Raw genomic sequence first — 57,671 nt, 5'->3', positions numbered from 1 at the left:
CACCTGATGTTGATAAACTGGGCATTACGTTAGCTTATACTCCGCTTCATCTTTTACTTTTTAAACATTTTAAAGGCGTTTTAGTCGCTACAAGTGCAAATTTAAGTGGTGAAAGTATTATAAAAGATGAGAAAAATTTACTTTTAAAACTTGGCAATGTTTTTGATTTTTATTTAGACTATAATAGAGAAATTCATAATGCAAGCGATGATAGCATAGTGCAAGTGATAGATGGAAAAACTATGTTTTTACGCACCTCAAGGGGTTTAAATCCTATGTATTTGGATTTTAAAAGTGAAAAAAAAGGCACTTTTTTAGCTTTGGGGGCTGAGCTTAAAAATGAATTTGTGATTTTTTATGAAAATAAACTTTTACTTTCTCCTTATATAGGGGATTTAAAAAGTGTTGATGTGTATGAGAGATTTTTTTCTTTGCTTGATTTTTTTAAACAAAGTTATGATTTAAAATTTGATCAAATTCTTTGTGATAAGCACCCAAATTTTAGCTATGCAAAAGAATTTCAAAATACTTATAAAATTCAGCACCATTATGCACATTTTTGTGCTGTTTATTTTGAGTATGAAAAAGAATTTATCAAAGATGAAAAAGCACTTGGTTTTATCTTTGATGGCACGGGTTATGGCGATGATAAAAGTATTTGGGGTGGTGAAATTTTCAAAGCTAATTTAAAAGAATATGAAAGAATTGCGCATTTTAAAAGCTTTAAACTTATTAATAGCGATATAAAAAATATACAAAATTTAGCCTTAAGTCTTATTTGGGCGTATGATTTAGAAGAAAAAGCTTCGCATTTTTTAGCAAAAATTCCTAAAATAAAACTAGAAAATCTTAAGAAAATTTATGAAAGTTCTACACTTCAAACAAGTTCTTTAGGACGCATAATTGACGCTTTTGGGAGTATAGTTTTTGATATAGAAAAAATTTCTTACGAAGCACAAATTGGCTTAATGTGTGAAGCATTTTATGATGAAAATTTAAACTTTTCTTATGAAATTTTGATTAAAGATGGAGAAATTGATTTTAAAGAATTAATCATCGGAGCTTTAAAAGATGATAAAATAAAGGCAATTACAGGAATGTTTAATGCCTTGGCAAATTTCATTGTGGAATTTAGTAAAAATTATGATTTAAAAGTACTTTTAAGTGGCGGAGTTTTTCAAAATAAAACCTTGCTTGAAATTTTAAAAGCTAAAAATTTTAACTTTTTTGTGCCTTTAAAATTTCCTTGTAATGATAGTTCCATAGCCTTAGGACAAATGGTGCATTTTTTAAAAAAGGATTAAAAAGACTAAAACTCATTAAATTTTAATGCTTTTAAAGATAAAATCGAAAAAAACTTTCAAAAGGAGCATAATATGTGTAAAGATTGTGGTTGTTCTATCAATTCAAGTCACACGCACGAGCATACTCACTCGCATGATCATCATGCGCATACTCACGAAAATCCAAGCTTAAAAGAAAGTAAAACCATAGAAGTAATTTCTAAAATTTTAAGCAAAAACGACGAACAAGCAAAGCATAATAGAGAGCATTTTAATGAAGCAAATGTGCTTTGCATTAACCTAATGAGTTCCCCAGGAAGTGGAAAAACCACACTTTTAGAAAGCACTATAAAAACTTTAAAAGATGAGCTTAAAATCGCGGTGATTGAAGGGGATTTAGAAACCAATAATGATGCTTTAAGAATTAAAAACGCAGGGGCTCCCTCTTATCAGATCACCACGGGACAAAGTTGTCATTTAGATGCTTTTATGGTTCATGAAGCTTTACATCACTTAGCCATTGATGATACAGATTTGCTTTTTATCGAAAATGTAGGCAATTTAGTTTGTCCTGCAAGCTATGATTTAGGAGAGCATTTAAATGTGGTTTTGCTTTCAGTAACCGAAGGTAGCGATAAACCACAAAAATATCCTGTAATGTTTAAAAAAGCAGATATTGTGTTAATCACAAAGGCTGATTTAGCGCACCATTTTGACTTTGACATGAAAGAAGCAACTAAATTTGTAAAAGAGCTAAGCCCTAGAGCTGATATTATCGCAATTGATGCTAAAAATGGCACCAATATGGAGCTTTGGTATAAATTGCTTAAACTTAAAAAGGAGCTTTTTTAATGTGTTTATCTATACCATCTGAAATTTTAGAAATTGATGAGTTTAATAATGCCTTAGTGCAAACCTTAGGCGTAAAAAGAAAAGTGAATTTAGATCTTATTGATGAGCCTTTAACAAAGGGCGATTATGTGTTAATCCATGTGGGCGTTGCTATGGAAAAAATCGATAAAGAGGCTGCATTAGAGAGTATTAAAACCTACCAAGAAATAGTAGAAAAAATGAATAGTGGAGAAATAAAAGAAAATGAAGGGGATTTGGGTTTAAATGAATTTCATCGATGAATTTAGAGATAAAGAAAGCATTTTAGCTTTAAAAAAGCTTATAAAAAAAGAAGTTAAAAGCCCTATTAATATCATGGAAATTTGTGGCGGACACACGCATAGCATTATGAAATACGCTTTGCCTTCCATTTTACCAAAGGAGATTAATTTTATCCATGGGCCAGGTTGTCCAGTTTGTGTAATGCCAAGAGAGCGTATTGATACAGCCATAAAGCTTGCTTCTATGTCAAATAGTATTTTTTGCACTTTAGGAGATCTTTTAAGAGTGCCAGGAAGTGAGAATTCATTGCTTGATTTAAGGGCAAAAGGAGCTGATGTAAGAGCACTTTATACCCCGCTTGAGGTTTTGGAAATTGCTAAGCAAAATCCTAGCAAAAATATCATCTTTTTTGCCATAGGTTTTGAAACAACAACGCCTATGAGTGCTTTACTTCTTGAAAAAGTGATAGAACAAAACTTAAAAAATGCCTTTTTTCATATCAACCACATTAGCGTTCCAGAGCCAATAGAAGCGATAATGAGTGATGAAAATGTAAAAATCAATGCTTTTTTAGGACCTTCTCATGTGAGCGTGATTACGGGTTGTGGAATTTATGTGCCTTTAGCGGCTAAGTTTAAAACTCCTATCGCGGTGAGTGGTTTTGAACCGGTTGATATTTTAGAAAGTGTTTTAAATATAGTAAGACAGATTAATGAAAATAAATCCCAAGTTTTTAATCAATACAAAAGAGCAGTAAGCGAAAAAGGCAATGTAAAAGCACAAAATTTGGTCAAAAAATACTTCGAAAAATGTGATTTTGAATTCCGCGGTTTAGGACTTATAAAAAATGGTGGACTTAGATTAAAAGATGAATTTAGTGCTTTTGATGCGAGTAAAAAATTTGATTGTGCGGTGCAAAGCAAAAATGAAAGTAAAGCTTGTATTTGCGGACAAATTTTAAGAGGTTTGGCAAAGCCTTATGATTGTAAAGTTTTTGGCAAAGCTTGCACTCCAAAAAGTCCTATAGGAAGTTGTATGGTTTCAGGCGAGGGGGCATGTGCGGCTTATTATAAATATTCAAAGGTGAATGCATGAAAAATATTTCTTTAGCCCATGGGGGTGGCGGAGAAGAAATGAGTGAGCTTTTAAACAAAGTTTTTAAGCTTTTTGATAATGAAATTTTAAGTGCCACAAATGACGCGGCGATTTTGGGAAATTTGGCATTAAGTACGGATTCTTTTGTATTAAGTCCTGTGATTTTAGATGATGAAATAAATATAGGAAAGCTTTGTGTTTGTGGCTCGATAAATGATGTTTTAATGGTGGGTGCAAAGCCAAAATACCTTAGTTTGGGACTCATCTTAGAAGAAGGTTTGGAAATTCAAAAATTAGAAATAATTTTAAAAAGTATCAAAGAAGAATGCGATAAATGCAGTGTAATGCTAGTATGTGGCGATACTAAAGTCGTACCAAAAGGTAAGGGCGATGAAATTTATATCAACACCACAGCGCTTGGCGAAATTATCGCCAAGAAAGAGACTAAGAACATTAAAGCAGGGCTTAGTGTGCTAGTTTCTGGCGATATAGGAAGACATGGGGCTAGTGTTTTAATCAAAAGAAATAATCTAGAAGCGAGTATAAAAAGTGATTGTAAGGCTTTAGATAAAGAAGTTTTAGAGCTTTTAGAAAATGGTGTTAAAGTCGTAGCTATGCGTGATGCGACGCGCGGGGGTTTGAGCGCGGTTTTAAACGAGTGGGCGAAGCAAAGTGGGAATGATTTTTTAATTTTTGAAGAAAAGATAAAAATACAAGATGAAGTTTTGGGGCTTTGTGAGCTTTTTGGTTATGAGCCTTATGAATTAGCAAATGAAGGCACTTTCATACTTTGTGTGGAAAAAGAAGATGAGATAAAAGCTTTAGAAATTTTGCAAAAATACAATGAAAATGCAAGTATTATTGGTGAAGTTTTAGAAGAAAAAAAAGCACGCGTGATTTTACAAAATGCTTATGGAGCTAAACGCTTTTTAGAAAGCCCAAAAGGCGAACTTTTACCGAGAATTTGCTAATGCACGAACTCAGTATTGTAGAGTCTTTAATAGAGCTTTGTGAAGAAAATGCCTTAAATAACAATGCTAAAAGCGTGCAAGAAATTTATGTAAAAATAGGGCGTTTAAGTGGTATAGAAGTAGTTCTTTTTAAGCGTTGTTTTGAAACCTTTAGAGAAAATTCAGCACTTTGCAAAAATGCTAAGCTTTTTATAGAGCTTGCGCCGCTTGAAATTTTATGCTTAAAATGTGATGTGCTTAGCATTTTAGAAGAAAATGTTTTTAAATGCCCAAAATGTCAAAGCGTGGAGTATAAAATCACCCAAGGACAGGACTTACACTTAATGCGACTTGTGATGGAGTGAAACTTGCTTAAAATATCAAAACAAATTTCTTATTGTGTTGATTTTTATCATAATTATTAGTAATGCTTATGAGTTTATCTATGAAGCTTTAGAATTTAAAAAAGCAAATGAAAATAAAGCAAGAGAAAATCTTAGTGCTTTAATCAAGTGGAGTGAAAATGAAGGCAAAGAAGAGTTAGAGTATGCTAAGAATTTAAGCAAAGAAACTTACAATCAAGAAAAAGTTACATAAATGATTATTAAAAATCTTAAGATGATACAAGCTAGTATTGAAGATATGAAAACTTTAAGCTCTCACTATCCCGTAGAAGAAGATGTTGAGCTTATGAGACAAGCAGGGCATGTTACAACAAATTCAAATACTGATATTATACTTTATCTCTTATATAATGAAAGAAATATTACAAATCATAAAACTTATTTTTTATTTGATAAAGAAAGATTTAAAATTTTTGAAGATTTTTTATTTTTTTTTAAATACTCGTTTAGAAGAAGATTTTTTGCAAAAAGATATTAATAAGTTTGGTAGCTTTGATATAATTACAATTGGAATGTATATTAATGCTCTAATTGGCTATAATCGTGGATCTACTGATATGTATTTGAGTGAATTTTCTCAAGATTATATTTGTGATTTAAATACCCCTAAAACTATAACAATTTTAAACGGTATGAGCAAAATTGATTTTACTTCTGATAGAATTTTGTTATTTTTTAATAAAGAATTAGAAAAATATACTGATGATTACTCAAAAATGCAATTGGAAAAAATGATCTATATTGTTAAAAAACTCAAACTCGGTCAAAAACAAATCAATGAACTTAAATCCATACAATCTAAACTAAAAGAGTGTAAACAATGAATGAAGAATTGCAAAAAGAAAATAAAAGAGAATTAAACGAAACAGAAAAGGATTTGCAAATTTATTTAGGAGTATAAATGAAAAAACTTCAGTTTTTATTTGACACAAAATTAAAAAAATTAGCTTGGATTATAGCTATATTGTTTATCGGATTTATAGGATATAAAATACTTTTTTATACTGAATTTAAAAATGGTTATACAAAAGTGATTTTACGTTCTAATGCAACACTTAATCAAAATTGGTATTGTATAAAAGAAGGTAGGAGGCTAGATAGAAATGAATTATTTGAAAGAGCTACTAAAGATTTGCTTGAAAAGCTTTACAACGAAGTGCATGATACATTAACTACAAATGCTGATGGAGAATGGCTTTATAGCGATAATTGCTATTATAGAAGTAAAGAAAAAGCAAAAAAATCTCTAAATTGTCAATTTTATAGCAATGGTAAGCAATTTAATGCAAATGATATTGCAAAACAAATTGATTTTAATAAAAGCAAACAGGAAAATCTTAAAAAAATAATGCAGGATTTTAATATTGTAAGACCTTTTGAAGAAGAAGAAATCTTAACAGATGATTTAAAGCTAAAATATTCTTTATTTTTAGCAAATAACTTATACGATTATATTTTTATCCCTTATGATATTGACTTTATTGTAGTTGGTGGCGATACCGATTATTATTCAAAATTTGGTTATACTACTTATGCTTTAATGATACAAAAGTTCTACATTGAAGACGATTATGACACTAAATTTAAAAAAGGTGATTTAGAGTATTTAAATGGTAAGCATTATATATATTACCCTATTACAAATTGTGGTGAGGTTGAAATGCGTTATGATTTTGATCCTCCTAGATTATATTATCAGTTATTTTATGATATGCAGTGGAGAGATGAATGGCATCGTTAAATTTAAAAGGTGATTGGAATAAACCCTTTTACAAACTTAAAAGATTTTATATACCTTGTGGTGTGCTTGTAGTTTTGATTATTTTTACAAGCTTAGCTTATCATTTTTTACATCGCCCTTTAGAGCTTATTTTTTGGAATAGGTATTATTATGAAAAAGAAAATCAAATTAGAAAAGATATATCTAAATTATTCTGGAACAACGAAGAAGAATTTAAAAAAGTTTTTATAGAACAAAACCTAAATCAAGAATTAAAAACAAATCAAAAAGAATTGTTAAACTATATGCATTATTTCAAAAGAGATTTTAAATTTATGCAAATTTTAGGCTTGGATAATGCTTATCTTAAAGCCCTTAGAAACAAAGTAAGCGTATTTGGAGAACAAAGCAATAATAACCTTTATTATTTTTATCTCGCGTATAATAGCACTGATTTAGAAGAAATTAATAATTTTATAAATGTTGTAGATAAATATACCATTTTTATTAATGAAATAAATGCATTGCCTGATACTAATATTTATACACCAATGAAAGTAATTTTTACTGCGGATTATTTTCTTTTTAATGTTGTTCCATTTGGAGCAAGTGTAGATGAAAACTTTATTTGCTCTATACTCAAAAAAGAACAATTATTAGAAAATATGATTAATTCTTATGTAAAAATGGATTTATTATATAAAACAAAACTAAAAGCTGAAATTCAAGAAATTATGTATCAAGCAATCTATGGTAACAAAGGATGTAATCATTTCATAAATATCGCCAAAGGAAGATTAAATGCATGTAGAAAATAATTTAAATTTTTAAAGATAAAAATTTCGGCTATATTGGAGAAATAAATGTCCCTTTATAAAGAATGTGAAGTTTGTAAAACAAAAATCAATAAATTGCAAAATATTTGGAATATATTCTCAGGCAAATTAGAAATCAAATGTAAAAATTGTAAAAATAAATATCGTGCTTCTAATAAAGTTATAGATTGGATATATGGTATTTTTGAATATGTATCAATTGATCCAAACAGTATGTTTTTAATTATAATATTTTTTGGCGGATATTTTTTTATTAAATATGGATTATTTTGGTTATTAGCAATAATTATTCTTGCTAGAAAATCAGTCAATATTATTTTACTTCTTCTTTGCAAATTAAAAAGGATAGAAAATGAAAAATAAGCTTTTAAAAAGAGTATTAAAATTATGTTTTTTTACATTTTTTATTTATAACACTGCTTATGCTTTATGCACTGATGAATTGAGTGATGAAGATTTAAAATTTATACAAAATACAAATTTAAATCAAGTTAATTTTAAATGCAATATAAACAATCAAACATACTACTATAACAACCTTACTCAAAAAGAATATTTACAAAACTTAGAAGAACTTAAGGCAATTTTTAATCTAAACAAAGAAGAATTAAAAACACTAAGCTATATCATCTATCTCAATGAGGCACTTTTTTATCTAAAACTTGATTTGAATTTTTTTAAAAACTTTTTTTCTGCACAAAAAAATGATATTTCAAACCTTGAAAACTTAAGAAATTCTCACTACAAACAAATAGAAAATAGCCTGACATTAAGTCAGAAAGAAGAATTACAAAACTCTTTTGTTTTAGCAGATCAAATTTTACAAAAAAACAAAATTGCAAAAGATTATATTAATATTTCTTCCAAACTTATAGAACAGAGTAAACAAGAAAATAGAGAAATTTTAAACTATATTGAAAATTCAAACAAAGATATTTTCTCTCTTAAAAACATCAATCAATTAATATTCCTTTATAATGCAAATTTGCTTATAAATGAAGCTAAAAATTATCCACAAAGATTAGTTCTTGCTTACGATAAAAATGAGGCATTAAAACTTTTAGAAATACTTTTAGAAACAATGTATAAAATTCCAAACAAAGAAGATAAGCTCGTGCTTTTACAAAGTGCTTTGATCACTTACGATAAAGCAATATCGAGCTTAGATATTAATCTACCACTGAATGAACAAAAATATAAAAAAATAATAAAAAGAAAAGAATATATTATTTTAATGGGACGATTTTTTCAAAGCGATGCGTTTGCTTATTTTAATACAAATATTAAAAGAAAATTTGATTTTAAAGATGATTTTATTCAAATTTTTCCAAAAAGAACGAGTGAAATTTTAAAACTCATTGCAATTTACAATCAAACAAAAAAAACTTTAATGCTTACAAAAGAAGCTTTAAAATATAAGGAATAAAATAGGTTTGATGTAAGATAAATACGCAATAATTTAAATCATTTGAAAATCATCTTTTATGCGTTAATAATCAGTCAAAAGATGATTTTTGTTTAATATTATTTCCAGCCTTCAATGTAGTTTTTAAGCTTTCTTCCTACTTTTGGATGTTTTAGTTTTTTTATCGCAGAACTTTCAATTTGCCTTACTCTCTCTCGCGTTACATTAAGTTCTTTGCCAATTTCTTCTAAAGTTCTATCGCTTTCATCATCCATCAAACCAAAACGCATACGAATAACGGCTTTCTCTCTATCATTAAGTTGATCTAGCACATCATCAATTTGCTCTTTTAAATCATCTTTTAAAATATGATCCATTGGCGAAAGCGAATTTCTGTCTTCCACAAAATCTCCAAATTTTCCATCCTCTTCAGCACCTATAGGCGCTTCTAGTGAAATCGGTTCTTTAGTGATTTTAATAACTTGTTTTACTTTATCAATACTCAAACCTACTTCTTGTGCTATAACGCTAACATCGGGTTCTTTGCCATCTTTTTGCAAATGTTCTCTTATGATTTTATTGATTTGATTGATTGTTTCTATCATATGAATTGGAATTCTTATAGTTCTTGCTTGATCAGCAATTGCTCTTGAAATCGCTTGTCTGATCCACCAAGTTGCGTAGGTTGAAAATTTATAACCTCTTTTATACTCAAATTTATCAACCGCTTTCATAAGGCCGATATTACCTTCTTGGATAAGATCTAAAAACGGCAATCCACGATTTGTGTAGCGCTTGGCTATACTTACAACAAGACGCAAATTTGACTTTGCCATCCTAGCTTTTGCATCGTCTGAGATATTTTTACCCCTTTTGATTTGCTCTAAAATTTCTTTTAAGGCGTCTTTTTCTAAGTCAAAAGAATTTTGACTTGCTTCTTTGGTTTGGAAAAGTTTTTTAATCTCCATATAAGTGCTAACCATAGTTGTCTCTAAGGCTAATTCTGAAATTTCTTCTTTGCTAAGTTTGGTAATATCTTTTAGAATATTTGCATGGCGTGTTTTGAGTTCTTCTGAAAACATTGGTAAGCGATATTCTAAGCGCTTAAGCTCTTTATCAAATTCATCATCGCTTTTCAGCGCAGTTTCCATAGATTTCACTATTTCAGAAATGAGTTTAGAAGTCGGACCAAGATCCATTAATTTTTCTTTTAGTATGTTTTTCTTAAAGGTAATGCTGAGTTTATTTAAAAGTTCATCGTCGCTTTCTTTGCCTATTTCTTTGGAAATTTTTAACCAATCTTTTTTTGCTTTTTCTAAGGCTTTAAATTTTTCTATGACTTTTAGCGTTCTTTCATCTTCTTTTTTGTTTGGAAGTTTTGTATTTTTTTTGCTTTCTTCATTTTCCTCATCAACATCTTCAAGCTCTTCATTTTCCTCATCAACATCTTCTTCATCGAGTTTGTCATCATTTTTTTCTTCATCTTCAAAACTTTTAAAAAGCTCTTTAACGCGTCTTTCACGATTAATTAAAGGTTCTTTATAATCTAAAATAAAATCAATCAAATAAGGCACAGAACAAAATGCATCGATAATTATATCTTCTCCAAGTTCTATTCTTTTTGAAATTTCAATTTCTTCATCTTTACTAAGCAAGGCAATTTGCCCCATTTCTCTTAAATACATTCTCACAGGAGAATCTGAGCGACTCCACTCCAAAAGATCGTTTTCATTGGCAAGATCAAATTCATTTTCTAAACTGATATCTTGTAATTTTTGTTTTTCTTCTTGGAGTTTTTTTGCCTCTTCTATATTTTTCATTTTGGCGATTTCAGCAGATGAATAAAGTTTAACATTGTATTTTTTCATTAAGCTTTGAACTTTTTTTGCTGTGCTAGTTGTTGGAACTTTAGCTAAAAATTTTACTAATTTTTCATAAGTAACATAGTCTTTCGCATTTTCTTTAAAAAGTTCTTCTAATTCATCAATTTGCTTATCTGCCATTTATTTTCCTTTGGATTGTTTTGTTAAAAGCTTAAGATTATACCTTTTTTGTCTTAAAAACATATAAAAATTAAATTTAAAGGAAAAAAGCAAAATAATTAAGAGAGTTTGCAAGAAATTATGGTGGAATTTATATTTTTGATAAAGAGATAAGAGAAGAGATATTGGAAAAAAGATAAAAATTTTGTAGTAAATATTTGGATAGCGAAATCAAAGTAGGAAATGAAACTCATTTTGTAAATTCTACCTACTTAAAAAACAAATTCCCTCAAGTTCTTTCTAATAGTTGTAAATATTATTGCAATGATTATAATATGGAAGAACATTAGGTTGTGATGGCATTAATAAATATAAGAAAAATTAAAAAACAAGGCTACTAATGTATGAGAAATAAGCCAAATATAAAACTTTATAAATGAAAGAATGCCGATTTAGTTATTCTACAAATTTAAATGAGAATATGCTTGAGAAATTTCTAAAAAATATAAAAATAATAGGATAAAATGATGGATGAAGGACTTATTTTGAAAACCTTGTTTCAGCAGAATATATAGGATTAATGCATAAAGAAAATTCAAGCAATCAGCTATCAAATCAATCATTTAGTGATATAAAATTTAGTCTTTAGAATACGATGAAACAGTTCTGCCTACAGAATTAGAGTGTTGCTATAATGAATTTAAATACTATCAAAAAAGAAATAATGAAATAGCAACACTAGGTTGGGCTGTCAGTTATCAGCTTCAAGTATTGTGGCAAAATAGCCCTAAGATAGACACTATACAAAACTATCAACTCCCTATAAAACAAACTAAACCAAACAATCCCCAAGCAGAACAAAGACTAAAAGAAATACAAAATTTCTTACAAAGTAAAGGTATAGAACCCCTTATTTTACACTACACTCCTTATCCAAACAACACACAAACCCAAGAAATGAAAAAACTAAGGCAAAATTCAGAGCGTTTTTCTCGCCATGTAGATAATAAAATAAATGAAGTAAGAGAAGAAAAGCGTTCTATTAAATTTTACACTACACTAGATTGGGATAAGTTTTATTCTCATTTCCCTATAATAAAAAGACTAAGTAAAAAATTTCATACAAAAGAAGACATATACACTCAAAATTTTGCAAACCAAATAGAAAAAATTTTAAGAAAAACTCATAATATTTTAACATTAAAAAATTTGCCCCAAGGAGAATATAAATTTGATTTTGCAATCGATATAAAAGAAAATCGAAGTGACAAAAATGAAGAATCTTATATCATCATTAAAGAAGATGATGAAATTCCAAAAGATTATAAACGCGTTTTAGCTTGCAAACCTTATGAGCTTGATACTTTAAATTGTCAATATATAGGTGTGGACGATGATGAATTTTTACAGCAAGCTTTACAAATTATAGATATTAATATTAAACAACAATTTGATATAGATTTTGCAACAAAAACTTTAATTAAAAATGCAACAATTCCAAATAAAATTTATTTTACATATAAAGATTATTATCATGCAATACAAGATCTATCCCTTTATGCTTGCAGCGGTAAATTTTCTTTTAATTTTGTTCCTTCGAAATAAAGGCAATGTGCTTAGGTGGAAGAGATTAATAGATAGATAATTAAAATATTAGCAAATAAAAAATGATATAATAATGCTTTATATAAGGAATCTTTTATGTTTATAAGTTCTAAAACAGAGTTAATTCAGACCATTAAAAAACTAACAATCGACAATAAAGAAGTCAAGCAGATTGATTTTATTTATCCTAATTTTTCTGTTTTACACGCTATATTAAAAAATATTGGTTTTCATCAAGGAAACATCCTATCTAAAAATCAAATATTGGCTATGGAAATATTAGAAATTTTAAAACAAACTCGCGATAATCACAATAATATAGAAGTAAATATCCATACTCTTAATGAGCTTGATGCTGGACAAAATGTAAATTTAAAAGATTTATCAAGCAGTGAAATTTGCACTAAAGCTTATTTAAGAGACTTAAAAGAAGAAATTCAAGATAAGAAACACAATAAAGATAAAAATTTTAATCTTTTTTATTACACGGATAAAAATAATCTTTGCATTGAATTTATCAATACTTTAAAAGAATTAGCCAAAGATTCTAAAGATATAACAACCTTAGAAAAACTAATCGAAAACATCGATCCTGATGATATAAGCGGTGATAAATTTGATGGTTTTAAGAAAAAAGTTTTAGAAAAGATTGAAAATGTCATAGAATCAATTTTTTTTAAAAACAGTATAAGTCCCACTTTAAAAAATACTTATAAAAAATTCATCGATGAGTTGTTAGAACACATTAAAAAACTTGCCGAAGAAAAAGATGATAAAGAAATTAAAATAATACTAAGCGCCATAGCAGGCGTTATAATAGCTACAGTGATAGCCGTTCTTACAGGTGGGGCAGGACTAGCTATTTTGGCTGCTGGTTTATTTTCTTTAATGGGTTCTGCAAGCGAGTATTATGAATTTACTCAAAGAGAATATGGTACACTTTTAACGCCTTTAGCTGCATTTTTAGCCACTAGATGCGCAATGTTTATTCATTATATTAATTCTCGCTTGTTATCTTGTGTTTTAATTATTGATAAAAAAGAAATTATTGATTTAAGTGGCTTTGGATTGTATCTTGGAAGCGATGAAAGCAATATCGCTTCAAATTTAGCTCATAGAATCACTTTAAGCGAAGAAATAAAAAGCATTGAAAATATTTTTAGTAAAATCTTTTTAAACTCAGAACAAAAAGACAATGAGAGTAAAAATACAGCTAATGATTCAAAATCAAGCAATTTGCCCGCTTTTGTTTCAACGCAACAATTATCTAATTTGTATTTAAAAAACAATGCTATTTTAAACAATTTGCAAGAAGATATTAAACAATTTATTTATTTTTCTTATACAGAAAGTCCAAATTTTAACTCAAGCAAATTAGCTGAATTTTTCACACAAAAAAATCAAAATGCACAAATAGATTTAAATACAACTAAAATGAGTAAAAATTATTTGATTATTTCAAATATCCCTAATAAATACAATGCAGGACTCAATGAAAGCTTAACTCAAGAAATCGCCAACTATAATATACAAGATAAATACAGAAGAATTAAAAAAAGTATTGATACATCAAAAAAAACTTATGACAGTACAAGGGATTATAGCGAATATAGCATAGAAATGCCACAAGATGAAAATGAACCTTATATTTTACAATTAAGCCCTTTTGTGAAAATATCTAAAGAAGCTTATGAGAATAGTAAAAAAGCTTATGAAGATATGCAAAAGGTTTATAAGGATATGAAAGAATCCTGTGAAGGTATAATCAAATCGGCTTTTTTGGCACCAACATTAATAGAAAAAGTAGCAACAGCATATTATCTATATGAGTCAAAATCAAATTATGATGATTATAATAAAAAAATAAATGATAAAAAATGGCTTCCTTATTTTTATATCCAAAATTTCTTTAAACAAAACGAAGACAAAGAATCCATCATAGAAAAAGAAAAAAAATTAGCTCACCAATATTTAAGTTATTTGCAAGATACGGTTTTTAAAAAAATTAGTGAATCTAAACAAGAAACCTTAAGGGGATTAAGACCTTATAATATAAAAGAATGTTTACAAATTGCTTGGGAGCTTTATCGCGCAAAGCAGCTTTTTGGCAATTTGGAGTCAAAATTTGTAAAAAACATGTTAGGAGATATTTGTGTAAGATATTTGGAAGAAAAATATTTTGTGTTTGAAGATAATGATTGCTGGATTTTTGAAGAAGAAAATGAACGCATTTTTGAACCAAAAGTTAATGTTATCGACTTCACTCAAGATTTATTAGATATTTTTATAGAAAGCAGTAAAGATAATGATAAAAACGAAAAAATAAATAACAAAAACATACAAAAATTTTTCGATGAATTATTAAAAGAATTAAATATTGAATTAACGGATGAAGAATTAAGACAAAGACTTCAAGAAATTTATGGTGAAAGTTTTTTAGAACAAAAGCTTGAAGAAAGTAGAATAGAGCTTTATTGCAGTATCTTATGGGAAGTAATAAGTAGCCTTATACCTTTGGGTAATTTTATTCATCATATTAAAGACCCTATTAAAGTAGCTCAAAATATCGTAAATATTTGTATTGATTATGTAGAAAAAGGTTTTAAAGAAGTTTTAATCGAACAACTTGGCATTATATATTTATTTACACAGCCACAAATCGAAGTTGAAATTAAGAAATATGGAAAAAAATATTTTAAGACTATAAACAAGAAAATTGCCGCAAAAAGATTTTCTACAATTAAAGAAGAATTATTTTTTAATAAAATAAAAATATCCTTTATGGCAGAACAAGTAAAAAACGGTATTGATACTAATAGTTTCAACACAATCAAAAAAAATATAGAAAAACGCTACAAATTAGATGCAAAAGATATAGAATTGTTAAAAGAACTTTATTATAAGGCTAGTTCTATGTCCCATATTCAAAAGATTGCAGTTAAAACAGATTGGCTTCAGGCTAAAACTGTTATAAAATTAATAAAATGGAATTTAATTGAACTCTTGTTTAATTCTGCAGTACAACTAGGACTAAATATCTTTCTTCCAACAAATTATAAAGCCCTGCAAGAACAATATGAAAGCATTGTTTATCAGCTTTACACCTTTAAAGATGATTATCCTTTGGCGGTTATAAGAGATCATTTTATAACCTATCCTTTTGCAATCAATTCAAAATTCATTAGCTTTGATTTAAAGAAAATTTTTTATGGCATAGATCTTTGCACAGGAGTTTTTGACACTCATTTTTCCTTTCATTATGAAATAGATCAAAAGCTTGAAGAAAATAAAGAATTTCTTTTAAAAAGACTTTTGTCTTATTTGATTATTGATGAGAAAAGAAATGCAACTGCTTTAGAGGATGTAAAAGAAGAAAAATATATTATAGATGATTATGCTTTTTATTTCAAAGAGTTAAAATCTTTAGAACTTAAAAAATGCACTATATATCAACTCCCTTGTAATCATCCTTTGTTTAAAGAGTTTAGAAATAAAGAAAAGCAAATTAGTGCTTTTAAAAAGGATGAAGATAGTCCCATCCATGCTTATAATGAAGCTTTACAAATTTTACAAGATTTTGCTAATGGACTTTATATTGTCAAATATGAAGAAGGAAAATGTATAGAAGATAAAAATAAAACCAGAAGATTACTAGAAAAACTCAATATCATAGGACAAAACAATCTTAAGGCTATGTATATGGGGATAAATGGAAATGAAGAAAGCTTGAAAGCCATAGGAAAAAGAGAAAATAACACTAGCAAAGCAAATATAAATGCTGATATTGCATCAGAAACAAAATCCCCGCCTAACTTCATAGGCAGACTAGCTACTACTATAATCATAGAAGATGGTTTATACATAGGTTAAATTAAGAAAGGATAAATAATGAGCGAAACTTATGAGATTTATACACCCAATGGATTAACATTAGATGTGGAAAAAGATACCAATAAAATACTATTTAAAGAAAATATTAAACCCACAGGCGATTATACCCAAGAATATTCCAAAGCGGTTTTTAAATCTTATCATATTATGAAAAACTCCCCCTATAAAGACTATAAACCCCAATACCTAGATCCTAACTTTTATACAGGACAAGCTTCTACCTTACTTGAATTTAAAGATTGGCAAAGCATATATTTAAAAGATCCTGTTAAAGGAAGCATAGCTCCTTGGACTAAAGCAGAAAAAGCTTATTATAAATCTTTAAAAACTAAAAGAGAAAGATATAAATATTTAGCAATAAGAAGTGGATTAAGATCTGTGGTTATAGATATACCTTATGATGCATATTGCAATGTAGATGAAAAAGGAAAATTAATCAATGAAGAATATGCTTATATTTATGATGAAGTAAGGGCTCATCGTGGAACATTAAAATCTTATTCTTTTTTTAATGAATGGGAATTGTCTGCTTTACTTTTAGGAAATATTAAAGCTAGTCCCACAGCTGCTGTAGGATTTAAAGCAAGACAACAACAAGCTTTATTTTTACAAGCTCAACTTGGAGATAAAAATGCTTTTAAAAGTTTAGGTTTGGCAGTATTGTGTTCTAATTCTTTTCTTACAGGGCAACATTGGAATAAGCTTAGAGCAAAAATGATTTACGATTTACACGATCATCATTATGAGAGTTTATTAGATGAATTTGGTATGATACCTTTTTTAGATGAGATTATAGGAGCAGATTGGACGATTGATTTAAATAAATATGATTTTGCCTATGATGAAGAAGGCAGAATCATTTCGGCTTTATATAATGATATTGAAAAAGGTAAATTAAAAGATCCAAGAGATGTAGATTCTACTCCTGAAAGTAGAAATGAATTTGATGATGCTATGGATAGATACGAAAATGGAATGGTAACTAGATTTGATGTAGATATTAGAAACGAAAGAGATGAAAGATCTGCTAAACTGACTATGGATACCCTAGTATTAAGTGCCAAACTCGCAGCCCTCACTCCTCCTCAAGGCTATCCCAATGCCCCTTATTATTTTACACCTGAAAGACTAGAATGGATTTATAAAAGAGGATATTTAGATAAACTCCTTGATCCAAGAATCCCTGCTATTTATAGATATAATTTCCCAAGGGAACTTAGAGCTAAAATTCTAAAATTTGGTGAAGATATGGGTATTAAAGATTGATTTGCAAATCAATCTTTAAATGAGGGCAGTTTAAAAAAGATAAAATCATATGTGATATTTGGGTAATTATTTTATCGTATTAAAATACTCAGCATATTCAAAAGGTCTTTCTTTTAGTTTGAAGTAAAATTTATTATGAAAATGAGTTGTAGTATTTAAAGTTTTTTGAAGAGTTCCTAAAGAATGCTCTAAAGCCCCATTATATATCATTTCTTCTTTTTGTAAATAAGCTATGGCGTATTCTAAAGGAGAGATATTTGAAAAAAATAATTCGATGAGATTGAAATTTAATTTATTGTTTGCTTCTATGTAAAAAGAATGATTATCATATGTCCTATAACTAGCTAGGTTAAAAAATAAATGATTTTCATCTTGATATAAACCTATATCGTAAGCAATGATAAATTTTCTTAAACTCCATACAAGATAAGAGTAAAACAAATCATCATTAAAATCTATTATCTCGTAGTCATTTTTTTGCACCATTTCATCTAGTGTTAAAATCAATTCATTCTTAGTTAAATTTTTATTTTCAACATAATAAAGCTTAATGCCATAGGTTTGATTGATTTCGTTGATATAAGAAGTTAAAAAGTTAATGTTATTTTGATAAAGTTTTAAAAAATACTTTTTTAATTCTAAATTATCTATAATTTTATCGGGGTTATTTTTAAAGTAAAGTTCTTTAAGTCCCTCAAAGCAATTCTCATCAACATCAAAAGCTTCAAAGATAATATTTTTTTCTTTAAATATGATTTTGCCTAAATAAATGCTAGTTTCGAATCTAAAATTTTTTTTGAGATTATATTCTTTTCTTAAATACTCTTCATCAAGTCCTTTTATACTCATATCGCTTTGCAAACCTAGATAAATGGTTTTATCTTCTCTGATATTAGAAATATAATCTTTAAGAGGTATTTTTAAAATTTTCATATTTTTTCCTTATAAGCTTCTACCTATGAAAGTTTCCACATATCTTGGATCTCTTTCATTGGGTTGAATTTCATAGGCATCTTGTGTAGCTCCTATATTACAACCCACTAAATAATTTTCACTAGGAATGCAAATTCTGCTGAATTTATCAAAAATAATTTTTTCATTAATATAAGCTTTTTCAGAATAAAAAACATATCTGCCTAAGGCGTCCATATTGTGATTATAGTATTTTTCTATATAAAAATGCCTGCACTCATGAAAAACTGTTTTTGCAAATTCTTTAAAATAAGCTTTTAAAATGTATTGATTTAATCTTACTTCATTGTCTTCATAGGCTCCAAAAGATAAAGAGCCACTAGGCTTTTCACTGTAAAAGACTACTTTTTCTAAAGGTAAATTAAGTCTTTTACAAAGAGTTTGAGTTAAGGCTTTTAGAAAATCCTTGCATTCTTTAAGATCTCTGTCTTTGTTGTTTAAAAGCTCTGTGTGAAATTGCTTAAAGCTTTTACCCTCTTTGTATTCTGAAGGTAAAATTTTATTAACTATGGTATTAATGTATTTATCATCTCTATCTTGAAGGTAAATTTCTTTGTCTTTTTTTGCCATGCTTGTTAAAAATTCTTTATTAACTAAGTCAAATCTATAGTATATATAAGCAATTTTTCCAGCAAATTGAGGATAAGTTCTAAGATAGGTAAAAAAGTCTCTTTTTTCTTGATTTTTTAAATTTGCTCTTAAAAACCAATTTGCTTCCTCGACACTATCAATCGATTTTTGTCGGTTAAGATTGTATACATTAAAGGCTTTTAGTTCCTCTCTTGTAAATAATTCTTTTACTTCATCATCTCTGCCTGAACCAACCCTAAAGCTCATATCTATGATTTTATAAGCATCGTTTAAATTAGGAAGTCTTTTAAATTTATTTTTATCTTCATAAGCAAAAACTAAGGCATAGTATTTATCAAATTCTTCTTCATTAGCCCTTGTTAGCGGTAAACTAAAACCTATTTTTTCAAATTCTTCATCTTTTTCCTCATCATCCATTTCCCAGCATTCATGAAAATATTTACTTTCATCTTTTAAAAACTTTATATCTTTAAATTCCAAATACTCTTTGCCTTCTAAAATTCTTTGAAGTCTTGCTTCGTTTTGAATTTGAGCTAAAGCCCAAACGATATTTGCATCATCTTTTAACCCATCAACTTCGCATTCTACATAAGTTCCTGGTGCAAAATTTGCCTTTTCATCGACAATGATTCTTACGCTTTTATCAGCACTTACCACATCTTCATCTTCATCAAGTTCCCATTCTATTTCTTTTACAAAATCAAGTTTTGATTTTTCTTGCTTAGGATACTCCACCCTTAAAGAAATAATCCCTTCTTTCTCATCTAGTATAAATTTAGCCTGCTTACTTAAATCCTCTAACAACTGTGCTTGTGCCATACCTATGCTACCACTACTGCCAAATTCTCCTTTTTCATTGATAGAGTAAAGATATAGATTATCTTTTATTATGCTTTGTTCTTTTTTATCTTTTTTGCTTTTTTTATTTTCTTTTTCATTGCTTGCTTTTATTTCTATTTCTTTTGAGGTTTTAGAGCATTCTTTATCGCTGTATAATCTTACACAATACTTTCCCCAAGTTTTTCCTATATCAAAGGGATAATCTTTTAAAAAGCTAGGGTTAGTATCTTTAGCTATTTCATTAATCTTTAAATAATACTCCCCTTCAGGCAAAGTGCCAAATCTATCTTTAATACTTTCATCATCATAATAAAAATAAGCTTTTTTACCTTTACTTGTATCTTTTTCATCTTGGTAAAAATAATTTGCAATTTGCTTTTTACTTCTTTTTTCATTATCTGCCTTAGCAGTACCACTTCTTGCCATATAAGAATTAATTAATTCATTTCCTTTATAATGATAGAGATTAAATCCATCATAAACTAAATGATCTTTGGCTTTAAATTTAAGAACAAGTCCTTCTTTATGATGGGTATAATTATTAAATATTCTTTTAGCATTTTGTAAGGGAGTAGAAAAATAAGCTTCTTTTTCATCAAGCTTTACTTTAAAGCTATAACAATCACTAAAATACTTTTCTTTATCAAATCTTATCTTGCCTTTTTCATCACTGCGTCTTTTTAGATTAACTACCCTTAAGGCTTCATTATGTTTAAAGCCTTTTATGATAATTTTTGCATTAGTAATAGGTCTGTTGTGTTCATCTTTTAAATATAAAGTGATAAAGCAGGGTTCTTTGGGGTTTGATGAAGAGTTGTTTAAAGGCTCTTTTGAGAGTTTATTAAAACTTGTATCCTTATAGGCAATTTCTTTTTTAAGCTCTTTGGGTTTTAATTTAATATTTAAACTTTCTTCCAATAAAGAATAATTCTTAATCCTTGCATTGTAGTTATTATATTTTATGCTTAAATCACCTAAAGAATTCAAATCCTCTTTATCATATTTAAAATGATAAAGCGAATTTTCTTCTTTATCTTCAAATGAAAACTCATTATTTTCTTTTGCACCTAAAAGAAGCTTTTCATAAAAAAATACCCTTGTGTTAAATTCTTTAAATTTGATATCATATTCTTTTTCTATTCTTTTAATATCAAGCAAAGATTCATTTTTAATAAACACATCACAATGATTATCATAAATATGGATTAAATTTGACATCGATGAAGCATTATTTAAAAAGATAATTCTTTTATTTTTATCTTTATTTTCTAAGATGAAATGATTTAGGTTTTTAGAATGAGAAGATAAAAGATTAAAATCTTGTTCTTTTGTGCTGCTTGTATTTTCTTTTATATCACTTTCTTGATTTAAATTTTCGTTTTTATTTATTGTTTCATCTTTATCTATTTCTTCATTTACAATCAAAGAATTGATATAAGCTTGATAAGCATTTTCTAAATCTTTAAAACCAAGCTTTTTAAATTCATTTATGCTCTTATAAAGTTCTTTTCTTGCTTTTAAATAAGTATCGTTAAGTTTGCTTTTGTGGAGAATAAAGAGAATATATTCATCCTCATCATATTCTAAAGTTTCTTTAGCCATTTTTTCATTTAGTAAAGCTTCGCTATTGTTATCTAAAACTAAAAAACTTTCACATAAAAACAAAGCCCTTAAATAAGCAAATTCTGAATCGATATTGATATTATCAATATCTTGTAAATTTAAAGTCTTTAATGAGTATTTTTTAGTAGCGATAATACTTAAACTTTGATTTGGATTTAAAAAAGTATTTCTTTCTTGTTTTAATTGAAAGCTTAGATTTTCATTTAAGGTTTTAAACAAAGAATTAAAAATTTCATTTTTGATTTTATTATCTTCTTTATAAAATTTTAAAGCAAGTTGATATTTTTGTTCTTCTTGATTGATGATTTGTTCTTGTTCTTGTAAATCTTGTATGTTTTTTAAATACTCTTCATCCATAAAGCTGTAAGTTTTAGAAGCTATGCTTGTTTTATCCGCAAGCTCTTTTTTCTTTGCTAGGGCAAATTCGTATTCTTTAGAATAGCTAGGGTAGGGGTGTGGGGTGAAGAGGGATTTTCCAAGGGTTGTTTGCATTTGATTGAAGATTACATCAAATCCTTGACATCCTCCAGTTGGCCATTCTGAACCTTTTGGACATTTCATAGGAGGTGCGAAAAATTGCTCAATAGCTTTATCGATACGATAAAATATATTATTTTTATTAAAAAATAATTCTTTTGCTAAATCCTCAATTTCATCGGCAAAGAAATAAGACACTATACCTCCAGCAGTAAAAATAACAATACCTAAAGGAGTTTTGCCTTTGGGTACAGATTTCATTACAATAAGTGCTATATCTTTGGAAATTTCTAAGCCTTTTTTAAAAGCAAAATCTTCTAAAGTTTCTTTTCCTAGTTTTAATAAGACTTGAATCATATCGCCATTGTTAATATATTCTAGAGTATATTCAACAAATTTTAATCTATTGTCTACCTTATCTGTAATAACTTGAACTTTTTGAATATAAGATTGTATAGTTTGTTTGGCGGGGGAGTTGGGGGAAAGGTCAAAAGCTTTATTGCTTCCTTTTGAAAAGTTATTTATACTTTCACTAATCTCTCTACTACTTTCTACAATTTCTTGCCCCTCTCTTAAAGCTTCTTTTATGCTTTCTTCAAAGTTAGTGGTATTGTTCTCATTATTAACACTAGTATTATTTTCATTTGCATTCATCTAAAGCCTTTTGAATTTTATTTATTGTATTTTCTAGAAAAGGTGATATATCCTTACGATAATTCCTAAAATTTTCTTTTAATGTCTTGTCGAAAAGTTTTGAGCCATCTGGATCTAAGTTAATGAATATAGTATAACTTTTCTTTATTTGATTAAACATTAAGTTTCTATCTTTAAAAGAGCATAATTGATTACTATAAAGCAAAAAAGAGCTTGGAATTGATATTTTTAAATAAATTGCTGCATTTTTATATTCAGTTCCCTTATCCAAATAACCTATACCCTCTAAATGATCATAAAATTCTTCATAATGCTTTATAAATTTAAGTTTTTCTTCAAAGATTTGTTTTTCTAAATCTCTAGTAGAAGATTTTAAGCTTAGGTATTTTTGTTTTTCATTTGAGTTTAAATTGCTTATGAAATTTAGGTAAAGAAAAAAAAATCGTTCACTACCGACTAAAAAGTAAAATGTATCAGCGTAATTTTTAAGAGAAACTTGATAATACCTATCCTCAAATCCAAAGAATTTAGCTACCTTAAAATCAAAAATAGCCTTTTGCATTTTTGCATTTAAATCTTTAAAATCTTCTAGTTTAGGTTGATAATCATCTACAATTTTAATCATGTCTTTATGAGTTGGGTTTAAAGTCATTTTTTCAATGATTCTAAATTCTTGTTCTTTTTCAAAGCGATGATTTGTTTCCCAATAAATCGTATATAAAGGAGAATAAAGTAATTTTGCAAGCACAGCAAGTATTATGATCAATATAATACAAGGTATATAAAATCTTTTAAGTTTGTAAAAAGGTTTGTTCATCTTTTCTCCCTTATCTACTCTGCTTTAATCTCTCCACCTTTAACTACAAGTCCATTAGAATCTATAATTACTTCTACTCCACCTGCTTTGATGATAATGCAATCTGGTTTGGCACTGATAATTGTTTCTCCTACTTTCACGGTTGCTTCGCTATCGGCTTTTAATTCGTGAGTGGTTTTTGCATAAGTGGTGATATTATCAGCCACCATACTTGTGTTTTTATCGCTTTCAAATCCTATGGATTCATTGCTTGTAAAAAGAATATTGTCTTTACTTTTATAATCCATCTCTTTTTCGCTTAACACTTGCATTTTATCGCTGACATTAATATCATAATGCCCCTCAACCACTTCCTTTTTATTTCCCTTCACATTCCTTATCTCATCCTTATGGATAATAACATTTTGATTAGCACCTATTTCTATCTCTTTGTTTTCCCCTACAAACTCATGAGAGTTTTTAGCCACTCTTACTTTATTATCTACTCCTACATTTAAGGTATTGCTTAATCCTACTATGGTATCTTTAGATAAACCCACATTGATTAAATATTCAGCTCCCACATTGACATTTTTAGCCAAATCTATGGTTTGAGTATGAACCTTTTTAATCCTTTCATTATAAAGTCCATCTACCATAGAATCTTTATCATTTAAAATTCTTTGAGTGAAATTATGTTGCACTAATTCATCATAATCTTTTTGGGCTTTTAAATAGATTTGTTCTTTGTCTTTTATATTTGACATAGTTAGCTCATTAAAACCTTCTTCATTTGTGCCTATGGTTTTAGAAGAAAGGGAGGTTTGATGATCATTAAAAGGAAGATTAACTAAACTTGGATTAGTCCCATTATACAAACTTCCACTAATAAAAGGCTTATCTATATCATCATCTAAAAAAGAAATAATCACTTCATCTCCAACTCTTGGAGTATGAAAAAAACCTGAATGATTGCTTGCTATACTTGTTGCTACTCTTAAAAAAGGAGTATGATGATAAGATTTATAAGTATGACTTGATAAATCAGAAGAAGAATTTGTATTGTTTATATTATCATGAGTATTTGTATGGTTTGTAATAAAAGTATCATTATCTAATTCCTCTTGATTGGCATAAAGATTAATCCTTACTTTTACTCTTCCATATTCATCTGTATAAATAGTATTTCTTTCACTTTCTATATTTTTACTTTCTCCTATAACAATTCCTTGAGTACTATTAGGAGCTTTAGGTTTAGCTTTAAAGCTTGGAGTGAAGATAATATTCTTTTTTAATAAAGTTAAAGTATTAGAATAAGACTTGCTAAGCTTTAAATCTTTTAAATCTAAATGATCATTAGTATTAACAGAATTAGCTAAGATAGCATCATCAATCAAGATTTGAGTATTAGCAATAATAATAAAGTCTTTAAGCAAAGAAGTATTATCATGTTTTTCTTTATCTTGACTTTTTGTATCTTCATCACTCAATCCACTAAGATTAAACTCATCATAATTTAAAGCAATAAAATCTCCTAAACTAAGATGATAGACATTGCTTCTTGCTAGTAAGCTTTCATTTAATACCAAGGCCCTTTTTTCTTTAAGAGTAGGTTTGGTCTTTAAATCAATACTTCTTGTAAAAGAATATTCACTCTCATAAAAATGCTCATTATAATAAGCTTTATTATTGAGTTCTTGTTCGTAAGGAACTTTACTAGAATGTAAAGATAAAAGATGTAAAGGGGTATTAGCATTAATACTAGAATGTGTAAAAGAATTAGTTCTTAAGCTTTGTTCTTTATAGATGGAAGAAATACAAGTTTCATTTAAAGCATTATTGACATTAGCATTGTATTTTATTTCTTTGCTTTTTGTATTTTTATACACATCACAAAAATAAATAGTGTTTTCATCTTCATAAAAAAATATCCCATTATTATGAGCTAATCTTGTAATAAATTCTAAATCACTTTCATTGTATTGAGAAATGAGTTCTTTAGTTTCATAATTAAAATGTATATTAGAATAATCTATTTCTTTATGCAATATACCTTGATAAAAATTAAGACTTTGTTTAATCACTTCTATAATATTAGTATGAGTATAAATTCGATTTGCTTTATTTAAAGAAAGTCTTATTAAAGGTGACTCAAGTTTAAAAGAAAAAAAATGCTTGTGTTTTATACTTTTAATCATAGAGCTTGCATCATTGATATTTAAAGTACTTTCTTTGTTAATACCTAGATATTTTATATAAGTGATAATGCCTTTATAGTTTTTTACCTCATTGATATCAAAATTTAAAGTATTGTTTTTATAAGGATTATTAATGCTTAAAATAGCTTCTTTATCAATTAAAACATTAGGATGGAAATTTAAATCATGAGTGCTTTGATTAGAATATGAAGTATTTAAAGAAAATAAATCTTGTTCTAAGCTTTCAAAAAAGCCTTCACATTCTATAGAAAAAAGCTCTTCAAGACTTTCTTTAATAATGGCTTTAGTGATTGTAAAGGGTAGGGGACTTGAAGGGGAATTAGGATTTAAAATATTAAGATTCATAAAGGAATTTAGGGACATTTTTGCTCCTTTGGGTGGATTGTGAAATTTTAATATAAAATATTTATAGTTTATTAAATTTGTAATATTTTAACATAGAAAATATGAGAGTTGTTTAAAATTTGCTAAAAATTAAATAAATGAAGTTATAGAATTACAGAAAGTATAGCTTGGTAAGATTTTATGAAGATTGCCAGTAAAATTATTCACTGGCAAGTAAACAATTTAAGCTTTATTTTCTCTCCAATCGTCGCTTCCGCTAGTACCTGCAACATTATGTTCCCAAATGACTTTTCTATAATTCATTGAAACTTTAAATAATTCTGTTTTATCGTGATTGTTTGCATCTGCTGCATTTGGCATTATAAGCTCAATATCAGTAATGATTGCATCTTCTAACTTTGTAGTGAAAAAATGCTCAGCTCCACCACTAGTAGATGTTCTAAACCAATGAACTTCAACATTTGGAAGTCTTTCACCTTTAGTGAGTGCATTGTAAAGCAAAGGAACTGCTTTATTTAATGAACAAGTAAAAGAAAAAGGTTTATGAACTCTTTGTCCTGAAGGTTGTCCGCTTTGTTGATCTACAGGCACTGTTACAATATGAGATATTTCTTGAGCCATAATCTCATCTTCGTGTCCTGATTGGTAACGATTTCCTATACTAGCTTCTGTTGAAGCACCACTTGAGATAAGTCCTTGTGTTGAACCTTCGATTTTAATGTAAGCTGGTTGTGCCATTGACATTCCTTTCTTTTGATTTGTTTGAAATTAAATTTCATAGTTTAAATAAAGTATACTATATTTTAAGTAAATTTATGAAAAAATTTTGTAAAATATTATAAAATTTTTAATTTTATATTAATAATAAGGAATAATCAAAAATGTTTCAAAAAATTTTTAATTTTATGAGTTCAAAACCATTTATAACATCATTTATACTTTGTTGTATTTTTATACTTAGTATTTTATTTTGGTTTTGGGGTTCTTTGGTTGCTTTTAATGATGTTTATATTTTCAGTAGTGCTTATTTAAGATTTGGTATCATTTTTACTATTTGGCTTATTATTTTCTTCTTTTTTCTTCTAAAACCTATTCTTAATTTTATTTCTTCTTTAAAGAGTGAAAAGAGAGCTAAGTTACATATGCTTAAACAAGAGGCAAATGAATTTACTTTTAAGGCAAAAAGAAATTTTTTTATTTCACTTAAAGATGCGAAAGAGACTTGGAAAAAAGATATAAAAATTAAAAATTTACCTTTAATTATAATTATAGGAAACGAGGGTGCTGGAAAAAGTACTTTTATTAATTATTCTAATATTGAATATCCACTTAGTGATAGCTTAGAATCTTACAAAAAACTTCATCAATCTACTAGAAATTTTGCACTTTATATTTCAAAAAACGGAGCTTTGCTGGATACAGAAGGGAATTATTTTTCTCAAGAAGAATTTTTTAAACCTACAAGCAGTGATGAAATGCCTGAGGATGATTTAGAAAAAAATAAGGATTTTTTAATTAAAAAAAATGTGTGGAAAAGCTTTTTGAATTTTCTTAATAAAAATTTTTTTCACAGCAAGCTAAATGGAATAGTTTTGGTTATTGATACTATTCTTTTTCTTAATAATACAAAAGAATATTCTCAAAATCTTATTCGTTATTTGACAAAAAGAGTTAATGAGTGTGAGAAATCTCTTAATTTAAAATTGCCTATTTATATAGTATTTTCAAAACTTGATTTGATTGAGGGAATGAAAGAATATTTCAGTATTTTTAATGAAAAAATAGCTGATAAAATTTTAGGTTTATCTTTCAATCAAACTTTAAGCGAGGAGTATCTAAATAAAGAATTTAAAGAATTAAGTGATTCGTTGTTGCAATCTTTTATGAGTAAAAATAGTTTTATTTATAGTTTAGAGGAAAAAAACAAAGGCTATTTTTTTATAAAACAGCTTGACAATTTATTTGCATTAGCTAAAAATTTTATATTGGAAATGCAAGAAGAAAATAAGTTGAAAAATAATTCTTGCTTTAGGGGGATTTATTTTGTTAGTGCATATCAAGAGAATATTCCGAGAAATTTTTTACTCGATTCTGTGTGTAATAGATATGGTATTAAAAAAACTCTTTCAAAAGCTAATGCAATTTATAACAAGCAAAGTTATTTTGTAAAATCTTTGCTTGAAGATGTTATTTTTAAAGATTATTCTTTAAGTTCTATGAGAAATTATGCTAGAAAATTATCTTTATTAGCACTAATTTTATTTGTAAGTGTGGGAACTTTTGCTATATCTTCTTATTTTATCACTAAAAATAATCAAGAATTTGATAAAAGTCAAAATACTTTCACTTCTTTGCAGGTTTTACTAGAAAATCAAAATTACAATAAGTTAAATATACAAGAAAAAGCAAAACTTCTTGTTGATTTAAAAAATACTTTAAATGCTTATCCTAAGCTTTGGCAAAATGAGAGTGTTTTTGCATATTTTAATCTTGATACTTCATATAAGGGATTCAAGGAAGCAAGGCAGTTTTATTTTGAACTTAGCGAAGATGTTTTAAAAAATACCTTACTTAAAGAAATGGAAAATACTTTGCAGGCAGATGAAGATAAGAATAATTTAATTAAAACCTTATATATTTATAAATCTTTATTTGAACAAAAGTATTTTAATAAAAAATTGCTCAAAATTTGGATTAACGAAAATTGGGATAAATTAAGCAAGTACTCTATTTCAAAAGATAGTTTTTTAAGCGGTATAGACGAACTTAAGCAAATTAATTTACAAAATTTCAAAGAAGATGAGGCGAGCATTAATTTGGGAACAAAAAAACTTCAAACATTAAGTAGAGTACAAAGAATTTATATCTTACTTGAATTTTTAAACAGTGATAAGCCAAAAGAACTTTACCTTATAAAAGATGATATAGGTTTTGCTGCCAATAGCGTTTTCTCACAAGATTCTAAAATAAATTCTATAGACAAAATCTATACCAAGATAGGAATGATGGATTTTCTCAAAAATTTAGATGGGCAAATTGAAAATGTAATTAATATCGAATCTTGGATGCTAAATAGCCCTATTCAAGAAAATAAAAAACTACTTACTATGGGAATACTAAAGCTATATCTTAATGCCTATCAAAATGCTTGGCAAAATTTGTTAGCTTCTTTAAATCCTCTTGAATACAACACCAAAGAAGCTATGCTTAATGAACTTGATATTTTGTCTAAACAAGAAAATCCTTTGTATGCTTTATTGAAAATTATTAGTTCAAATACTAATTTAAATGATGCTATTTTACTCACTCAAGCTTATAATTTAGGTTTAAATGCCGCAGAGATTAAAGCTAATTTTGCTAATGTTACTAATATTTTTTCTGCTTATCATAAGCTTGTGAATAAAGATGCATTTTTAAATGTTGCAAATATTGAAGTGGGTAAAAATTCAAACGAAGAAAAGATCTTGGCTACAATTAATATGGATATTAGTAATCTAAGCAATAAAATAATTGATTTTAATGCTAATAATAATCAAAGTATAGAAGAAAAAATTGCTTACGCGTTGGGTAATAATAAAGACACCAATGATGCTTTTATGGCGTTTGATATTCATATTAAAGCTTTGCCAAGTGATTTACAAAGATATTACAATCAACTTTCTAAATATTCTTGGAAATTTATAGAAAATCATGGTATTTCTTTGTTTAATAGTGCTTGGGCAAATGAAGTATATACTCCTTTTATCAATGATATTGCTCCTTTTTATCCTTTTAATAAAGAAAGCAGTGCCGATGATTTAAGTATAGATAGTTTTAAAAGCTTTTTTGGAAGAAATGGAATTTTGAACAATTTTCATAAAAAGTATTTAAATAATGTTTTAATTAAGAGAAAAAATACTTATTCTATTAATTCGAAATTTGCTTCAAAACTAAATTTCTCTAAAGATTTTTTAGATTTTATCACCAAAGCAGCCAATCTTTCAAATCTTATGCTTAGTGCCAATGATAATTTAAGGGTGAATTTTACTATCCAAAGTCTTGATTTAAGTGCAGATTTTTCTTTTATAGAGCTAGGTTATCAAAATAAAAATATAAAATACGATCATACTTTAAATCAGAATTTGCAAATTATAGTAGATGAATTTAATAATGGCACGAATTTGTATTTTGTGGCTTATAATTATATTAATAATAATTTAAATCATACAAAAATTTATAAAGGCGAATGGGCTTGGTATAAATTCATTAAGGAAAGCAAAAACAATACAGGGACTTATAGTATCATTTTTAATGATAACAAAAATCTTTATTTTGATTTTAGAATTATCAATGGAGCTAATGATTTAAATAATATAATAAATATTTTAAATGATTTTGGAATAACTGAAAAACTGACAGGAAGTAAAAATGACTATGGAAGAAATTAAACTCGGGATTATTATAGAAAATTACGAAGATTGTAAAAGTCAAAGAAAGGCTGAAGTATTTGACACAAAAGGTGGTATTATTGGAAGTGGTAGTGACTGTGCTTTTTGTGTTCAAGATAAATTGGGACAAATCAAATCAGCACATGCTAAGATCTCTTATGAAGAAGGTTGTTTTACTTTAAGTCCTATTGAGGATTCTGAAATTTTTTACAATGGTTCTTTTTCTAAAATGGCGAGTGGTTATGAAACAATGGTAAATCAAGGGGATATTTTTAAAATAGGGGATATTAAATTTTGTTTTGTTGATGCAAAAAGCGTTGAAGAACATTTAAAAGAAGATAAAAAACAATTACAAGATATTCCAAAACATAAAGAATTTGATGAATTAATAATAAAACCTAGAGGGCAAGTTAGCATTGAATTTAATGAAAAGAAAGAATTGCAAGATATTATAACAAATAACAATAATTATGATTTTATCGAAAAAGAAAAAAGCGACATTGAAGTTTTAAAAGAATTTAATCAAAAAGATCCCAATCAAATGGATTATGAAAATATTTTAAAAAGTTTAACAAAAATGTTTAAAGATTTAAAAAGCAAACAAAAAAGTGCCAAACTCAATACCGAATACTCTTCCCTTCATATTAAAGATTTAGAAAGCATTATGGCTAATATTCCTTTGGTAAAATCAACACAATTACTCAATCTTGTAGCGATAAGTTTAATTGCCAAAGAATTATATAGTCCAATATTTGAAGAGATGCAAGAGAATATGTTTATTAAATATTTTGAAGCTGCTTTGCAAAATAATATCAAAGAAGATAAGATTCTTTTTGAAAATTTACTTATGAAAGCATTGGAAAAATATATGAAGGATTTTTAATCTTTTCAAGCAAAAATTTCACTTGCTTTAGCAAGTGAGTGGTATTTCTATAATGCGTAGTAATACCTTAAAAATAAAATGTTTGCAAATCAATCTTTAATGCCTCTTTCATCGCTAAATTTTAAAATCTTAGCTCCCCCCCCCCATCACTTAATAAAATTTTATTTGTTTTTTCACATTCAAAATGCCACCATCTGGTGTATAAATCTTATAAGCATCACTCGTCTTTTATCCTTTCTTTAATTTATCCTATATATAAACCATCTTCTATGATTATAGTTGTAGCTAGTCTGTTTAAAGAAACAATCACACATCAAGTCTAGTAGGAATAAATTCTTTTTGATACACAAAGCTTGTTAAGGTTTTAGAATTATTATCATACTTTATAAGGTTTTCTAAGGCTTTTATAAAACTTTTAGGAGCTTTGATGAATAAACTTTTATTTTCAAGTTTTAATTCTTTAAAGGATAGTTTTTTATTATAATAAAGACTAGAATTTAAAAAATATTCTTTTAATATTTCATAGTCTTTATAAATAAAAGCTTCTTTGCAAATTCGATTTAAATTAACATTTAAGTTAATATAAGCTTTTAAGTCTTCTAAAGAACTTAGCTTTATATCATTATGAAAAACTTCATTTTCTAAAGACAAATTCATAAAATTTTGTTTTAGAAGTATAAAACTACCAAAGCCTAAAAGTGTTATTTGATTTAAATTCTTTAAAGCTTTTCTTCTATCTAAATTAATACTTTGCATTTTACTCTCCTGTGCTTTCACTATCATTTTCCTCTTCTGGATCTATTCCATAGCCTTCTAGTCCTTTACTAAAATCTATTTTTAAATCCAGTATTTCTTTAGGAAAGACATAAGGTCTTGCGGAAGGATAACCATAGATAAGTTTGGAGTAGATTTGGATACTTATATAATGAAAAACATTTTTTTCCATTGGTATAAAATTATACATTTCAGCCAAAGAAACAATCATCTCCCATACTATTAAATAATATTCTTTAATACTCTCTTTTGTAGCATCACTATCTCTTGGATCTTTAATTCTTCCTTGAGCTATAAGTCTTGAAATGCCTGGATAAACTATGGTTCCACCATAACCCAAAGAAGTAAGAAAAGAACCATAATCAATAATATACTCGGGTTTAAATTTCTCATCAAAGAAAGGATCTAGTCCATTAATAAGCTTTCTTTGTTCCCCATGAGTTTTTAGAAGTTGTGCTTGTAAAGGATTTTTTCTCATCATTCTTAAGCCATTTTTATAATTAGAAATCAAAGTTTCTAAAGCTTCTTTGCTTCCTAGGGCAATAGAACATCTTAAACAAGCATTATAAGGGATTAAAGCATAATTTAATACTTCTCTAGTTAAGCCTGAAGGAGCATAAAATTGTGCTGCTTTTAAAAAGGCAATAGGACTTTGATATTTAATAGCAGCCGCTAAATAAAGCTCGGCCCCAAAAAGATCTCTATCATTTCTTTGCGCCTCTTCATCAATGGCTTCCCACACCACACATTCTAGTGCATAGTTATAACAATCCTTTGCTTCTTCTCTGATTAAACCTAAATTAAAACTTGTAAGTTCTTTATGATAAAAACGACTTGTATCATCACTCCATTTATAAAGTGCATAATAATGATAAGCATTTTCTGGGATATTATGATTTAATAAATCTTTAGTGATTTTTACACTTTCTCTAATATCATCAAATACTCCCTCATAATCACTTGATTTTGCTTTTTTAAATAAAAGTTTAGCTAAATTTACTCCCGCTTCTAAATTTCCACTTTTATAAGCAATTCTAAAAAAATGCAGTATATTTTCACTTGTTGTTTTATCAAGCTCACTAAAAACTTTATCTTTATTTTTATTTAATAATGCTTTTGCTTTTTCAAAGCTTTCTTTTCCACTTTCTTTACTTCTTGTAGAATAAGTATAAGGAGTATAATCTACATTAACATAAGGAAATAATACAGATTTTAATTCTGATTTTTTGACTATCATTTTTCTTTGTTCGTTTAAAGAAAGACTTTCAAAAAGTTCTTTTTCTTCTTTGCTCCATACTATACCATTGCTAGAAGCTTGTTTGTAAGAAGTGATGGTTTGATGGATAGTGTCTAGCCAAATTTCTTGACCTAATTTAGCTTTTGTAAAATTTAAAGCATCTTTTGCATGTTTTTCATCAAATTTTTTCCAAAAGTCTAGTTCCTTTTTTTTAAAAATCACACCTTTCATTTTTTCTCCTTAAATATCAATATCCGTAGGGATAAAATCCTCATTATAAATAAAATTATTAAGCAGGCGTTCTTTAAATTCACTTCTATTCACTATCATTTTCCTCTTCTGGATCTATTCCATAGCCTTCTAGTCCTTTACTAAAGTCTATGGGTAAATCAAGTATTTCTTTAGGAAAGACATAAGGTCTTGCGGAAGGATAACCATAAATGAGTTTGGAGTAGATTTTATTGGCTATAAATCTATCGTAACTCACTGGCATATCTGGAAAGGTATAATAGCCTGTAGCCGAAACCAACATCTCCCATACTGTTAAATAATATTCTTTAATACTCTCTTTTGTAGCATCACTATCTCTTGGATCTTTAATTCTTCCTTGTGCGACAAGTCTTGAAATGCCTGGATAAACTATGGTTCCACCATATTCCAATGAAAACAAATAGCCACAATCAATAATATATTCAGGTTTAAATTTCTCATCAAAGAAAGGATCTAGTCCATTAATAAGCTTTCTTTGTTCCCCATGAGTTTTTAGAAGTTGTGCTTGTAAAGGATTTTTTCTCATCATTCTTAAGCCGTTTTTATAATTAGAAATCAAAGTTTCTAAAGCTTCTTTGCTTCCTAGGGCAATAGAACATCTTAAACAAGCATTATAAGGGATTAAAGCATAACCTAAACCCTCGCTTGATAAACCCGAAGGAGCGTAATTTTGTGCTGCTTTTAAAAAGGCAATAGGACTTTGATATTTAATAGCAGCCGCCAAGTAAAGTTCAGCGGCTCTGAGGGTTCGCTCAATAGAGTCTCTTTGCGCCTCCTCATCAATAGCTTCCCATACCACACATTCTAGTGCATAGTTATAACAATCCTTTGCTTCTTCTCTGATTAAACCTAAATTAAAACTTGTAAGTTCTTTATGATAAAAACGACTTGTATCATCACTCCATTTATAAAGTGCATAATAATGATAAGCATTTTCTGGGATATTATGATTTAATAAATCTTTAGTGATTTTTACACTTTCTCTAATATCATCAAATACTCCCTCATAATCACTTGATTTTGCTTTTTTAAATAAAAGTTTAGCTAAATTTACTCCCGCTTCTAAATTTCCACTTTTATAAGCAATTCTAAAAAAATGCAGTATATTTTCACTTGTTGTTTTATCAAGCTCACTAAAAACTTTATCTTTATTTTTATTTAATAATGCTTTTGCTTTTTCAAAGCTTTCTTTTCCACTTTCTTTACTTCTTGTAGAATAAGTATAAGGAGTATAATCTACATTAACATAAGGAAATAATACAGATTTTAATTCTGATTTTTTGACTATCATTTTTCTTTGTTCGTTTAAAGAAAGACTTTCAAAAAGTTCTTTTTCTTCTTTGCTCCATACTATACCATTGCTAGAAGCTTGTTTGTAAGAAGTGATGGTTTGATGGATAGTGTCTCTTAGAAAATCTAATTTGCTTTTATTTGATGGAAGAACAAAACTCATTACTTCTGTATCAAATTTTTTCCAAAAGTCCAGTTCCTTTCGTTTAAATATCACACCTTTCATTTTTGCTCCTTAAATATCAATATCCGTAGGGATAAAATCCTCATTATAAATAAAATTATTAAGCAGGCGTTCTTTAAATTCACTTCTTCCTAATCCTTCTTTTCCTTCTTTCTTCTCCAATTTTGTATCTCCTTTGTAAAAATTATAATTATATTCTGCTATTTTTTTTAAAGATATCGCAAAATCTTTATTGGGATAAAAATCTTTGATTTTTTCATCTTGCATTTTTTGTTTCATAAGAGTGCTATTGTTTAAAGCACTGAAATTATATTCTTCATCTTTAATTAAATCAATATAAGCATAAATTTTATAATAAGCTTCGCTATAACAATGCGTTGCTTCACTATCTTGATAAAATGTAAAATAGTTCTCATCGTAATATTTACCCGAAGAGTGGATTATGGAGTTTTGTTTTATGCATTCTTTAAATTGTCTTTGAGCCAAATCATCGTTTTTGGCATAAGCTGCTATGCTTGGATTATAAGTGCAATAAAGAGAATTCAAGGCATTATCCATTAAAAGAGAATGTTTAAAGTCTGCGATGATGAAGCTTTTACTAAGATTTTTAGGTAAAAAGAAATTATTTTTACACCATTTTGCATAGGTTATATCTCTTTTTTGACGCATTCCTAAGGCAAAAAGAGTAATGGCTCTTTCTAGCTCTTCTTCTTTTAGGCTTGGTAATTTAGTTTCTATATAATTTTGAATCAAAAAAGCCACAATTTCTGGACCAAGTTTATGTATCTTAGCACCAATACCTTTCATTTTATCCATATTCAAAGATGGGATATATGGAGAGCAAACTTTATCAATTGTAAGATGTTCATATTGTAATAGTTTTTTATAAAACTCCAATCTATCCTCATGGGAATTAGAGGGAATTGTTTGCTTTGAAGTTCGTGTTTCAAGCTCTTGTGTCAATTGTTTTGAATATAAATATTTATTATCATTAAGAGAATTTGAAATATTTTTATGAAGTTCTTTTAAGGAATCTTTAAATGGGCTGTATAAAGTTTTTAAACGAAAAGGCGTTGAATCATTGATTTTAGAAACCATCATCTCTGTAATCTGATTATTTATTCGGTCTTTAAAAGTGTTTTCAATGATAGATCTTAATTTTTCTCTATCACCCTTAATGTCTTTCATTTGCTCTGCTATTTCTTTAAAAGGATAAAGATCTTTTAATATCTTTATAAAAGCTCCTTTGAGATCTAAATCAAATAAATATATTAAAAAAATACAAAGATCATTTTGGTGCTCATAGCTGAAAAAATTAAGCCATAGGGATGATTCTTGTAAAGGTAAAACAAATTCAGCAGCTTCTCGCAATTCTGTTTTATTTAAATATTTAATTATAGAGTTTTTGTAATCAGGAAAGTTTCCATCTTTAAGTGAATTTTCAAAAAAGGCTTTAAAATATTTTAATTCTTTATTAGGATTTAGTGCAAATAAGGCATTGTTAAAAATATGCGCAACACAATAAATATTTGGGCTAAGTTTTGCTTCATTAAGTTTCTCTCGGAGTCTATTTCTTAAATCTTCTAAATCATCTTCATCGATTGAATTATCATCTTTTTTTGCTAACTTAAAATCTAAAAAATTACAAAGCATAAAATCAAAATCCAAAAAAGCTTGTATGATTTTAATGATATGTTCTTTCATATCCTCTTGATCAAAATATTCTTCTTGCTCAAAAACACTTTTATTTAAATCATAACTATAATTAGCAATTTTCATAAGATCATTTTTATAAAATACTTTTTCTAAAGCATCAAGTTTTTTTCTTATAGCTTGATAGGGTGATGAAGAAAGCCAAGCATTATATTTGTCTTCCAAGGCTTTAAAATTTTGCTCTATTTGGATTTTAAAATTTTTAAAAAAGATTTTTTTGTCTATATTTTGAATTAAATTTAAAAATAATATTGTTTTTCTAGCTTCTGAATTACTTTTTTCGATTAAAGTATCTCTGATGTGGTTTTGAATTTGAAAATGGATATTTTGACTCTCTACGATATTGCTTACGCAAAGTATGACTTTATCATTTGCTAGGCTTTGAAGTAGAAAATCCAAAGTAAGGGTTGAAGTAAAATAAGGAGTTTGTATGAATAAAAAATTGCTAAATTGCGTAGTGATATTTTTTAAATGATCAAAAGCAGATGAATTTATAATATCGCTATTTTTTATTTTTGTATCTTTGGAAAATAGTGGAAATTCTGAAAATGCAAATTCAACCGAAGGATTTAAGCGTTGATTTTGTAAGGCAATATTGTCTTGTGTTTGTTTTGCATTTATTGTAAAACTATACATTAAAGCTTTATCTGTGGTGTTAGAATTTGGAGTTGTAAGGTATTTTTGAAATATTGTATCTCCTAGCTTAAATGAAATTTTATTACCATAGTATTTTGCATCAAAATTAACAATAGCCGCCAAAGGACTATTTTGCTTAGATACACTTTGCAAAATTTCATCTATTATGCAAAATAATTTGTAAATTTGAACTTTTAATTTGCTTTTACTTTGCTCAAGAACGAAATATGTTATTATTTCACAAACTAAGTCTAGTATTAAAATTAAAGCCAAAATAGGATTGGCAATAAAAAATAATCTTAGCACAAAAAGCAAGGCTTGTTTTTTAATAAAATGTTTTGCCAAATTCGTAATTACAAGACTATGTGAATAATATAAGCTAAGAGAGGCTAGGGTTAAAATATGGGCATTGCTTTCATTCGTCATTAAAGCATTAGCTTTTGTTTGTGTTTTTTCAATCTTTTTTAAAAGTTCATCTAATTCTTTTCTACCTTTTTTAAATAAATATGAAGTATTAGGTGTATAAAGATAAGTTTTGTCTAATTTTTCATTTTGAAATAGTTCTTGAGATAAATTTTGAAAAGTTTCAAGTGTGGTGGAAATTGCGTTGATTTTTTCTCCGACTTTTTGTCGTATGGCTGTTATATCAGCTTCTTCTTCGACTTGCTTATATTGGTTAAAAATTTCTACTAAATCTATACTTAATTGCTCTAGATTAATATTGGGTATTTCTTTTATATCTATAATTTTGATATTTTCATTTTTAAAATTACGCTCTAGGTTTTCTTTTAATGTTAAACTACTTAGCTGTGCTTCAAAATCTTGGTAGTTGGGATTGAAATTTAATTCATCAAAATTTGAAAAAAATTTCTCTTCAACATTAGCTTTAATGGTGTTTTTTGCAACAGAGCTACAAATACTACAATCTGTTTTTTCGGTCATTGTTTTCCTTATTTGATTTTTAATTTCATTTTTTCCATACCACTAGGAGCTAGAAAAACTTTGCCTTGAATATCAATTCTTTCATCACTTAATCTTGCATAATTTTTCTCCAGATTAAAAAATTCTCCATATCCAAATGATATATCCTCTTTTTGTCTGTTTTGTTTTAAGTGCTTTAATACAAAATTAGGTATGGTTTTTGGAATAATAAAAATATATTCAAAAACACAATAAGCTATTTTAAGGGTAAAAATTCTAAAACTAAATAAATCAGCACTGTAATCTTTTTGCAAATTCTCAATCAATTCTTTTAAATAGATATTTGATTCTAAATTTTCATAATCTTGTCCTTTTTTAATAGGAGAGAATGTTATTTTTATTTCCTCATTACTTTTATATATCACAAAATCATCTTTAGCATTTTCGTAAGTATTAGTGCTAAAATAAAATTCTTTTAAATTTCTATAAGGAGTGATGATATTTAAATGTGGAATTTCTAAATTTAAACCACTTTCTTTACCCTCACTTCCTAAGCCCTCCTTAGGATCAAAACTATGATCAAATTTAAACTTAGTAGGTACAAAGCTTACTTTCAAAGGAAAGCCTTTGTCTGTAATACAAGCTGAGATGAGTTCTTGTAATATAGCGTATTCTCTATTTACTTTCTTTTGAGATAAAGAACCTTTAACATTAACAACTTTAGTGCAAGGAACACTTACATTAGCTATAGTGTGAGGACAACCTGTTATACTAGAGTTTAATAAATCACTTTCTAGCATAATAGGCACACCACCATCTTTAAAAGTTTTTCCTTTGCTTGATTTAAGTATGACTTTACCTCCATGGATACATTCTAGGTTTTGATTTTCTAAAAGGGCGTGAAGTTTAGCTATGCTTTGTTTTTTATTTATTTGTATGGTTTTTTGTTCTTTTAGAGTGTTTGAAATTAAATCTTTGTATTCTAAGCTTTGCTTGCTTAAGCATTCTAATTTGATATTTAAAGATTTTTCCAATATAGAATAATTAAGCAAGCAAAGTTCATTATTTTTATAAAAGATACTAAGTCTTCCTAAACCACTGCTTTCATCTTTAGGAGAAAAATAATAGCTGGGTATATCTTGTTTTATAATATTATCTTTATCTAATTCTCCAAAGTAAAAAGGATTATTAGGGAGTTCAGTGGAGCCTGTAAGGAGTATACCTTGAAAATAAATTTTAGAATGAATTACATCAATATTTTTAGTCCTTAAGACTTCACAATCAATCACTTCTTTATCATAAGCAAAAATCGTTTCTTTTATTTTTTCAAGAGACATAGACTTTCCTTAAACTTTTAGTCATTTTATGATAGCTAGAACTCCAATATTTATCACTTTTTTCTCCTGCTAAAACATTAAAATAAAATTCATTTCTATCTTTTTGATATTCTTGTGAGATATTACCATAATCATACTTATGATAAAGCGTTCTTGAGAGCATTTCATCTTTGGGTATAAAGATAAAAGGATAAAATTTACTCACGCTAAAATTATTATATTTTTTACTTAAATCCAAATCTTGTATAATGATAGCTTCATAATCATTATCTGCTTTTAAAAGTTTGATTTGTTTATCTTTTCTATCAAAATAAATTAATTCAAAAGTGCCCTTTAGATTTTTAGTGCCCGATTTTGTAATTAAACGACTTAAAAGAATGTCTAAAATTTTATAAACCCTTGTAATATTCCATAAAGCATATAAAACTTCTTCTTGTTCTGGACTAAGATTTTCACTATTGTATTGTTTTTTATATTCATCAAGATAAATTTCTTGCATTAATGAATTATTTATAAGCATTCTAGCCCAATTTTTAAAAGCTTTTGCACCTTTTACGCTTTGTAAATTATCATCAATGTTTTGAAATTTCAAAAAGATAGAGTGAAGAGATTTAATCAAATCAAAATTTTCCTTTAAATCATCTACCATAGGAAAATCTGGATTCCATTCATCAATATTTACAAGCTCTATTTCTATATCAGAAAGTTTTTGAATAACCCAAGTAACGCAATTATGGATAGGAGGAAGTATTTTTTCTCCACTAGTGTTTATATTAATTGGTGTAGAATTGTAGTATAAGTTTTCTTTTAGGGTTTCAATATTTTTTAAATAACTATCATTTTGTTTTAAACTGGACGTCCTTTTTATTGTCTTCTCTACATCTTTTTTAATAAAATCTAGAAGTGTTTCATACTGCTCTTGTGAAATTTCAAGCACACAGCGATTTTGTTGCCAAAAAGTAGAAGGTGGGCGTTCATCTGTATAAGTGTATTGCTGAAAATTATTATCCCATTTTGGTATATGTTGATTATTTTCATACACTTTACCCCAATGGCTAGGAGTAGATTCAACAGGAGCAAAGCCAAAAAATCCCTCATCTTTAAAATCATTATCTAATATACTAGGATAAATTTGTTTATACCATTGAAAATCTATTTTATCTAACTCATCAGGACTTTTATCTTTGGTAAGCCCTAAAAAGGCGTGGGGAATATTCCAATCCATAGGGTGGATATAAATTGTTGCGTAATATCTCATTTAGAAAATCCCCCGAACAATGCAATCGCTTGAAGCAAAAACGATGAGCAGACATAACCCATAACAAATAATAAAACGCTAAACATAAGCTTTCTTTTAAAAATGGATATTAAGAAAAGCACTCCTATGCCACACAAACTAATAACAAATAAGCTTAAGCTAGAAAAATAAATTATCAAAGATATAAACACCGCAGACAAAACCAAAGGAATAGCATTATAAATATATAATAGATTAAAAGGAATGCAAAAGTATATGATAAGAACAAAGACTTTTAACATACTTAAATTCGAGATTGCTAAAAATAAATTTTCATCATTTTCATATATAGTTTTAAAAAATACAAAAACACAGCCTATCAAAGCAAGAATCAAACTACACACGAACCAAGCAATTTGCCCACTTGATATATTGTCTATTCCTTTATTTTCTAGCTTTGCTTTTAATTTAGAATAAATAGGAATTTGCAAATTTACTCCTAATACAGATGAATTGTTTTATTATAACTGATTTGCTTAATATTTTTGATTAATCTAAATTCTTTGTTTTTAAGAAATTTTTGTTTTGATTCTTCATCTATTTTATCTAACTCATCAGGACTTTTATCTTTGGTAAGTCCTAAAAAGGCATGGGGAATATTCCAATCCATAGGGTGAATATAAATTGTTACAAAATACTTCATAAAATTTCCTTATAAGTGACTAAAAAAATAATATGCAAACGCAACATAACATATCATAAATACTAGACTCAAGCTCAAGCTTACCCTATGTATTTTATAAAAAATATTAATTATAAATATTATAATAATACTTAACGAACAAAAGCCAACGATAAATTCTGATATATTGTTAATAGTATAAATATCAATATTAAAAAACCACTGCAATGGGAATAAAACCCATTGAACTAAAGGTAAAAACCACTGCATCGGAGCTAAAAGCCACCTAAGTTCATCACTTTTTATTAAAACAGAATATACAAATGGAGAGATTATCACGATTCCAAAACATATAAAACAATCCAATATGAATTTAACAAAATTAAATTTATTATTCATAGATATTCCCTTGCTGTATATTGATTATTTTTTAACATCTTATTGTTTGCAACATTAACAGAATTCATTTTAGTTCCAAAACCCCAAAAACTATCGTTGAACTCATTAAGCTCTTTAGCGCCATACCATTTTTGTTCTATTTTATCCCATTCTTTGTTTTTAAGATATTCTTGTCTTAATTCTTCATCTATTTTATCAAGTTCATCAGGACTTTTATCTTTGGTAAGTCCTAAAAAGGCGTGAGTAAAATCTTCCGCATTAATAAAATTTTTATTTTCGCAATCTAAAAAGCATTCTACCAGCGGATCAATATAAATTGTTACATAATATTTCATTTATAAAATCCTCCACCAAGATAAAACAAAGTATAAGTTAATACCATATAAACAAAATAAAATAAAAAAGTATATAATAATCTTTTTTGTAAAAAATAAAATACAACACAAATGGTTATACATAAAATCAAAATAAAATAAATATTAATTTCAAGAACAAAATAACAATAGCTTATTATCCAATTTAGTGTTATTGGAATTAAATTTTTTATATTAAAAAATTTATTATACAAACAATGCACATAAAAATAAATAAAAAAAATGATTTGCAAAAATAAAAGCAAGAGATTTGAAAAAACCTTCAAAAGTAAAAAATTTAAGGTTTTCAAAAGATATTGTTCTAGTATTTATAATTACAATTAATAAAAATAATAAATAGGTAAAAATTACACTACACACAAACCAAGCAATTTGTCCGCTTGATATACTATCTATTCCCTTACTTTCTAGTTTTGCTTTTAATTTAGAATAAATAGGAATTTGCAAATTTTACTCCTAATACAGATGAATTGTTTTATTATATAAGATAATTTATTTAATTTATATTTGTTCTTTAAATTAGAAAAAATTTTAAAGCCTTGATTAATTTTTAATTTTACTCATCTGGATAAATTCATCAAGGAGAAGTAAAAGTATTATCAAAATCTTATATATCATTTTATTAAATTGAATTTAAAAACCAAACCTTCTTCTCTTTATCTCTAGATAAAGTATAGCTTTTTAACTATATATCAATTTAGTATAAAAGACGATTGGGATTTTTTAGTTATCATATTAAAATAAGTTTTAATTTTTATGAGTTTTTTCTTAAAAAGACTAAAATTTGGTTGAATTTATTTTGATTAGCGGTTTTTAAACAGTCTTTATTTTAGATACAACGATTAAAGATTTATGAGATATAGTAGTATTGTATGGTGCGGTTAGCGAGATTTGAATAATGCCTTTAAAATAACTATATTTTAGTATTTTAAAAATTTTATTTTGCCTAAAGTCAATAGTAAGGTCAATACTAAAACACAAACAAAAGTTGCTCTTTTTTTATCTTTGTTTCGTTTAAAATATCAAAAGTTTCAAAATTATACCAATCTTGCCCTAAAACATCGCTTTTAAAAAGCACTTCTTGCTCTTGCTTTTCTTTACCAAAAAACACATCATCTTCGGCTGGGCTTTCATTTATTTCTAAAGGGGCTTTATGATTGACTAAATTCATCACATCACTAGCAAGATTTAAGGTTTGTGAAAACATATGATTTAAACCAAATTTACTTATCTCTTCTCCTGTTTCTGTCGTAATGGTTTCGCCAAATCCTACCCATAATTCATCCATTATCGGCGTTTGATTTGCAATAGCTGTTTGTATATTTTGTTTAATTTGAAGTCCCATAGTCACTATGCTTAAAACGCTTAAGGCTATACTAGAAATTTTAGCCAAACCTTGCATAAATTCTCCACCCACTCCAAGCATAGACAAACCGCTTGAAATTCCGCTAACATAACCTAAAACTATGGATAAATTTGATAAGATAGTTCCTACTGCTCCGCCGATTAAATTCCCTAAAGCCCCCGCTGTTGCATAACCCGTCCAAATAGCCACCGCTACGACAACGACAACCATTATCGCACCGATGAAAAAATCATACCATTCTTTATCTTCTTCCACATATAAATCATAATAAGTATCCCAAAGTATAAACCATCTATCTTTTCTACCTATTGGACTATTTGTAGAATTTAGATAAAGAGGGATAAACCCTAAACTTCCTTGCACTCCACCAAAAAATCCATCTTTAACTGTTAAACCACCAAAAATAACAGGCTCTGTGCAAAATACTTGACATTTTTTAGCATCATAGTAAAAAGGGTGAAAAATATCGCCTTTTTTAGATTGATTTACAACGCTATCATATACACTTTTAAAATACACGCTTTTTAAGCCATAAGTTACTGGGTCGTTATCTGTCATCACCTTAGAGTGTATCACATTAGGAATAATGAGTATATCAGGGTTTAGCCTTTTTAATTCATTGACATAGTTATTGATATCATAATACTGTGGTCTAAAAGGTGGGTAGGGGATAGGTTGGAATTTATCCTTATCAGGCAAGATTAAATCTTTGATAATAAACTCGCCATTTTCTATTTTTGCCCTATCTAAGATATACATTTTGCAGCTATAAGCCGTTACCATATCTTGTCCGCCATTTCCCATTGGGTCAAATTTAAAAATATCAGTCATAACCACTTTGCCATTATAAATTGGTTCTATGCCGATTAAACTTAACACAGTTTCATCTCTTAAAAAATAAGCCTGCGGAATTTCATTTGCATATTTTAGTGCATAATCTTGATTTAATATCAAATTATTACCACCGCTAAATTTTCTTAAAGCAACGATGGGCGTATCAAATCCATCATTTCCAGCTTGTTTTTTTCTAACAATCTGGCTCGTATCGTGATATATTCCATTATCATCACTTGGGTCGCCTTTATACCATTCATAAGGGCTTTGCCCTACAAAGAATTGATTTAAGCCAAGATCTGAGTAAGAATGATAATCATAAGGTCTAACTGAAGGACTTTTGATATCGTAATAACTTATCGCATAAGCGTTTTTATACAAAGGATGATTAGCACTCATTTTTCTTGCTCTGCCCTTACGCACGAGTTGGCGATGCAAAAGTTCTACATATTTATTGACAAAAAGAGTTCCATAGACTAGCCAACTTTGATAGCATTCTACATAGCCAATTTCTCCTGCATTTTGTGGATAAGTCGGTTTTAAAAAGTATTTAGGTGTGCGGTATTTTGCATCAATCATTTTTTATCAACATTTTCTATTTTTTCTTTTACCCATTCTTCAATTTCTTTTGGGATTTCAAGCCCACCAGCACTTAAACCAAAGCAATATCCTTGTGCGATTTTAGCTGTTTCTATTCTTAAATTATCATCAATTTGTGCGGTTTGCCTTGCTATTAATTGTGGTTTTTTCTTTTCAGTTTCAATTTGTGCTTGTATGAGTTTGATTTTTTCAGCGTTAAGTTCGTTTTCATCGCCTTGCAAAATCATATTTAAAGCCGTGTTTTGACTTTGCGCAATAACGCTTTGACTTAAAGTCATCATTGTTTGAGCTAGAGTTTTAAATTTATCTTCACCTTTTATCACATCATTTTTACTAAAATCTTCAAGCATAGTTTTAAGCTCTGCTAAAGGGCTATTTTCGCCTAAACTCATCTTTAAAATACTTGGATAAATACTCTCAAAAGCTTTTAGTCTTTCATTATAATTTGTTGCCATTTTTAATTCTCCTTTTTTCTCATAATTTCAATCAATTCGCTATTTTCATAACGCTTGATTTCAAATTTAAGCTCGTTAATATTATGATTAATATTATCAAGCTTATCGCCGATTAACTTTGAGTGCAGTTCTATAATTTTATTGCTACTTTCAAGTTGGGCTTTTGAAATTTGATTATTGACTTTTAATTCATTTAGCATCCTTTCTTGCGTATCGACACCTTTTTTAATGAAGTTTTTATTTTCATTTAAAATACTTTGCGTTTTATCAAATTTTTTAAAAAGTTCATAAGCAATAAAACAAGCCATTAAAAAGCCTATTGTTAAAACCGCTATAACTCCGCCCTTATCAATTAAAAGCATTAAATCACTCATTTTAAATCCCTTATATCATCTCTCATTTTTTCAATATCATCATCGATTTTTCTTAGCACTTCAAGTATTTTTTCTTTATCATTCGCACACTCAAGCATTTTGCTTTTAAAAAGCTTATAAGAGATGAAAAGCATTATTAAAAACATTAAAAAGCTAATCCCAGCCACGCCCAAGCTTTGAATTTCTTTTGCGAAAGTTAATGAATTTTGCATGGTTAAGTCTTCAATCATTATTTAACTCCTTAATTTTATTTATCTGCACCTTGCACGCTTCATAATGATAAAACAAATCCGCATAAGCTTTTAAAATATCCATTTCATTTTTAGCATTTGGTTTTTTCAATCTTTCTAAAATCAAAAGCTCATTTGGCACTTTTAGCGTTTTAATTTCAGTGTTATTTACCACTTGCGTTGTTGTCCCACAGCCGATTAACCATAGCGTTAAAAAGCTTAGTGGTATTGTTTTCATTAGAATTTTCAATGCTTGTTTTAACATTTTCTACCTTTTCTTTTATTTTGTTTTTTTGAGTGTAGTTTTGCGTGAGTGCTTCTAACTCTTGTTTGTGCCTTAACTCCAACTGCCGAGTATTCCTTGTAAGTTGCTCATTTGTGTTTATAGCTAATTTTAAATCACTTTGACTTTTTTCTAATCTTGCCTTTGTGCTATCAAGTCTTAGATATAAAAATCCAAGCGTTATGGCTAGTATTGCGTAAATATAAAAGTTAAAATTTTTAAGCATTTTGCATTTAAGGAAGTTTGCGTATAATACTTTCTAAGGGTTAGCCGTAGGTCTGACCCCCTATGGCTAAATTTTACCCATGAAAGTGGGTGATTTTTATAATTACATACCACCAAATAATCGTTATAATTATACTCTTATGTGTAATTATAGTCAAGGTTTATTAACCTTGCCCCTTAAAAAGGGGATTATTTGGTAACCTATACTAAACTTCGCTACTCCTTTCTTATTCTTTCTTTTTAATTTCATCTTTGATTTTATCGCCGATATCATTAGCCTTTTTTTGATTATTGTGATAAACAAAAAAGCCAATACCAAAACCAATAGCAATTAAAATAAATGCTAGTAATAAATCAAACATTTTTACTCCTTTCTATGAAAATTAAATTTTTTAATTATTTTTTCTTTTTGGATTTACAAGCCATATTTACTCCTTTTAAGCTAATTCATTAACAATTTTTAATTTTGTATTTTTTAAATCTAAAGTTTTTACAAAAGTCATAAAACGATTAAATGCTATTTTAGAATTTATCACACCATCATCGCCTAAACTTTCACCCAGTAAGATACAACCTTGAGTATTCTTAGCAGTATTTCCTATGTGGATTAAAATGCCTCTATCTTTTGGCACGATTTCATTACTAAGTAAAATACATTCACCAAATTTAGCTGATGGATAAAGTTCGATATCATAAATTCCAGCAGGAATTCTTAAGTCCTTATCTCTTTGCACCCCTTCTTCATCTTCTTCGCAAGTAAAGCACGAAAATAGGGTTTTGTCATCTTTTACAAAAGTAAGTTTTCCACAAACGCAAGTTTTTTTAGCGTATCTTCTTTTTAAAACTAAATTCATTTTAAACCTTTGTTTTTTTTGAAAGATTATAATAAAAACACAAGGACAAAACTAGGGAATTTGTCTAAAATTAAAATATTTGTAAGTTTTTTTAGTTAAGATTTTATCACTTTAAGGATAGCCTTACTTGAAGACTTTATTTAATAGAGTTTGAAAGGAGGTTGTAATGATAGAAATTATCGTTTTTATGATAGTTTTAGTCGTTCTTATTCTAGTTGCTAAAAACTAGAATAAAAACTAATCTTTAAAAACAATTAATATTTTAAAGTAACCCTGCTTAGTTTGTCCTTAAAGTCATAAAGTCTTCATTGATAGCAGGGTGAAGACTTACTCTACCTGCGTCCAATCATTGTATGATTTTACTTTTTTACTTAAATCTTCGCCAGTTATAAAATTCAATGCATGGATAAGTTGTTTATCTACTTGGGTATTCTCTGTATATGTTTTTGTTAAAGAAAATATAGGTTGCTCGATGGTTTTATTATAAGCTTCAAGTATCATTTTAGGTGTCCAATCTCTTGTAACAGAATTAGCATAAGGTCTTACTCCAAAACCTTTTATATTATTAGGTAAAGCTTTATCAAAAGTCAAAGTATAATGATAAAGTCCATCATCACTTAAAGCCTTACTAAGTAAAGAAGCATTATTGCCATTAACAATATTAAAAGTATAATTACCGCTATAAATACCCAAATCGCAAGTAAGAGTTGCTGTATAATCTACGCCTTCAATTTCAAATACACAAGTTTCGCTTCCATCACCTTTATTTGTTATTGTGCTTGATTTTGCAAAGATAGCCGTTCCATCTTGTTTTATTAAACCAAAATTTGCAAAAGCACAAGCGTTATAAGCTACTGCTACTTTATTTCTGCTAACTTTTATTGCAAGTTTATCTATGGTTTTTATATCGCTCAATATAACTTCTTTCCAAGATGTTACATCACTTACCCAAATTTTTTGCGGACTAATGCTTTCATTAACCCAAACAAAGCCTTGCTTATAACCTGTTAATCCGTCTTTTGATAATGCAGGGACATCTGTGTTTGTGATATTGCAAAGTAGAGTTTTATTTTCAACCGCATTAATAAAAGCGCTCATCACATTTCCTTGCATGTTTGCAACTTGACTTAAAGTTTGTTCTATCATAGGTTTAGCGGTTTTTTCAACGGCTTCGTTAATTTTATCTTCTGGAATTTGTATCGCACCTTCTAAGCTCTTACTTAAATCGCAATTTTCTAAAATGGCATTTTTAATGCTTTTTTGTTTCTCATTATCACTTAAAATTTCATTTAAAGGCGGTTCTAATTTTTCTTTTGTGATACTTGTATCAATCTCCATACCTTGCAAAACTTCGCTAATGATAGGGCTTAATTCTTCCTTGCTTGGAGTATCACCCTTATCGCCTTTATCCCCTTTAGGTCCTACTTCGCCTATATCCCCCTTAGGTCCAGCTGGTCCAGTTTCGCCTTTATCTCCTTTTTCGCCCTTTAGCTCATCTTTCATTGCTTCGATTAAACTTGTGATTTTTGCATTTAAATTCTCATCGCTAATTAAGCCTTTTAACTCATCTAAATTTGCCATTGTAGCGATGATTTTATCATCATTTATTTTTACAATACCATCTTTTGAATTTAAATTCATTTCAACGCTACTGCTTCCAAAATCCACCTTATCCCATTTGCTAACCATTGCGATATTAACCGCACTTTGTCCATCTTTTAAAAAGCCACTTATACTATCGTGGTTTTTAAGTTGTAAGCTTTTTCGGTTTGGATTTTGTTCATCTGAAATGTCGCTAAATTGCAAAAGATTAAGTTTTGCTAGTTCTTCGCTTAAAATCCTTTTTACGCTCTCTTCATTAATGCCACCTGCCTTGTAAAGCTCAACTAACGCATTTAAATTTATGATAATTTCTTCCAAGCTTGCATTTTGTGTGTTGATAACTTGTTCTAAACTCATTTAAAAACTCCTTTCAAAAAACATTTAATGCTGTGATAAATATTGCAAGAGTGATAAAATATAAAAACCTTAAAGCCATTGCAATTTAAGGCTTGCATAGCTTCTTTTAAGGCTAAATCTGCTAATTTATAACCTTCTCTTGTTTTGGCTTTCTCACATAGAAAGTCATGTATTACAACCGCACTTAAATACTCAGGCTTGTTTGGTGGATATATACTCCAAAAAAGTCTAGGGATATTTGCTCCATTACTCTTAAAACCTTTTTCAATTTTTGCACTCAAGCTTGGCAAAGAAAATTCATAATCTTGCATGAGTTCAAATCTATCCTTATCCAAAGGCTTTACAATCACTCTTTTTAGTTCCATACTATCCCCTTAACTTCATCCAAAGTTGTTGCCTTTAAAACTGCATCTTTTAAATTTCTAGCCTTAATTGTGTTTTCATTTACACTTGATGCCATTAAAGCACCAAGTGCGATTAAGTCTTGTAAATTCATAGGGACTGCGGTGTTATCTTTGGCTATCCACACAAAGCCTTCAGGTAAGCTTTTAGTGATAGAAAAAAGACTTACCGTTGAAGTGAGTAAGTTCCTATCTTTTTCCGCACTTTGAAAGACTTTATCTTTATAAGTTACACCACCTTCAATCACTTCATCTCTTTTAGTGTCAATTTCTTTATATTTGATATTTTTGCATTCATCAAGGCTTTTTTCTTGCAAAACATAATTTATTGTATAAGTATTGCTAGCCTCATCAAAGCTATTTTTTTGCACGACTTCGTGATACTCATCAACTTCATCTTTAAATTCATTTTGCACGACTTTTGCAAAACCAAGAGTTTTTAAAAGCTCATCATCGCAATTACTTAAAAAATAAGTATCTTGCGCATCGATTTCCCCAACTTCTGTAGTAATTTTCACATCTTTTAAAAAGATATCATCATATTTTAAAGTTTGGTTTTTTATATCGTAAAACATTCTTGCTCCTTATTTCATTTGATTAAAAGGTCCGTAGGTTTTAATATCTCCTACAAAAGAATTATCATTTTTAGCCACACTTCTAAGCTCAAGTGTGAAATTTTTGATAAAGTTTTTCTTTGGCACAATATGTATATAACCCCAGTTGCCTTTTTCATTTGGCACTTGAACTATTTCTAATTTAGCGTTTCCTTTTGGAGCATTAGCATTTTTAAGCACCCAGCCTTCGCCATCAATTTTTACTTTTATTTCGGCTAAGAAGGACGCCAAAGGTGCATAATCTGTTTCAGTATTTGAAAGTGTTGTTATTTTACCGCTTCCACTTACTCCACTAGGCATAAAATTAGCCCCATTTAAAAGCATTGCAGTCATTTTTATGTCCTTACAAGCTTAATATTATTAGAGGCTATACAAAAATAAGCAAAAGTTTCTGTTCCACTAAAACCACTTTGGGCTATTCTAAATTTAAAAGGTGCGCTAAAGGAAGTTATATTTTGTGCATTATTTATAGTGATTGTTCCACTTTTGCCAGCTCCTCCCCAATTTTCCACGCCAATAGCCCCTTTAGCTGTCATGGTTAAATTAAAATGTTGTGCTTGCCTTAAGTCAATTTTTGGTGCAGTCTGATTGCCTAAACTCTTAACTCCACCGCCATAATCCACATACCATTTTCTTGTCAAATGATTATCGTTGCTAGGATTTGCACTTGCCGTAATGGCTGATTTTGAAGTGACTGCACCATTTAAAGCAATAGCTCCATTTAAAGTCACTGTCCCACTTGCTGTTAAATTAGCTACTGTAGTATTTTTAAGCGTTGTTGTGCCATTTGCAACTAAATTTCCACTCGCCGTTAGAGATGCTACATTTGTTGTCTTTAAAGTCGTTGTGCCATTTACGATTAAATTATTGCTTAGCGTTTTATTTCCCGCTATAGTCTCATCGCCACTTAAACTTACCTTTTTAGCAATTTCGGCATTAAGGGCTGTTTTTGTTTCTTCGTTCTTTGTAGTTATGGCATTATTAAGCTCACTTACCTTTGTGTCTATTTTAGAATTTAACTCTGTTTTTGTGTTATTAATTAACTCAGTATTAGCTGTGATTTTGCCTTCTTGCTCAGCATTTTTACTCTTTATAGTCTCAACTTCTGCCTTAATGTTAGCTATATCATACTCATCAGCCTTTGCATCAATTTCAGCTATACACTCGCTCTTTTTGGTTTCTAATTCTTGTTTATACTCTTCTTTCTTAGCATTAAGCTCTTTGATATTATCATCTTTATTTGCATTTAAACTTTGCAAACTTTGAGTAACAAAAATGCCAAATTCATTTTTCTTTTCTTGATAATTTGCGTTAAAAACATTGTTTAAATTATCAATTAAAACCTTTGAAGTATCAACTAAAGTTATAAATTCTTGTTTTTTACTTTCAAAAACAGCCAAAATCCCATCACTTTCTCCAGTAATAGAATTTGCCACATCTTGCATAGCCTTTAAAGCATCATCTCTTAAAGCTTTTAACTCTGTTTCATAAATAAGCTTATCGTTGGCTAATTCTTTTTTAGCTACTTCGGCTAATCTTCCTAAGTCTTCATTAGCAATCAATGCTCTCTCTACAAACCTATCATAAGCGTTTTTAAAATCTTGATTATAAACTTCAAGCCTTGCTTTTAGCTCTTCAAAGCGAATGAGTAGATAATCTTTTTGCGTATTAATCTCTTCTAAAGCCTTATCTTTATTTAATTTAATTTCATCATTAATACTCTTTACCTTTGCGTCTAAATCCGCTTTTAAATTTGTAATTTCTTGTCTAAAATCCTTAATCATTTCTGCATAAGTTTCTAAATCACTTGCAAATTTTTTAGCTTCTTCAACGCTAGCTTTTAGGCTATCAATTAAACTTTGTGTTTGCATTAAAAGTTCATAAGCCTTTAAGATGAGTTCGTATTTTTCATTCACATCTAAATCAATTTCTTCTAAGCGTTTTAAAGCTTCTATCATTTCTTGATTAAGGCGTTGATTTTCAAAGAAAATGGTATTAATTTTATTTTTTAAATCTTCACTCGCAGTATTTACTACTTTAACTGCTTCATCGCAAATGGCGTCTGTTTGGGCTTTTATCTCTAAAAGTTCGCCTTTTAATTCTTTTAATTCATCTACATCGATATGTAAATCATTGACAATTTGCAAAGCGTGGTCGAGTTCGGCTAAAATTTCAGTTTTTATTTTAAGATTTAAATCGTAAAATTCGCTAACCTTGTCTTTGTTTTGACTTACTTCGTTTTTAATCGCATCTAAATCAACTTTCATTAATTCGTATTTTTCTAAATCTGCTTTTAAGCCATCAATCAAAGGTTTATTTTGTTCGATAAAGTCCTTATAAGCTTGCAAATCGCCCTTTGTGGTACTAAAATCATTATAAGTATTTTGTATAAAGTTAAATTGTTCTTCAACTTTTTTAGCTAAATCTTGCACTTTAGTAAAATTCTCATTAACGCTTTGCCATTTAGTATTAACATCGCTTGCTTGTTGTTTGATATTAGTATCAAGCTCTAAAACTTCATTTTTTAAAGCCAAAGTTTGTTCATGTAAGCTTACAACACTTTCCTTAAGTCCTACAATCTCATCAAGTCTTGTATTATCTAGTGCGGTTGCAATAGTATCAATTCTTAATAAAATTTGATTAATCAGCTCTAATTTTTCTTTACCTGTTTTAAGTTCTGCTAAAGATACACCCATTATCACTCTCCATTATAAAAATCGCTATCTTTAATGCGATTAAGCGAAAATAAAAGCAAATCATCCATTGCTAAAAGCCATTTGTGTGTATCAAGATAAGCGATAAAATCAGCACTACTAATGCTTTGCTTATAATCTTCAAAGCCTTTTGCTCTGATAAATTTTTTATGAAATTCACAAGACATATTCCTTATCCTTTCCATCATTGGCTATAAAATCGTTAATGATTTCATTGCAAAGTTTATAATATTTCGCTTCTTCGCTTTTTGTGATTAAAAAACAAACATAATTAATGAGTGCAAAGCTAAGCTCTTCATCTATCATCAAATGTTCGTTTTCATCGTTAAAATCAGGCTCATCAGGCACGATTATCATTGCACCATTTTTTAGGCTTCTTAAGACTTCGTGATTTTCTCTTAAAGTCTTGGTTAAAATTTGCGGTTCGCATTTAGCACAAATATAATAAAAGCCTTCCATAAAATAAGCCTTTAAAACATCATCGCTTGGCAAGTTATAATCCTTGCTTAATTTTTTAGCGATGATTTCCTTTGCAAGTTTAGTTTTCATTTGCCACTTGTTTTATTTTCTTTTGGTGTTTCATTGATAGAAACCATCTTTTTACTCGCCACAGAACTTAAACCCACTGCGATAGCAAAGGCGTCCGCATTTCTAACTTCTAGTGTGCCTTGAGTAAAAATTCTCTTTGCAAGTGCTGTTTTATCGGTTGGCACTTCTGATATTTTTGTTGGGATATAAAGTCCGTGTTTCATAAATGAAAAATCCCCAGCGATTAAGCAGTCTGCCAAGTTATTTTCTTTGCTTAGCATTCTATGTAAATGAAAATTTACCACTCCAAAATCTGTCTCAATGCTTGTAATGTGCGATGTTACTCTTTTTTCATTGCCTAGAATTCTTGTAGCGATTCTATTAATTGCTGCTTTTAAATCAGCTCCTACAAATACATCTTTAGCTGTTACGCCCTTATCCCAAATGCTTTGTAAAATTTGATTAAGCTTATCTTCTGTGAGTTCGGTCGCATTACCAGTCCAGTCACCGTTTTCATCAAAGGCTAAAATATTACCCCTTCTTCCATCACTAAAGCTTTTTGCATCTTTTGCGATATAGTAAAACATTCCAGCCATTTCACCTTCAACGCTTTCATTGGCTTGCACATATTCTTTAAAGACTGAAACCTTAGTGTCGCTATCTCTTCCTAAACCAAATAAAGCATACTCGATATCAAGCTTATGTTCTTTAGCTTTTTTACCCATTTGATAAGCCATTTCATTACCGCCGTATTGTCTAGCCTTAAGTAATGAATCAGACACCATAGCTTCTGTTTTAAAAATTTGCGTTGCATTGGAAGTTTTTTGCACGGTATTTTTAGTTACTTCAGTTAAACCTGTGATTTCAAGGTTTTTATTTTGTTTTGGTTTTGCCAAAGTATCAGTAAGCCAAGAATGTAAAAGCGGGTTAGTTACGCTCGAAGTGCCAATCTTGGAAAGAATAGGCGTCTCATCAGGTCCTACTTGAATAATCGTTTCATAAACACTAGATCTAAGCTTTACATTTTTAGTCATAGGTGCGGTAAAGCCACTTGAAGTTAATGCCATTTTTGCTCCTTAAAATTAATTTTTAAGGATTTTACGAGAATTTTTTGGACAAAACTAGTAGATTTGTCCAAATTTGAAAAAAATTGAGTTTTTTATTATGAGTTTTTCATCGTCATTCTGAGCAAAGCGAAGAATCTCTATTTAATAGACTGTAATTTTAAAAATTGGATTTTAAATTAAGTTAGATATAATTTCAGTGGGTAGAGTGCCAAAGGCGGCTACCTTTGGCATTTAATCATGTCCAAAAAGGAGGTGATTATATTGCTAAAACAAATTATAGTCATAATTATACTACTTTGTATAATTATAGTCAAGTGTTATTAATACTTGATTTCCCCTTGAAAAAAAGGGGGCTAGAATATGCTTTAGCTTTAATCCCAATAAAACTCCACTTTAATATTTTTAAAAGACTTTTTATGAGTTGATATATTATTTGCTAACATACTTTCTAAATAAGTTGTAACTCCATTTGTTGTATGATATCCCTTGAGTCTTATTATTTCATTTGCCTTACAACTCTTATCCATTACTATTAAATCATTACTCGTTATATCTTTACAAAATACTATAGCATTGCGTCCATCATAAATTGCTGTCGCTTTGATAATATAAAATATCTTTTTATTTTTCGGCACTCCAAGATTTGTTATATTGATGTTAAACCCTAAGCTCTGTGTTGTGATTTTTTGATACTTAAATTCCTTAATTCCATTTCCAGTATCAATGCTATACCCCCACCCAGAGCTTAACAACATTGCATTCATTTTTTCTCCTTTATTTTAAATTTAGTTTTGTTTGTTAAAATTTCGCCATAAGAGTTTAAGGGCAGAAACTCGCCCTTTGTAATTGTGAAAGATGTATATAAACTTTTCACTTCTCTTATTGCAATTCATAACTTGTAACTATCCATATATTTGTTTTATCTCCTTTCCAATTATCTTTTATGCCTATAACTTTATTGTCAAATTGTATTCTAGCTCTACCCTTATCATCTTTTATCAACCTACCATTTTTTATAATTTTAGGTATTTGCTCCAAATCCAAATCAGGATGCTTATCGATAATATGAGCTAAACCATAGCCTTTATGTTTTATCTTATCTGTTACTTCTCCCCAAACCAAATCAATATCGCCTAAATCTTTTCTATGAAAAGCCCCTGCGACTTGTCCTTGTTTTTCTAACATAAGTTTTTTTATAGCCCTTGTTCCATCGTGGTAGTATTCAGCATAATTTGTCCCAAATTCTTTTAAAGGCTTGATATTTAGTTTTTCTTCTATCCTGTCTCTCATTGGACTAGGTATATCTTTTTTAATACCCTTATCTATGCTTTCTTTAGCATCAATGATAAATTTTCTACTTATATCGTATTCAAATGAGTTTAGTTCCATATCATCTAAATAATCAAGCTTATAATTCTTATTTTTACCCAAAAACTCATCAAATCTTTTAAAAAATTCATCACTTTCTTTTTCTCTAGCCTTAATGTCTTCGTCTAATCTTTCTTTTACGCTTTTTTTATTTTTCTTAGCTTCTTCTCTAGCTTTAATATCATCATCTAGTCTTTGGATTAAGTTTTTTTTAGGCTTTTCTTGGGTAGAATTTTCACTAGAGAACGGCACTTGTTTTGTCTCTGAAGATGCCCTAGATGTCGGTAAGGCTCTCGCAGTACTACTATAAATAACTTCAGCATTTTTAAATTTATTTATTATATTGTTTTGTTTTTTTGGTGAGTTGCTGACAATAGTCAAATGTGTTTCATAATCTTTCCCTATGCTTGTAAAATAGGTTTGATTATTTATATTTTTAACAAATATATAATCATTTTTATCTTTTATGATTGCTTGTGGATTTTCCAAAGTTTCTTTTATATGTGGTATGTATTTAATTCTATCTTTCTCGATTAGCTTTAATAAGCTACCTTTAGTGAGTTTTATATCCTTTCCATTCAAAGCTGTTTTTATTTCATTTGGTAACTTTGGAATATAATCATCATCAATGCTTTTAAGATTAAAAGTTTTCATCCACTCATTACGCACGGCTTTATCAATGGTATATTCTTTGCCGTTTTTTCCTACAAATTTAAGCTCGTTTTTGCTGATATCTGGCTTATCCATAAAAAAGCCATTACCTTTGATTAAATCTTTTGTTTTTTCGTTAAATTCTGCTTGTGCTTTTTTAGCTTGGGCTTTTATATGTTTATCTTTTATACCATCTATAAAGGCTTTAGTTTGAGTTTTAAAATCTTGTAAGGTATTGATATTATTTACCATACGGCGAAATTGTATTCTAAGTCCTGGATTGCCAGAAAGCCCAAATAACTTTCCAAAATAAAAAGCGATATAATCCGTAATCGAATTTATAAACATAGCCTTAACCTTGCCATCGAAAGTGGTTGCAAAATTACTGCCATTTTTTGGTATTTTAGCTTCCGCTATACTATCAATGATAATATCTATATCTTTTCTTAACCTACCCATAGCCATTAAAACTTCTTTTTTCAATTGTCCGCTTTGGCTTTTTGGATTATAATTTTTCATTGCTTCTACCACTTTTGCATAATCAACCACTTTTTTGCCATCAATTTCAACAATATGTTTATCGATAGTTCTTTTAATGATTTGATTATCTAGCTCTGCTATTTCTGTCTCATTTAAGCCTTTGGTTATGGCTTCGTAGTTTTTATTTTTATTTGTGTTATTGATGATTTCATTAAGATTTTTACTAATCTTAGCTTC

The 57,671-nt window shown here is 28.4% G+C and carries 51 protein-coding genes (2 of these 51 cut by a window edge); 18 read left to right on the top strand and 33 right to left on the bottom strand.

Translation table 11 applies throughout. The features are described 5' to 3' along the window. From hypF to AAH949_RS05260, 13 genes are all read left to right on the top strand, one after another. On the top strand, positions 1-1,304 hold the 3' portion of the coding sequence (gene hypF, locus AAH949_RS05320; protein ID WP_348518153.1) for a carbamoyltransferase HypF. It extends 883 nt beyond the left edge of the window; only the last 1,304 of its 2,187 coding nucleotides appear in the window; its start codon lies off the left edge, out of view; the stop codon is at positions 1,302-1,304. Between the two features lie 72 nt (positions 1,305-1,376). Beyond that, positions 1,377-2,135: a hydrogenase nickel incorporation protein HypB gene (hypB, locus tag AAH949_RS05315; protein WP_348518152.1), complete on the top strand. Its 759-nt coding sequence runs from the start codon at positions 1,377-1,379 to the stop codon at positions 2,133-2,135. Then, positions 2,135-2,416: a HypC/HybG/HupF family hydrogenase formation chaperone gene (locus AAH949_RS05310; protein WP_134239055.1), complete on the top strand. Its 282-nt coding sequence runs from the start codon at positions 2,135-2,137 to the stop codon at positions 2,414-2,416. Before hypB ends, AAH949_RS05310 begins: the two co-directional genes overlap by 1 nt. Further along, complete coding sequence (hypD, locus tag AAH949_RS05305) at positions 2,400-3,491, top strand: hydrogenase formation protein HypD (RefSeq protein ID WP_348518151.1); 1,092 nt, start codon at positions 2,400-2,402, stop codon at positions 3,489-3,491. The genes AAH949_RS05310 and hypD overlap by 17 nt, the downstream gene beginning before the upstream one ends. After that, positions 3,488-4,462: a hydrogenase expression/formation protein HypE gene (hypE, locus tag AAH949_RS05300; RefSeq protein WP_348518150.1), complete on the top strand. Its 975-nt coding sequence runs from the start codon at positions 3,488-3,490 to the stop codon at positions 4,460-4,462. Before hypD ends, hypE begins: the two co-directional genes overlap by 4 nt. Then, positions 4,462-4,806: a hydrogenase maturation nickel metallochaperone HypA gene (gene hypA / locus AAH949_RS05295; protein ID WP_348518149.1), complete on the top strand. Its 345-nt coding sequence runs from the start codon at positions 4,462-4,464 to the stop codon at positions 4,804-4,806. The genes hypE and hypA overlap by 1 nt, the downstream gene beginning before the upstream one ends. Before the next feature lie 37 nt (positions 4,807-4,843). Beyond that, positions 4,844-5,038: a hypothetical protein gene (locus AAH949_RS05290; RefSeq protein ID WP_348518148.1), complete on the top strand. Its 195-nt coding sequence runs from the start codon at positions 4,844-4,846 to the stop codon at positions 5,036-5,038. Continuing rightward, on the top strand, positions 5,039-5,323 hold the full coding sequence (locus tag AAH949_RS05285) for a hypothetical protein (RefSeq protein ID WP_348518147.1): 285 nt from the start codon (positions 5,039-5,041) through the stop codon (positions 5,321-5,323). It abuts the gene before it with no gap. Continuing rightward, the gene (locus AAH949_RS05280; RefSeq protein ID WP_348518146.1) at positions 5,307-5,669 is read left to right on the top strand and encodes a hypothetical protein; all 363 of its coding nucleotides are present in this window, start codon (positions 5,307-5,309) and stop codon (positions 5,667-5,669) included. The genes AAH949_RS05285 and AAH949_RS05280 overlap by 17 nt, the downstream gene beginning before the upstream one ends. Positions 5,670-5,746: 77 nt before the next feature. Continuing rightward, on the top strand, positions 5,747-6,586 hold the full coding sequence (locus tag AAH949_RS05275; protein WP_348518145.1) for a hypothetical protein: 840 nt from the start codon (positions 5,747-5,749) through the stop codon (positions 6,584-6,586). After that, complete coding sequence (locus tag AAH949_RS05270; protein ID WP_348518144.1) at positions 6,574-7,383, top strand: hypothetical protein; 810 nt, start codon at positions 6,574-6,576, stop codon at positions 7,381-7,383. The genes AAH949_RS05275 and AAH949_RS05270 overlap by 13 nt, the downstream gene beginning before the upstream one ends. 45 nt (positions 7,384-7,428) lie before the next feature. Next, the gene (locus AAH949_RS05265) at positions 7,429-7,764 is read left to right on the top strand and encodes a hypothetical protein (protein ID WP_348518143.1); all 336 of its coding nucleotides are present in this window, start codon (positions 7,429-7,431) and stop codon (positions 7,762-7,764) included. Then, entirely contained in the window at positions 7,754-8,827 is a 1,074-nt protein-coding gene (locus AAH949_RS05260; RefSeq protein ID WP_348518142.1) for a hypothetical protein, read from the top strand. The genes AAH949_RS05265 and AAH949_RS05260 overlap by 11 nt, the downstream gene beginning before the upstream one ends. Before the next feature lie 98 nt (positions 8,828-8,925). On the opposite strand, the gene rpoD is transcribed toward AAH949_RS05260, so the two are convergent. After that, on the bottom strand, positions 8,926-10,809 hold the full coding sequence (rpoD, locus tag AAH949_RS05255; protein ID WP_134239062.1) for an RNA polymerase sigma factor RpoD: 1,884 nt from the start codon (positions 10,807-10,809) through the stop codon (positions 8,926-8,928). Between the two features lie 750 nt (positions 10,810-11,559). Here rpoD and AAH949_RS05250 point away from each other — a divergent pair. The 3 genes from AAH949_RS05250 (at position 11,560) to AAH949_RS05240 (ending at position 17,550) form a co-directional block, all read left to right on the top strand. Continuing rightward, positions 11,560-12,393: a hypothetical protein gene (locus AAH949_RS05250; RefSeq protein ID WP_348518141.1), complete on the top strand. Its 834-nt coding sequence runs from the start codon at positions 11,560-11,562 to the stop codon at positions 12,391-12,393. Positions 12,394-12,489: 96 nt separating this feature from the next. Then, positions 12,490-16,263 carry a hypothetical protein gene (locus AAH949_RS05245; RefSeq protein ID WP_348518140.1) on the top strand — a complete coding sequence of 1,258 codons (3,774 nt, stop codon included), beginning with the start codon at positions 12,490-12,492 and terminating at the stop codon, positions 16,261-16,263. An 18-nt stretch (positions 16,264-16,281) separates the two neighbouring features. After that, complete coding sequence (locus AAH949_RS05240; protein WP_348518139.1) at positions 16,282-17,550, top strand: hypothetical protein; 1,269 nt, start codon at positions 16,282-16,284, stop codon at positions 17,548-17,550. Between the two features lie 66 nt (positions 17,551-17,616). On the opposite strand, the gene AAH949_RS05235 is transcribed toward AAH949_RS05240, so the two are convergent. The 5 genes from AAH949_RS05235 to AAH949_RS05215 form a co-directional block, all read right to left on the bottom strand. Next, positions 17,617-18,483, bottom strand: coding sequence for a hypothetical protein (locus AAH949_RS05235; RefSeq protein ID WP_348518138.1), 867 nt, complete (start codon positions 18,481-18,483; stop codon positions 17,617-17,619). 9 nt (positions 18,484-18,492) lie between these two features. Then, positions 18,493-22,707: a hypothetical protein gene (locus AAH949_RS05230; protein ID WP_348518137.1), complete on the bottom strand. Its 4,215-nt coding sequence runs from the start codon at positions 22,705-22,707 to the stop codon at positions 18,493-18,495. Continuing rightward, a complete protein-coding gene (locus AAH949_RS05225) occupies positions 22,694-23,524 on the bottom strand; it encodes a hypothetical protein (RefSeq protein ID WP_348518136.1) in 831 nt (276 codons plus the stop codon). The genes AAH949_RS05230 and AAH949_RS05225 overlap by 14 nt, the downstream gene beginning before the upstream one ends. Before the next feature lie 14 nt (positions 23,525-23,538). Further along, positions 23,539-26,085 (bottom strand): contractile injection system protein, VgrG/Pvc8 family, encoded by a 2,547-nt coding sequence (locus AAH949_RS05220; RefSeq protein WP_348518135.1) that lies wholly within the window; start codon positions 26,083-26,085, stop codon positions 23,539-23,541. Positions 26,086-26,289: 204 nt separating this feature from the next. Further along, on the bottom strand, positions 26,290-26,805 hold the full coding sequence (locus AAH949_RS05215) for an Hcp family type VI secretion system effector (protein WP_134239350.1): 516 nt from the start codon (positions 26,803-26,805) through the stop codon (positions 26,290-26,292). 143 nt (positions 26,806-26,948) lie between these two features. On the opposite strand from AAH949_RS05215, the gene tssM reads away from it, so the two are divergent. Both tssM and AAH949_RS05205 read left to right on the top strand, forming a co-directional pair. Next, on the top strand, positions 26,949-30,494 hold the full coding sequence (gene tssM / locus AAH949_RS05210; protein WP_348518134.1) for a type VI secretion system membrane subunit TssM: 3,546 nt from the start codon (positions 26,949-26,951) through the stop codon (positions 30,492-30,494). Next, positions 30,475-31,377: an FHA domain-containing protein gene (locus AAH949_RS05205; RefSeq protein WP_348518133.1), complete on the top strand. Its 903-nt coding sequence runs from the start codon at positions 30,475-30,477 to the stop codon at positions 31,375-31,377. Before tssM ends, AAH949_RS05205 begins: the two co-directional genes overlap by 20 nt. A 306-nt stretch (positions 31,378-31,683) precedes the next feature. Here AAH949_RS05205 and AAH949_RS05200 read toward each other — a convergent pair whose 3' ends face one another. The 27 genes from AAH949_RS05200 to AAH949_RS05070 form a co-directional block, all read right to left on the bottom strand. Then, positions 31,684-32,133, bottom strand: a complete 450-nt coding sequence (locus AAH949_RS05200; protein ID WP_348518132.1) for a hypothetical protein — start codon at positions 32,131-32,133, stop codon at positions 31,684-31,686. A gap of 1 nt (position 32,134) precedes the next feature. Further along, complete coding sequence (locus AAH949_RS05195) at positions 32,135-33,619, bottom strand: hypothetical protein (protein WP_348518131.1); 1,485 nt, start codon at positions 33,617-33,619, stop codon at positions 32,135-32,137. An 85-nt stretch (positions 33,620-33,704) separates the two neighbouring features. Further along, the gene (locus tag AAH949_RS05190) at positions 33,705-35,174 is read right to left on the bottom strand and encodes a hypothetical protein (protein WP_348518130.1); all 1,470 of its coding nucleotides are present in this window, start codon (positions 35,172-35,174) and stop codon (positions 33,705-33,707) included. A gap of 9 nt (positions 35,175-35,183) precedes the next feature. After that, positions 35,184-38,423 (bottom strand): hypothetical protein, encoded by a 3,240-nt coding sequence (locus AAH949_RS05185; RefSeq protein WP_348518129.1) that lies wholly within the window; start codon positions 38,421-38,423, stop codon positions 35,184-35,186. An 8-nt stretch (positions 38,424-38,431) separates the two neighbouring features. Continuing rightward, complete coding sequence (locus tag AAH949_RS05180; protein ID WP_348518128.1) at positions 38,432-39,739, bottom strand: hypothetical protein; 1,308 nt, start codon at positions 39,737-39,739, stop codon at positions 38,432-38,434. Next, positions 39,729-40,997: a hypothetical protein gene (locus tag AAH949_RS05175; RefSeq protein WP_348518127.1), complete on the bottom strand. Its 1,269-nt coding sequence runs from the start codon at positions 40,995-40,997 to the stop codon at positions 39,729-39,731. Before AAH949_RS05175 ends, AAH949_RS05180 begins: the two co-directional genes overlap by 11 nt. Then, a complete protein-coding gene (locus AAH949_RS05170; RefSeq protein ID WP_134238695.1) occupies positions 40,994-41,467 on the bottom strand; it encodes a hypothetical protein in 474 nt (157 codons plus the stop codon). Before AAH949_RS05170 ends, AAH949_RS05175 begins: the two co-directional genes overlap by 4 nt. An 8-nt stretch (positions 41,468-41,475) precedes the next feature. Further along, entirely contained in the window at positions 41,476-41,679 is a 204-nt protein-coding gene (locus tag AAH949_RS05165; protein ID WP_348518126.1) for a hypothetical protein, read from the bottom strand. 374 nt (positions 41,680-42,053) lie between these two features. Further along, entirely contained in the window at positions 42,054-42,392 is a 339-nt protein-coding gene (locus AAH949_RS05160; RefSeq protein WP_208335072.1) for a hypothetical protein, read from the bottom strand. A 1,009-nt stretch (positions 42,393-43,401) separates the two neighbouring features. Continuing rightward, complete coding sequence (locus AAH949_RS05155; protein ID WP_348518125.1) at positions 43,402-45,210, bottom strand: hypothetical protein; 1,809 nt, start codon at positions 45,208-45,210, stop codon at positions 43,402-43,404. Beyond that, positions 45,207-45,686: a hypothetical protein gene (locus tag AAH949_RS05150; protein WP_348518124.1), complete on the bottom strand. Its 480-nt coding sequence runs from the start codon at positions 45,684-45,686 to the stop codon at positions 45,207-45,209. Before AAH949_RS05150 ends, AAH949_RS05155 begins: the two co-directional genes overlap by 4 nt. 2 nt (positions 45,687-45,688) lie before the next feature. Continuing rightward, positions 45,689-46,060 (bottom strand): hypothetical protein, encoded by a 372-nt coding sequence (locus AAH949_RS05145; RefSeq protein WP_348518123.1) that lies wholly within the window; start codon positions 46,058-46,060, stop codon positions 45,689-45,691. After that, positions 46,057-46,290 (bottom strand): hypothetical protein, encoded by a 234-nt coding sequence (locus AAH949_RS05140; RefSeq protein ID WP_348518122.1) that lies wholly within the window; start codon positions 46,288-46,290, stop codon positions 46,057-46,059. The genes AAH949_RS05145 and AAH949_RS05140 overlap by 4 nt, the downstream gene beginning before the upstream one ends. Beyond that, entirely contained in the window at positions 46,283-46,465 is a 183-nt protein-coding gene (locus AAH949_RS05135; protein WP_348518121.1) for a hypothetical protein, read from the bottom strand. Before AAH949_RS05135 ends, AAH949_RS05140 begins: the two co-directional genes overlap by 8 nt. Further along, the gene (locus AAH949_RS05130; protein ID WP_348518120.1) at positions 46,455-46,799 is read right to left on the bottom strand and encodes a hypothetical protein; all 345 of its coding nucleotides are present in this window, start codon (positions 46,797-46,799) and stop codon (positions 46,455-46,457) included. Before AAH949_RS05130 ends, AAH949_RS05135 begins: the two co-directional genes overlap by 11 nt. A 226-nt stretch (positions 46,800-47,025) precedes the next feature. After that, complete coding sequence (locus tag AAH949_RS05125; RefSeq protein WP_348518119.1) at positions 47,026-47,160, bottom strand: hypothetical protein; 135 nt, start codon at positions 47,158-47,160, stop codon at positions 47,026-47,028. A gap of 75 nt (positions 47,161-47,235) precedes the next feature. Further along, positions 47,236-47,652, bottom strand: coding sequence for a DUF5675 family protein (locus tag AAH949_RS05120; RefSeq protein WP_348518118.1), 417 nt, complete (start codon positions 47,650-47,652; stop codon positions 47,236-47,238). Between the two features lie 327 nt (positions 47,653-47,979). Next, on the bottom strand, positions 47,980-49,611 hold the full coding sequence (locus AAH949_RS05115; protein WP_348518117.1) for a hypothetical protein: 1,632 nt from the start codon (positions 49,609-49,611) through the stop codon (positions 47,980-47,982). Beyond that, the gene (locus AAH949_RS05110; RefSeq protein ID WP_348518116.1) at positions 49,608-49,976 is read right to left on the bottom strand and encodes a DUF1353 domain-containing protein; all 369 of its coding nucleotides are present in this window, start codon (positions 49,974-49,976) and stop codon (positions 49,608-49,610) included. Before AAH949_RS05110 ends, AAH949_RS05115 begins: the two co-directional genes overlap by 4 nt. Further along, the gene (locus tag AAH949_RS05105; RefSeq protein ID WP_348518115.1) at positions 49,967-50,587 is read right to left on the bottom strand and encodes a DUF4376 domain-containing protein; all 621 of its coding nucleotides are present in this window, start codon (positions 50,585-50,587) and stop codon (positions 49,967-49,969) included. Before AAH949_RS05105 ends, AAH949_RS05110 begins: the two co-directional genes overlap by 10 nt. A gap of 9 nt (positions 50,588-50,596) precedes the next feature. Next, a complete protein-coding gene (locus AAH949_RS05100) occupies positions 50,597-50,959 on the bottom strand; it encodes a hypothetical protein (protein WP_348518114.1) in 363 nt (120 codons plus the stop codon). Positions 50,960-50,961: 2 nt separating this feature from the next. Then, positions 50,962-53,322, bottom strand: coding sequence for a hypothetical protein (locus AAH949_RS05095; RefSeq protein WP_348518113.1), 2,361 nt, complete (start codon positions 53,320-53,322; stop codon positions 50,962-50,964). 2 nt (positions 53,323-53,324) lie between these two features. Beyond that, a complete protein-coding gene (locus tag AAH949_RS05090; protein ID WP_348518112.1) occupies positions 53,325-53,507 on the bottom strand; it encodes a hypothetical protein in 183 nt (60 codons plus the stop codon). After that, the gene (locus AAH949_RS05085; RefSeq protein ID WP_348518111.1) at positions 53,497-53,889 is read right to left on the bottom strand and encodes a hypothetical protein; all 393 of its coding nucleotides are present in this window, start codon (positions 53,887-53,889) and stop codon (positions 53,497-53,499) included. The genes AAH949_RS05090 and AAH949_RS05085 overlap by 11 nt, the downstream gene beginning before the upstream one ends. Beyond that, positions 53,886-54,935 carry a DUF5309 family protein gene (locus AAH949_RS05080; protein WP_348518110.1) on the bottom strand — a complete coding sequence of 350 codons (1,050 nt, stop codon included), beginning with the start codon at positions 54,933-54,935 and terminating at the stop codon, positions 53,886-53,888. The genes AAH949_RS05085 and AAH949_RS05080 overlap by 4 nt, the downstream gene beginning before the upstream one ends. A gap of 371 nt (positions 54,936-55,306) precedes the next feature. Continuing rightward, positions 55,307-55,699, bottom strand: coding sequence for a hypothetical protein (locus tag AAH949_RS05075; RefSeq protein ID WP_348518109.1), 393 nt, complete (start codon positions 55,697-55,699; stop codon positions 55,307-55,309). A 115-nt stretch (positions 55,700-55,814) separates the two neighbouring features. Continuing rightward, on the bottom strand, positions 55,815-57,671 hold the 3' portion of the coding sequence (locus AAH949_RS05070; protein WP_348518108.1) for a PBECR2 nuclease fold domain-containing protein. Its footprint extends 1,701 nt past the window's final position; the window shows 1,857 of its 3,558 coding nt (coding positions 1,702-3,558); the start codon falls outside the window, past its right edge; its stop codon occupies positions 55,815-55,817.

The organism is Campylobacter sp. CCS1377, from assembly GCF_040008265.1.
Lineage (GTDB): Bacteria > Campylobacterota > Campylobacteria > Campylobacterales > Campylobacteraceae > Campylobacter_D.
Note: the sequence above shows the minus strand (reverse complement) of the source record. Positions and strands in the feature narration are given on the sequence as shown.

Bases quoted from the DNA above. Each gene is read 5' to 3' on its own strand.
- hypB (WP_348518152.1), top strand. From the start codon at position 1,377: ATGTGTAAAGATTGTGGTTGTTCTATCAATTCAAGTCACACGCACGAG.
- AAH949_RS05310 (WP_134239055.1), top strand. From the start codon at position 2,135: ATGTGTTTATCTATACCATCTGAAATTTTAGAAATTGATGAGTTTAAT.
- hypD (WP_348518151.1), top strand. From the start codon at position 2,400: ATGAATTTCATCGATGAATTTAGAGATAAAGAAAGCATTTTAGCTTTA.
- hypE (WP_348518150.1), top strand. From the start codon at position 3,488: ATGAAAAATATTTCTTTAGCCCATGGGGGTGGCGGAGAAGAAATGAGT.
- hypA (WP_348518149.1), top strand. From the start codon at position 4,462: ATGCACGAACTCAGTATTGTAGAGTCTTTAATAGAGCTTTGTGAAGAA.
- AAH949_RS05285 (WP_348518147.1), top strand. From the start codon at position 5,039: ATGATTATTAAAAATCTTAAGATGATACAAGCTAGTATTGAAGATATG.
- AAH949_RS05275 (WP_348518145.1), top strand. From the start codon at position 5,747: ATGAAAAAACTTCAGTTTTTATTTGACACAAAATTAAAAAAATTAGCT.
- AAH949_RS05270 (WP_348518144.1), top strand. From the start codon at position 6,574: ATGGCATCGTTAAATTTAAAAGGTGATTGGAATAAACCCTTTTACAAA.
- AAH949_RS05265 (WP_348518143.1), top strand. From the start codon at position 7,429: ATGTCCCTTTATAAAGAATGTGAAGTTTGTAAAACAAAAATCAATAAA.
- AAH949_RS05260 (WP_348518142.1), top strand. From the start codon at position 7,754: ATGAAAAATAAGCTTTTAAAAAGAGTATTAAAATTATGTTTTTTTACA.
- rpoD (WP_134239062.1), bottom strand. From the start codon at position 10,809: ATGGCAGATAAGCAAATTGATGAATTAGAAGAACTTTTTAAAGAAAAT.
- AAH949_RS05245 (WP_348518140.1), top strand. From the start codon at position 12,490: ATGTTTATAAGTTCTAAAACAGAGTTAATTCAGACCATTAAAAAACTA.
- AAH949_RS05240 (WP_348518139.1), top strand. From the start codon at position 16,282: ATGAGCGAAACTTATGAGATTTATACACCCAATGGATTAACATTAGAT.
- AAH949_RS05235 (WP_348518138.1), bottom strand. From the start codon at position 18,483: ATGAAAATTTTAAAAATACCTCTTAAAGATTATATTTCTAATATCAGA.
- AAH949_RS05230 (WP_348518137.1), bottom strand. From the start codon at position 22,707: ATGAATGCAAATGAAAATAATACTAGTGTTAATAATGAGAACAATACC.
- AAH949_RS05225 (WP_348518136.1), bottom strand. From the start codon at position 23,524: ATGAACAAACCTTTTTACAAACTTAAAAGATTTTATATACCTTGTATT.
- AAH949_RS05220 (WP_348518135.1), bottom strand. From the start codon at position 26,085: ATGTCCCTAAATTCCTTTATGAATCTTAATATTTTAAATCCTAATTCC.
- AAH949_RS05215 (WP_134239350.1), bottom strand. From the start codon at position 26,805: ATGGCACAACCAGCTTACATTAAAATCGAAGGTTCAACACAAGGACTT.
- tssM (WP_348518134.1), top strand. From the start codon at position 26,949: ATGTTTCAAAAAATTTTTAATTTTATGAGTTCAAAACCATTTATAACA.
- AAH949_RS05205 (WP_348518133.1), top strand. From the start codon at position 30,475: ATGACTATGGAAGAAATTAAACTCGGGATTATTATAGAAAATTACGAA.
- AAH949_RS05200 (WP_348518132.1), bottom strand. From the start codon at position 32,133: ATGCAAAGTATTAATTTAGATAGAAGAAAAGCTTTAAAGAATTTAAAT.
- AAH949_RS05195 (WP_348518131.1), bottom strand. From the start codon at position 33,619: ATGAAAGGTGTGATTTTTAAAAAAAAGGAACTAGACTTTTGGAAAAAA.
- AAH949_RS05190 (WP_348518130.1), bottom strand. From the start codon at position 35,174: ATGAAAGGTGTGATATTTAAACGAAAGGAACTGGACTTTTGGAAAAAA.
- AAH949_RS05185 (WP_348518129.1), bottom strand. From the start codon at position 38,423: ATGACCGAAAAAACAGATTGTAGTATTTGTAGCTCTGTTGCAAAAAAC.
- AAH949_RS05180 (WP_348518128.1), bottom strand. From the start codon at position 39,739: ATGTCTCTTGAAAAAATAAAAGAAACGATTTTTGCTTATGATAAAGAA.
- AAH949_RS05175 (WP_348518127.1), bottom strand. From the start codon at position 40,997: ATGAGATATTACGCAACAATTTATATCCACCCTATGGATTGGAATATT.
- AAH949_RS05165 (WP_348518126.1), bottom strand. From the start codon at position 41,679: ATGAAGTATTTTGTAACAATTTATATTCACCCTATGGATTGGAATATT.
- AAH949_RS05160 (WP_208335072.1), bottom strand. From the start codon at position 42,392: ATGAAATATTATGTAACAATTTATATTGATCCGCTGGTAGAATGCTTT.
- AAH949_RS05155 (WP_348518125.1), bottom strand. From the start codon at position 45,210: ATGATTGATGCAAAATACCGCACACCTAAATACTTTTTAAAACCGACT.
- AAH949_RS05150 (WP_348518124.1), bottom strand. From the start codon at position 45,686: ATGGCAACAAATTATAATGAAAGACTAAAAGCTTTTGAGAGTATTTAT.
- AAH949_RS05145 (WP_348518123.1), bottom strand. From the start codon at position 46,060: ATGAGTGATTTAATGCTTTTAATTGATAAGGGCGGAGTTATAGCGGTT.
- AAH949_RS05140 (WP_348518122.1), bottom strand. From the start codon at position 46,290: ATGATTGAAGACTTAACCATGCAAAATTCATTAACTTTCGCAAAAGAA.
- AAH949_RS05130 (WP_348518120.1), bottom strand. From the start codon at position 46,799: ATGCTTAAAAATTTTAACTTTTATATTTACGCAATACTAGCCATAACG.
- AAH949_RS05125 (WP_348518119.1), bottom strand. From the start codon at position 47,160: ATGTTTGATTTATTACTAGCATTTATTTTAATTGCTATTGGTTTTGGT.
- AAH949_RS05120 (WP_348518118.1), bottom strand. From the start codon at position 47,652: ATGAATTTAGTTTTAAAAAGAAGATACGCTAAAAAAACTTGCGTTTGT.
- AAH949_RS05115 (WP_348518117.1), bottom strand. From the start codon at position 49,611: ATGAGTTTAGAACAAGTTATCAACACACAAAATGCAAGCTTGGAAGAA.
- AAH949_RS05110 (WP_348518116.1), bottom strand. From the start codon at position 49,976: ATGGAACTAAAAAGAGTGATTGTAAAGCCTTTGGATAAGGATAGATTT.
- AAH949_RS05105 (WP_348518115.1), bottom strand. From the start codon at position 50,587: ATGTTTTACGATATAAAAAACCAAACTTTAAAATATGATGATATCTTT.
- AAH949_RS05100 (WP_348518114.1), bottom strand. From the start codon at position 50,959: ATGACTGCAATGCTTTTAAATGGGGCTAATTTTATGCCTAGTGGAGTA.
- AAH949_RS05095 (WP_348518113.1), bottom strand. From the start codon at position 53,322: ATGGGTGTATCTTTAGCAGAACTTAAAACAGGTAAAGAAAAATTAGAG.
- AAH949_RS05090 (WP_348518112.1), bottom strand. From the start codon at position 53,507: ATGTCTTGTGAATTTCATAAAAAATTTATCAGAGCAAAAGGCTTTGAA.
- AAH949_RS05085 (WP_348518111.1), bottom strand. From the start codon at position 53,889: ATGAAAACTAAACTTGCAAAGGAAATCATCGCTAAAAAATTAAGCAAG.
- AAH949_RS05080 (WP_348518110.1), bottom strand. From the start codon at position 54,935: ATGGCATTAACTTCAAGTGGCTTTACCGCACCTATGACTAAAAATGTA.
- AAH949_RS05075 (WP_348518109.1), bottom strand. From the start codon at position 55,699: ATGAATGCAATGTTGTTAAGCTCTGGGTGGGGGTATAGCATTGATACT.